This is a genomic window from Pandoraea sp. E26, assembly GCF_000681415.1.
GTDB classification, from domain to species: domain Bacteria; phylum Pseudomonadota; class Gammaproteobacteria; order Burkholderiales; family Burkholderiaceae; genus Pandoraea; species Pandoraea pnomenusa.
In genome coordinates this window covers 1-55,862 of sequence record NZ_AYXJ01000037.1, presented here as the reverse complement: position 1 = coordinate 55,862, position 55,862 = coordinate 1, and the positions used below count along the sequence as shown (strand labels likewise).

General features: G+C 66.0%; 51 protein-coding genes, 1 pseudogene and 1 riboswitch (1 of these 53 running past the window's edge). Of the genes and pseudogenes, 29 read left to right on the top strand and 23 right to left on the bottom strand.

What is annotated here, in order from left to right:
• The 6 genes from W930_RS0122815 to W930_RS28565 all read right to left on the bottom strand — a co-directional run.
• Positions 1-746: the 5' portion of a phosphodiesterase gene (locus W930_RS0122815; RefSeq protein ID WP_023595083.1), read on the bottom strand. 82 nt of this gene lie to the left of the window's left edge; 746 of the gene's 828 nt are visible here — the first part of the coding sequence; it begins with the start codon at positions 744-746; its stop codon lies off the left edge, out of view.
• A 7-nt stretch (positions 747-753) separates the two neighbouring features.
• A complete protein-coding gene (locus tag W930_RS0122810; RefSeq protein ID WP_023871854.1) occupies positions 754-1,797 on the bottom strand; it encodes an ABC transporter ATP-binding protein in 1,044 nt (347 codons plus the stop codon).
• Between the two features lie 22 nt (positions 1,798-1,819).
• Positions 1,820-2,635: an ABC transporter permease gene (locus W930_RS0122805; protein WP_023871855.1), complete on the bottom strand. Its 816-nt coding sequence runs from the start codon at positions 2,633-2,635 to the stop codon at positions 1,820-1,822.
• Positions 2,636-2,639: 4 nt separating this feature from the next.
• Complete coding sequence (locus W930_RS0122800) at positions 2,640-3,464, bottom strand: ABC transporter permease (protein WP_023595080.1); 825 nt, start codon at positions 3,462-3,464, stop codon at positions 2,640-2,642.
• 40 nt (positions 3,465-3,504) lie between these two features.
• A complete protein-coding gene (locus W930_RS0122795; protein ID WP_023595079.1) occupies positions 3,505-4,518 on the bottom strand; it encodes an extracellular solute-binding protein in 1,014 nt (337 codons plus the stop codon).
• A 189-nt stretch (positions 4,519-4,707) separates the two neighbouring features.
• A complete protein-coding gene (locus W930_RS28565) occupies positions 4,708-5,781 on the bottom strand; it encodes a LacI family DNA-binding transcriptional regulator (protein WP_051399209.1) in 1,074 nt (357 codons plus the stop codon).
• Positions 5,782-6,041: 260 nt separating this feature from the next.
• Between W930_RS28565 and W930_RS0122785 the strand changes: the two genes are divergently transcribed.
• From W930_RS0122785 to W930_RS30615, 12 genes are all read left to right on the top strand, one after another.
• Positions 6,042-6,608 carry an SRPBCC family protein gene (locus W930_RS0122785; protein ID WP_023595077.1) on the top strand — a complete coding sequence of 189 codons (567 nt, stop codon included), beginning with the start codon at positions 6,042-6,044 and terminating at the stop codon, positions 6,606-6,608.
• 178 nt (positions 6,609-6,786) lie between these two features.
• Positions 6,787-8,259, top strand: a complete 1,473-nt coding sequence (locus W930_RS0122780; protein WP_023595076.1) for a 2-hydroxymuconic semialdehyde dehydrogenase — start codon at positions 6,787-6,789, stop codon at positions 8,257-8,259.
• A gap of 84 nt (positions 8,260-8,343) precedes the next feature.
• Positions 8,344-8,778, top strand: a complete 435-nt coding sequence (locus tag W930_RS0122775) for a RidA family protein (RefSeq protein ID WP_023595075.1) — start codon at positions 8,344-8,346, stop codon at positions 8,776-8,778.
• Positions 8,779-8,832: 54 nt separating this feature from the next.
• On the top strand, positions 8,833-9,384 hold the full coding sequence (locus W930_RS0122770) for a 3-hydroxyanthranilate 3,4-dioxygenase (protein WP_023595074.1): 552 nt from the start codon (positions 8,833-8,835) through the stop codon (positions 9,382-9,384).
• A gap of 37 nt (positions 9,385-9,421) precedes the next feature.
• The gene (locus W930_RS0122765) at positions 9,422-10,417 is read left to right on the top strand and encodes an amidohydrolase family protein (RefSeq protein ID WP_023871858.1); all 996 of its coding nucleotides are present in this window, start codon (positions 9,422-9,424) and stop codon (positions 10,415-10,417) included.
• 220 nt (positions 10,418-10,637) lie between these two features.
• Entirely contained in the window at positions 10,638-11,831 is a 1,194-nt protein-coding gene (locus W930_RS0122760; protein WP_023595072.1) for an ABC transporter substrate-binding protein, read from the top strand.
• Between the two features lie 199 nt (positions 11,832-12,030).
• Complete coding sequence (locus W930_RS0122755; protein WP_023595071.1) at positions 12,031-12,903, top strand: alpha/beta hydrolase; 873 nt, start codon at positions 12,031-12,033, stop codon at positions 12,901-12,903.
• A complete protein-coding gene (locus W930_RS0122750; protein WP_023871860.1) occupies positions 12,900-13,820 on the top strand; it encodes a branched-chain amino acid ABC transporter permease in 921 nt (306 codons plus the stop codon). The genes W930_RS0122755 and W930_RS0122750 overlap by 4 nt, the downstream gene beginning before the upstream one ends.
• A gap of 17 nt (positions 13,821-13,837) precedes the next feature.
• Entirely contained in the window at positions 13,838-14,812 is a 975-nt protein-coding gene (locus W930_RS0122745; protein WP_024788711.1) for a branched-chain amino acid ABC transporter permease, read from the top strand.
• Positions 14,809-15,579, top strand: coding sequence for an ABC transporter ATP-binding protein (locus tag W930_RS0122740; RefSeq protein ID WP_023595068.1), 771 nt, complete (start codon positions 14,809-14,811; stop codon positions 15,577-15,579). The genes W930_RS0122745 and W930_RS0122740 overlap by 4 nt, the downstream gene beginning before the upstream one ends.
• A complete protein-coding gene (locus W930_RS0122735; RefSeq protein ID WP_023595067.1) occupies positions 15,576-16,286 on the top strand; it encodes an ABC transporter ATP-binding protein in 711 nt (236 codons plus the stop codon). The genes W930_RS0122740 and W930_RS0122735 overlap by 4 nt, the downstream gene beginning before the upstream one ends.
• 247 nt (positions 16,287-16,533) lie before the next feature.
• A complete protein-coding gene (locus W930_RS30615; RefSeq protein ID WP_023595066.1) occupies positions 16,534-16,893 on the top strand; it encodes a DNA-binding transcriptional regulator in 360 nt (119 codons plus the stop codon).
• A gap of 167 nt (positions 16,894-17,060) precedes the next feature.
• On the opposite strand, the gene W930_RS0122725 is transcribed toward W930_RS30615, so the two are convergent.
• Positions 17,061-18,017: a LysR substrate-binding domain-containing protein gene (locus tag W930_RS0122725; RefSeq protein ID WP_023871861.1), complete on the bottom strand. Its 957-nt coding sequence runs from the start codon at positions 18,015-18,017 to the stop codon at positions 17,061-17,063.
• 10 nt (positions 18,018-18,027) lie between these two features.
• Entirely contained in the window at positions 18,028-18,669 is a 642-nt protein-coding gene (locus tag W930_RS29350) for a TetR/AcrR family transcriptional regulator (protein ID WP_023595064.1), read from the bottom strand.
• Between the two features lie 785 nt (positions 18,670-19,454).
• Between W930_RS29350 and W930_RS30275 the strand changes: the two genes are divergently transcribed.
• From W930_RS30275 to W930_RS29345, 3 genes are all read left to right on the top strand, one after another.
• A complete protein-coding gene (locus W930_RS30275; RefSeq protein ID WP_145929469.1) occupies positions 19,455-19,868 on the top strand; it encodes a hypothetical protein in 414 nt (137 codons plus the stop codon).
• A gap of 145 nt (positions 19,869-20,013) precedes the next feature.
• Positions 20,014-20,280, top strand: a complete 267-nt coding sequence (locus tag W930_RS0122705; protein WP_025250512.1) for a glycine zipper 2TM domain-containing protein — start codon at positions 20,014-20,016, stop codon at positions 20,278-20,280.
• Positions 20,281-20,369: 89 nt separating this feature from the next.
• A complete protein-coding gene (locus W930_RS29345) occupies positions 20,370-20,957 on the top strand; it encodes an EF-hand domain-containing protein (protein WP_051610670.1) in 588 nt (195 codons plus the stop codon).
• Between the two features lie 175 nt (positions 20,958-21,132).
• Here W930_RS29345 and W930_RS0122695 read toward each other — a convergent pair whose 3' ends face one another.
• From W930_RS0122695 to W930_RS0122680, 4 genes and pseudogenes are all read right to left on the bottom strand, one after another.
• Entirely contained in the window at positions 21,133-22,500 is a 1,368-nt protein-coding gene (locus W930_RS0122695; protein WP_023595059.1) for a DUF3100 domain-containing protein, read from the bottom strand.
• Positions 22,501-22,923: 423 nt separating this feature from the next.
• Positions 22,924-24,438: an aldehyde dehydrogenase family protein gene (locus tag W930_RS0122690; protein WP_023595058.1), complete on the bottom strand. Its 1,515-nt coding sequence runs from the start codon at positions 24,436-24,438 to the stop codon at positions 22,924-22,926.
• 123 nt (positions 24,439-24,561) lie between these two features.
• A pseudogene (locus W930_RS0122685) lies at positions 24,562-25,482 on the bottom strand (NAD(P)-dependent oxidoreductase); the annotation flags it as partial.
• Positions 25,483-25,550: 68 nt separating this feature from the next.
• Entirely contained in the window at positions 25,551-26,456 is a 906-nt protein-coding gene (locus W930_RS0122680; RefSeq protein ID WP_023871867.1) for a VOC family protein, read from the bottom strand.
• A 215-nt stretch (positions 26,457-26,671) separates the two neighbouring features.
• On the opposite strand from W930_RS0122680, the gene W930_RS0122675 reads away from it, so the two are divergent.
• Positions 26,672-27,601, top strand: coding sequence for a LysR family transcriptional regulator (locus W930_RS0122675; protein WP_023595055.1), 930 nt, complete (start codon positions 26,672-26,674; stop codon positions 27,599-27,601).
• A 574-nt stretch (positions 27,602-28,175) separates the two neighbouring features.
• Positions 28,176-29,240, top strand: a complete 1,065-nt coding sequence (locus W930_RS0122665) for a porin (protein WP_023871869.1) — start codon at positions 28,176-28,178, stop codon at positions 29,238-29,240.
• Positions 29,241-29,403: 163 nt separating this feature from the next.
• On the opposite strand, the gene nrdR is transcribed toward W930_RS0122665, so the two are convergent.
• From nrdR to W930_RS0122645, 3 genes are all read right to left on the bottom strand, one after another.
• A complete protein-coding gene (gene nrdR / locus W930_RS0122660) occupies positions 29,404-29,886 on the bottom strand; it encodes a transcriptional regulator NrdR (RefSeq protein ID WP_023595053.1) in 483 nt (160 codons plus the stop codon).
• An 18-nt stretch (positions 29,887-29,904) separates the two neighbouring features.
• Positions 29,905-31,152: a serine hydroxymethyltransferase gene (glyA, locus tag W930_RS0122655; protein WP_023595052.1), complete on the bottom strand. Its 1,248-nt coding sequence runs from the start codon at positions 31,150-31,152 to the stop codon at positions 29,905-29,907.
• A 98-nt stretch (positions 31,153-31,250) separates the two neighbouring features.
• Positions 31,251-31,358, bottom strand: a riboswitch (ZMP/ZTP riboswitch).
• A 256-nt stretch (positions 31,359-31,614) separates the two neighbouring features.
• Entirely contained in the window at positions 31,615-32,919 is a 1,305-nt protein-coding gene (locus W930_RS0122645) for a hypothetical protein (RefSeq protein WP_023871870.1), read from the bottom strand.
• Between the two features lie 156 nt (positions 32,920-33,075).
• Here W930_RS0122645 and W930_RS0122640 point away from each other — a divergent pair, with 156 nt between their 5' ends.
• Entirely contained in the window at positions 33,076-33,594 is a 519-nt protein-coding gene (locus tag W930_RS0122640) for a DUF523 domain-containing protein (RefSeq protein ID WP_024788712.1), read from the top strand.
• Positions 33,595-33,660: 66 nt separating this feature from the next.
• Here the strand turns inward: W930_RS0122640 and W930_RS0122635 are convergent, their stop codons facing one another.
• The 5 genes from W930_RS0122635 to W930_RS0122610 form a co-directional block, all read right to left on the bottom strand.
• Entirely contained in the window at positions 33,661-34,242 is a 582-nt protein-coding gene (locus W930_RS0122635) for a DJ-1/PfpI family protein (protein ID WP_023595048.1), read from the bottom strand.
• Between the two features lie 328 nt (positions 34,243-34,570).
• Entirely contained in the window at positions 34,571-35,827 is a 1,257-nt protein-coding gene (boxA, locus tag W930_RS0122625) for a benzoyl-CoA 2,3-epoxidase subunit BoxA (RefSeq protein ID WP_023871872.1), read from the bottom strand.
• A 55-nt stretch (positions 35,828-35,882) separates the two neighbouring features.
• Positions 35,883-37,310: a benzoyl-CoA 2,3-epoxidase subunit BoxB gene (gene boxB, locus W930_RS0122620; protein WP_023595046.1), complete on the bottom strand. Its 1,428-nt coding sequence runs from the start codon at positions 37,308-37,310 to the stop codon at positions 35,883-35,885.
• A 106-nt stretch (positions 37,311-37,416) separates the two neighbouring features.
• Positions 37,417-39,072, bottom strand: a complete 1,656-nt coding sequence (gene boxC / locus W930_RS0122615; protein ID WP_023595045.1) for a 2,3-epoxybenzoyl-CoA dihydrolase — start codon at positions 39,070-39,072, stop codon at positions 37,417-37,419.
• A gap of 111 nt (positions 39,073-39,183) precedes the next feature.
• Entirely contained in the window at positions 39,184-40,098 is a 915-nt protein-coding gene (locus tag W930_RS0122610; protein ID WP_023595044.1) for a helix-turn-helix transcriptional regulator, read from the bottom strand.
• A gap of 270 nt (positions 40,099-40,368) precedes the next feature.
• Between W930_RS0122610 and W930_RS0122605 the strand changes: the two genes are divergently transcribed.
• From W930_RS0122605 to W930_RS0122590, 4 genes are all read left to right on the top strand, one after another.
• Positions 40,369-40,839: a DUF4863 family protein gene (locus W930_RS0122605; RefSeq protein WP_023871873.1), complete on the top strand. Its 471-nt coding sequence runs from the start codon at positions 40,369-40,371 to the stop codon at positions 40,837-40,839.
• 50 nt (positions 40,840-40,889) lie between these two features.
• Positions 40,890-42,476, top strand: coding sequence for a 3,4-dehydroadipyl-CoA semialdehyde dehydrogenase (locus W930_RS0122600; protein WP_024788713.1), 1,587 nt, complete (start codon positions 40,890-40,892; stop codon positions 42,474-42,476).
• A gap of 165 nt (positions 42,477-42,641) precedes the next feature.
• Positions 42,642-44,213, top strand: a complete 1,572-nt coding sequence (locus W930_RS0122595) for a benzoate-CoA ligase family protein (RefSeq protein WP_023595043.1) — start codon at positions 42,642-42,644, stop codon at positions 44,211-44,213.
• 14 nt (positions 44,214-44,227) lie between these two features.
• On the top strand, positions 44,228-45,049 hold the full coding sequence (locus W930_RS0122590; RefSeq protein ID WP_023595042.1) for an alpha/beta fold hydrolase: 822 nt from the start codon (positions 44,228-44,230) through the stop codon (positions 45,047-45,049).
• A gap of 50 nt (positions 45,050-45,099) precedes the next feature.
• Here the strand turns inward: W930_RS0122590 and selD are convergent, their stop codons facing one another.
• Positions 45,100-46,179, bottom strand: a complete 1,080-nt coding sequence (gene selD, locus W930_RS0122585) for a selenide, water dikinase SelD (protein ID WP_023595041.1) — start codon at positions 46,177-46,179, stop codon at positions 45,100-45,102.
• A 106-nt stretch (positions 46,180-46,285) separates the two neighbouring features.
• Between selD and W930_RS0122580 the strand changes: the two genes are divergently transcribed.
• Positions 46,286-47,437, top strand: coding sequence for a transglutaminase-like domain-containing protein (locus W930_RS0122580; RefSeq protein ID WP_023871875.1), 1,152 nt, complete (start codon positions 46,286-46,288; stop codon positions 47,435-47,437).
• 117 nt (positions 47,438-47,554) lie between these two features.
• Positions 47,555-48,163 (top strand): TlpA disulfide reductase family protein, encoded by a 609-nt coding sequence (locus tag W930_RS28545; RefSeq protein ID WP_023871876.1) that lies wholly within the window; start codon positions 47,555-47,557, stop codon positions 48,161-48,163.
• 37 nt (positions 48,164-48,200) lie between these two features.
• Here W930_RS28545 and W930_RS0122570 read toward each other — a convergent pair whose 3' ends face one another.
• A complete protein-coding gene (locus tag W930_RS0122570) occupies positions 48,201-49,124 on the bottom strand; it encodes a LysR family transcriptional regulator (protein WP_023871877.1) in 924 nt (307 codons plus the stop codon).
• A gap of 241 nt (positions 49,125-49,365) precedes the next feature.
• Between W930_RS0122570 and W930_RS0122565 the strand changes: the two genes are divergently transcribed.
• Both W930_RS0122565 and W930_RS0122560 read left to right on the top strand, forming a co-directional pair.
• Positions 49,366-49,938, top strand: a complete 573-nt coding sequence (locus tag W930_RS0122565; protein ID WP_023871878.1) for a chromate transporter — start codon at positions 49,366-49,368, stop codon at positions 49,936-49,938.
• The gene (locus W930_RS0122560) at positions 49,920-50,465 is read left to right on the top strand and encodes a chromate transporter (protein ID WP_029754800.1); all 546 of its coding nucleotides are present in this window, start codon (positions 49,920-49,922) and stop codon (positions 50,463-50,465) included. Before W930_RS0122565 ends, W930_RS0122560 begins: the two co-directional genes overlap by 19 nt.
• A 27-nt stretch (positions 50,466-50,492) precedes the next feature.
• Here the strand turns inward: W930_RS0122560 and W930_RS0122555 are convergent, their stop codons facing one another.
• Positions 50,493-51,863: a hypothetical protein gene (locus W930_RS0122555; protein ID WP_145929470.1), complete on the bottom strand. Its 1,371-nt coding sequence runs from the start codon at positions 51,861-51,863 to the stop codon at positions 50,493-50,495.
• A 152-nt stretch (positions 51,864-52,015) separates the two neighbouring features.
• Here W930_RS0122555 and W930_RS0122550 point away from each other — a divergent pair, with 152 nt between their 5' ends.
• From W930_RS0122550 to W930_RS0122540, 3 genes are all read left to right on the top strand, one after another.
• Positions 52,016-52,642 (top strand): LysE family translocator, encoded by a 627-nt coding sequence (locus W930_RS0122550; RefSeq protein WP_023871881.1) that lies wholly within the window; start codon positions 52,016-52,018, stop codon positions 52,640-52,642.
• 116 nt (positions 52,643-52,758) lie between these two features.
• Positions 52,759-53,568, top strand: a complete 810-nt coding sequence (locus W930_RS0122545; protein WP_051399210.1) for a DUF3047 domain-containing protein — start codon at positions 52,759-52,761, stop codon at positions 53,566-53,568.
• Positions 53,569-53,844: 276 nt separating this feature from the next.
• On the top strand, positions 53,845-55,629 hold the full coding sequence (locus tag W930_RS0122540) for a penicillin-binding protein 2 (RefSeq protein ID WP_023595032.1): 1,785 nt from the start codon (positions 53,845-53,847) through the stop codon (positions 55,627-55,629).
• The last annotated feature ends 233 nt before the right edge of the window (positions 55,630-55,862 follow it).

Genomic DNA, 55,862 nt, shown 5'->3' with positions numbered 1-55,862 from the left:
CCCGTCGACGGCGTGAAACGATGCAGTTGGAACGCCGGGGGATCGAGCACCCAGGCGGACGGTCCGCCGTCGCGCAGATCGAGCGCGACCTGGTGCGCCGGCGAAGGGCACACGCTGGCAATGGTGCCCGCGAAACGCGTGTGAATGGGCCGGTGCACGTGCCCGCAGATCACGCGCTCGACATTGTCGAACCGGCGCACGACGGCGGCGAGCTTCGCGGCGTCGGCCGCGTCGAGCGACTGCACATCCATGTGCTCGATGCCGCACACGAACGGCGGGTGGTGCATCGCGATGACCGTCGGCGTTCCCGTATCGGCGGCGAGCGTCGCCTCCAGCCATTGCAGTCGCGCATCGCACAGCCTGCCGCCGCCGTTGGGCGGGTCCTGCGTATCGAGCGCCACGAGCCGCATCGGGCCGAACGTCGCAGCGTATTGCACGAACTCCCCGGGATTGCCCAGATAGGTGTGTTCCGGAAACACTTCCCGCAGTGCATCGCGTCCATCGTGATTGCCGATGACGAGGTAGTACGGAATTTCCAGCGGCGCGAGCAGGCTGCGCAGGTGGTCATACTCCTCTCGCGCGCCGAAATCGACGAGATCGCCGGTGAGTACCACGAAGTCCGGGCGCGGCGCGAGCGTATTGAGCCGTGCCACGCAACGCGTCAGATAGGCGGCGGTATCGACACGCCGATAGGCGAGCTTGCCGGGACGTTTGATGTGAAGGTCGCTGATTTGCGCGAACAGCATGAGCGGTTTATCCGTGAAGCGAGAAGACATGGGCAGCGGGCAGCGACAGGCCCACCCGGTCGCCGACGCGGCATTCGCGACGGCTCGAGACTTCGACCAGCACCGCCCCGGCCGACGACACGCCGCTGAGCGTGAGGCGCGTGCGGTCGCCGAGGAACTGCACTTCGTCGATGCAGCCGACGAGCGAGGCCTCGCCCGCGGGCACGACGATGGCATCCTCCGGACGGAAGTAAAGCTCTTGTACGTCGGCTCGTACGTCCGGACAGGCCAGACGGCCGCCCTCGAGATGGAAATGCCCGTCGCGCCACACGCCGGCCAGACGATTGAGCGTGCCGACGAAGTTCGCCACATGCCGCGACGACGGTTGATAGTAGATGTCGCGCGGCGCACCGATCTGCTCGATGCGCCCGGCACTCATCACCACGATGCGATCGCCCAGCGCCATCGCCTCGTCCTGATCGTGCGTCACGTACACCGTCGTGACCCCCAACCCGCGCAACAGACGATCCATGTCGGCACGCACGGTCTCGCGCAGCTTGGCGTCGAGCGCCGTGAGCGGCTCGTCGAGCAACAGCACGCGCGGCTCCGGTGCGAGCGCGCGCGCGAGGGCCACACGCTGCTTCTGGCCGCCCGAGAGCTGCGCGATGGCGCGCTCGGCGAACGGCGTGAGATGCACGAGTTCGAGCAATTCGTTCACGCGCTTGTCGATCTGCGCCGACGGCAGGCCGCGCAGCTTGAGCCCGTACGCCACGTTGCCGCGCACGCTGAAGTTCGGAAACAGCGCATAGTTCTGGAACACCATGCCCACACGGCGCTTCTCGATCGGCAGGCGTGTAACGTCCTCGTCGCCGAAAAGCACGCGGCCTCCCGCGTCGGGACGCTCGAGCCCGGCGATCATGCGCAATGTCGTGGTCTTGCCGCAGCCGGACGGCCCGAGCAGAACCAGCGTCTCGCCCGCGCCGATCGTCAGGTCCAGCGGCTGGAGCACGGTGTTGCCGTTGAACGTCTTGGCACAACGTTCCAGATGAATGGGGATGGAAGTCAGTTTCATCGTCATGTCCTTGGCGTTCGGTTCAGGTGCGACCGCGCGCCGAATTTTTCCCGTTGGTGGCCTTCGCGCGCTGCGCCGTCATCTGCATCACGATGAGCAGGGGCACGATCAGCACGAAGAACACCGCCGTATACGCGCTGCCGATCTCCAGTCGCAGCGACGCGTAGGCATCCGCAAGGCCGACCGGCAATGTCTTGGTGTCCGGGGTGTGCAGCATCCAGGTGAGGTTGAATTCGCCCAGCGAGAGCGTGATCACGATGAGCGCCGCGGCCACGATCTCGCTGCGGATGTTGGGCAGGACCACGGTGGTGAAGCGTCGCAGGAAACTCGCCCCGAGACTGGCCGCGCCCTCCTCCATCAGCTTGATGCGCGAGTCGGCGCACGCCGCGGCCACGGCACGCACCATGAACGGCAACGTGAAGATCACGTGGCCCACCACGATGAACGCCAGGCTCTCGCGAAAACCGCGCATCCCACCATACACGCTGATCAACGCCAGCGCGCTCGCCAGTCCGGGCAGCGCAATGGGCAGCGTGAGCAATTCCTCGATCCATCGCGCCATGCGGCTCTTCCAGCGCGCGAGCACATAGCCGGCGGGCACGCCGAGCAGCGTCACGAGCACCAGCGTGCTCAGCCCGACGTACAGGGAATTCAGAATGGCGTCGTGATAATCCTGCCAGACCTGGATCACCCATCGGAACGTGAGCCCGGCCGACGGCCCGCGGAAGTAGTTCACCGACAACCCCGCGAGAATCGACATGCCCACGGGAATCAGCAGGAACGCGCACATCAGCAGCGTGAGCGTGAGCTGGAGTGCGAAGAGAATTTTCTTGAGCATCGGATCAACCTCCGGCGGCCACGGCCTGACCCGTGAAATTGCGGGCCAGCATGAGGACGGCCCAGGTCACGATGCCGAGGATGACCGAGAGCGCCGCCGCCGTCGCCACGTTGGCGTTGAGCGTGAATTCGGTGTAGATGGTCATGGGCAGCACGTCGATATCCGTCGCGAGCGTGAAGGCCGTGCCGAATGCGCCAACCGAGGTCGCGAAACACATCGCACCCGAGGCGATCAGCGCCGGCGCCAGCGCGGGGAGTGTCACGTCGCGCGCAATGGCGAACGGCCCCGCGCCCAGCGACGCCGCCGCTTCCGTGAGCGAATGATCGAGCGATTCCGCCGCCGCCATCACGGCGAGAATCACACGCGGAATCGAGAAGTACAGGTATCCGAGAAACAGGCCCGCGAGCGAGTAGGCAAACACGAGCTTGTGGCCGACGAGCTTGAGCGTGAGATCGCCGATGAGGCCCTGACGCCCCGCGAGCATGATGACCATGAAGCCGACCACCACGCCGGGGAACGCCAAGGGCAGGGTCAGCATCGACACGAGTGCCGATTTGCCCCGAAAGTCATGACGGGTGAGGAAGAGGCCCGCCACAAGCGACAACGCCAGTGTGGCCAGCGTGACCAGTGCCGAGAGCACCACGGTCTGCCATAGGCTGTCGAGATAGCGCGCATTGGTGAGAATCGCGCGATAGGTCTCGAACGCATGACCGTCGCCGCTCACCTGCACGAGGGCGGCCATCGGCAACAGCCAGAACGCCAGAAAGACCGCCAGCGCCGGTAGCAGAAGTGCCACGCGCCAGCCGCGCGGCAGAGTCAGGTCACGCATCGCTTGCTTTGCTCCTCTTCCTCGTTGGGCTTTGCCGTGCTCAGCGCACGTTCTTCAGATACTGCTGACCGAACGCATCCTGCTGCGCGGCCAGCTTCTGCAGATCGACCGGCTTCACACGGGCATAGTCGGTGGCCGGCAGGAACTTGGCGGCCACGTCCGCCGGCATCGTGTTGGCACGCACCGGACGCAGGAACGCATGCGCCCAATGCGCCTGGCCCTTGTCCGAGAGCGTGTAGTCGATCACCTTCTTGCCGTTGTCGGCATGCGGCGCGCCCTTGACCAGTGCGATGACGTACGGCAGCGACACGGTGCCTTCCATCGGAATCACGAACTGCACGTTGGCGCGGTCCTTGTAGATCGCACGGTACGCGTTGAAGTCGAAGTCGATCAGGATAGGAATCTCACCCGAGAGCACGCGAGCGTAGGCCGTCTGCTTCGGCACGATCGGCGCGTTGGCCTTGAGCTTCTGAAAATAGCCGATGGCCGGACCGAAGTTGTCCATCGAGCCGCCGAGCGCCTGGTTGGCGGCGATCGCCGCGGCATAGCCCGCGAACGCGCTGCTCGGGTCCAGATAACCCACCATGCCGCGATACTCCGGCTTGAGCAGGTCGGCCCACGAACGCGGCACCGGCTTGCCCTCGAGCGCGTCGCGGTTCACGAAGAAACCCACCGTGCCCGAGTGGATCGTGGTCCACATGCCGTTCGGGTCCTTCAGATTGGCCGGCACCTGATCCCAGTTGGCGGGCTTGTACGGCGCGAGCAGACCCTTCTTGGCCGCTTCGATCGCGGACGTGATCCCCAGGTACACGATGTCGGCCACCGGCGCCTTCTGCTCGGCGATGAGCTGCGCGACCGCCTGACCGGAGTTCTTGTTGTCGAGCGGCACGCGAATGCCGGTGTCCTGTGCAATCGCCTTGACCTGACCAGCCCAGTCCGCCCACTCCGGCGGGCAGTTGTAACAGATGGCGGTCTGCTGGGCCTGCGCGGCGCCAGCGCCGAGCAAGGTGCAAAGCGCCAGCGTGCGTGCGGCGCGGGTAATCCAAAGCTTCATTTCCGGGCTCCTGAATGTCTGAGCGTTGGCGGCACTCTCATGCCGCCGCAAGTTGCGGTCTGGTGCTAGTCCAATGCCTGATTGCCTCGGCGAACGCTGTGCTCTCTTGGCGGAGCCAGTCGTGCGCCCATTTCCTTGCTTACTGCTGCCCTGCAAAACCTTCAAAACCTTCAAAACCTTCGCCAGCCCCTATTCATCACTGCCTGGGCCTTGCTGGCCGATGCCGTGCGGCGGCGCCGCCACCGTCCCGCCACGCCGAATCTCGTGCGGCAGGATCAGCGCGTGGCTCAGCGACGCCTCGTGCCCGGGCGACGCACCGGCGCGCGCGTCGATTTGCGCGAGCAGGCGTTGCGCCGCGTGGCGGCCGATCTCCACGCTCGGCTGCACGACGGTGGCGAGCGTGGGCGAGAGCAGCTCGCCCACGGCCAGGCCGTCGAAACCGAGCACGGACATGTCGTCGGGCACGCGCAGTCCCGCCTCGCGCAGCGCGCGCATCACGCCGAGGGCAAGCAAATCGTTGGAGCAGAAGATGGCGGTGGGGCGAGCGCCGTCGCGCTCGCGCTGCGCCAGCCACTCGCGCACGCGTTCGCCGCGTGCACCACTGTTGAAATCGATTTCGACGGCGGGCAGCGGCGTGAGGCCGGCGGCCCGCATGGCGTCCCCATAGCCGAGATAACGCCGCTTGGCACGGTCGGAGGCGTGCAGCGCCCCGGTCACCATGACGATGTCGCGATGTCCCGCTTCGATCAGCATTGCCACGCCCTGCGCGGCGGCCGCCCGGTTGTCGACCGACACGCACGGCCGCGCCGGCGCGTCGTTGTAGAGCATCTGGCAGGGCACGCCTTCGGCGGCGAGATCGTCGATCAGCGCACTGTGCTCGGCATCGGCCAGCGTGAGCAGCAGGCCGTCGACGCGCTGTTGCAACAACGTTTCGATGGCGTTGCGCTCGCGCTCGGGGTCGTACTGCGTGGTCACGAGCAGCAGCCGGCGGCCGGTGCCGTCGATGGCCGCCTCGATCCCTTCGAGACAGTCGGCGAACACGGGGTTGCCCAGCGTGGGCAGCATCACGCCGATCAGGCCGGTGCGCTCGCCACGCAACTGCCGGCCGAGCGCATTCGGGCGGAACTTGAGTTCCGCCGCGGCGGCCTGCACCCGTGCCAGCGTCTCAGGGCGCACCAGTTGCGGCGAATTGAGGGCGCGCGACACCGTCGCAATCGAACATCCCGCGCGCTGCGCCACGTCCCGGATATCTGCCACGCCCATGCTCCTCTCGTTAGTGTCGTCAAACGACGCCGATATCGACGTTGACGGATTTTGCGTAAATGTAAACGTTTACGAAAACGTTTTCACTACGGGATTGTATGGATGGAATGTGATGAATTGATGACAGGCCCGGGGGGCGGTGGCCGGTGCCGGCAAAGCGCGCCAGCCCGCCTATACTGAAAGTCCGGTGCGGTTCCCCTCGGGCGCATTTGCCGCACCGGGCATGACGACGCCCCCTCCAACCACGAACGGGATCGGCCATGAACGAGTATCACTTTCTGACCCTTTGGCGGCTCACCGCGCCGCTCAACGAAGTCTGGGACACGATCCGCGACGTGGACCATTGGGCACGGTGGTGGTCATGCGTGCGCGAAGTGCGCACGCTGGATCCGGGCGATGCCGACGGTGTGGGCGCCGTGCGCGAACTCACATGGCATGGCGCCTTGCCCTACTCGCTGACGGTGGAGACCCGCGTCACCCACGTCGAGCCCATGCGCGAAGTGCGCAGCGTGGCCAGCGGCGAGGCGCAAGGCACCGGTGTGTGGCGTTTCGATACCGAAGGCGCGATCACGGTCGTGCGCTATGCCTGGGACGTGCACACCACGCGGCCATGGATGAACAAGCTCGCCCCCCTTGCCCAGCCGTTGTTCCGCTGGAACCACAATTACGTGATGCGCCGCGGCGGCGAAGGACTTGCCGCCCTGCTCAACGCCCACCTGGTCGAATATCTGGACTCCGACCTGCCTCCCGCGGCCATCGGCGAGGAACGTGACCCGCGCGACCTTCGTGAAGCCCGCGCCCGGGTGAACCACCCATCCCACCGCTGAACGGCGCTGCTACTCCCGCGGTTATTCCCGCTGCTATTCCATTAAGGAATAGACGATCCGCGACATTTCATTATTTTTTATAGACCCGGATGCCTAGACTTGAGGGCATCCGGTGGAGGACCCATGGCGTCGAGCGCCGCGCCGCCACCCCGCAAAACACTCAGCTCCAGGAGACCTCGTGAGCCTTGCGACTGCGCCGCTGCTGCGGCATTACGTGGACGGTGCGTTCGTCGCCACCGATCGTCAGTTCGATAACCTCAGCCCGGTCGACGGGCATTGCGTCGCGAAGGTTTGCGAAGCGGACGCCACCACGGTCGATCGCGCCGTGCGCGCCGCGCGCCGCGCCCTGCACGAAGGCCCATGGGGCAAGACCACGCCGGCCGAGCGCGCGGACGTGCTGCATCGCATCGCCGACGGCATCCAGGCGCGCTTCGACGAATTCGTGGCCGCCGAAGTGGCCGACACGGGACGCCCGCAGGAACAGGCACGCACCCTCGACATCGCGCGCGGCATCGCCAACTTCCGAATGTTTGCGGACCTCATCAAGACCGCCGGCAGCGAGGTCTTCGAGATGCGCGCGGCCGACGGCGGCGACGTGATGAACTACGTCACACGCAAGCCGCTCGGCGTGATCGGCATCATCTCGCCGTGGAACCTGCCGCTGCTGCTCTTCACGTGGAAGGTTGCCCCCGCCCTGGCGATGGGCAACTGCGTGGTGGCCAAGCCCTCGGAAGAAACGCCCTCGTCCGCCACGCTGCTCGCCGAGGTGATGCACGACGCCGGCGTGCCGCCGGGCGTGTTCAACCTCGTGCACGGATTCGGGCCGAACTCGGCGGGCGAATTCCTCACCCGGCACCCGGACGTCGCCGCGATCACGTTCACCGGCGAATCGCGCACCGGCAGCGCCATCATGAAGGCCGTGGCCGACGGCGTGAAAGAAATCTCATTCGAACTCGGCGGCAAGAACGCCGCCGTGGTGTTCGCCGACGCCGACTTCGAGAAGGCTGTCGACGGCGTGGTGCGCTCCTCGTTCACCAATGCCGGCCAGGTCTGCCTGTGCTCCGAGCGTGTCTATGTCGAGCGCCCGATCTTCGACAAATTCGTGGCCGCGCTCGGCGAACGGGCCGCCGCGCTGCGCATCGACGCGCCCGATGCGCCGGGGGTGCAGATGGGGCCGCTCGTTTCCCGAAAGCATCGCGAGAAGGTGCTCTCGTACTACCGGCTCGCGGTGGAGGAAGGTGCCACGGTCGTCACCGGCGGCGGCGTGCCGACGTTCGGCGACGACCGCGACGAAGGCGCATTCGTGCAGCCCACCGTCTGGACCGGCCTGCCGGACTCGGCGCGCTGCGTGCGCGAAGAGATCTTCGGACCGGTGTGTCACGTGGCGCCGTTCGACACCGAAGAGGAAGTGATTCGTCGCGTGAACGACAGCGACTACGGTCTGGCCGGATGCGTGTGGACGACGAATCTTTCGCGCGCGCACCGGGTGGCCCGGCAGTTCCAGACCGGACTCGTGTGGGTCAACACATGGTTCCTGCGCGATCTGCGCACGCCGTTCGGCGGCGTGAAGCTCTCGGGACTGGGCCGCGAGGGCGGCCGCCACTCGCTCGATTTCTATTCCGAAATCACCAACATCTGCATCAAACTGTGAGGCGACGGTGCGGCGCAATCGATGGGGGTCGAGCGCGCCGCACCCGTGCGCCAATGCTACCCAAGCCAATCGGAGACTGAATCCATGAGCGCATCGCAAGACACGCAGGCCCGCGTGGTCGAAGGCAAGGCCAGACCGCGCGGCAAATTCCCGCACATCAAGCGCGCCGGAGACTTCCTGTTCGTCTCGGGCACCAGCTCGCGCCGTCCGGACAATACCTACGCCGGCGCCCAGGTCGATGCCCTGGGCGTGACCCAACTGGACATTCGCGAGCAGACCCGCGCGGTCATCGAGAACATTCGCGACATTCTCGCCAGCGAAGGCGCTTCGCTCGCCGACGTGGTCGAAGTCGGCGCGTTTCTCGTCAACATGAACGACTTCGGCGGCTACAACGAAGTGTACGGCGAGTATTTCGACGAGAGCGGCCCCACGCGCACCACCGTGGCGGTGCACCAGTTGCCGCATCCGCTGCTGCTCGTCGAGATCAAGTGCGTGGCGTACTCGCCGCGCGCACGCTGACGAGACAGCGGCCAACCGATACCCCACCTGACGCGGCATGACCCGGGAGACAGCATGTTGACGTATGGCAAGCCTTTCAATTTCCAGCGCTGGATCGACGACCACGCACATTTGCTCAAACCGCCCGTGGGCAACCAGCAAGTCTGGCAGGACAGCGATTTCATCGTGACGGTCGTGGGCGGCCCGAACCATCGCACCGATTATCACGACGATCCGCTCGAGGAATTCTTTTACCAGTTCAAGGGCAATGCCTGGGTGAACCTGTGGATCGACGGCCGCGCCGAGCGCATCGATCTCAAGGAAGGCGACATCTTCCTGTTGCCGCCGCATGTGCGCCACTCGCCGCAGCGTCCCGAAGCCGGCAGCCTGTGCCTCGTGATCGAGCGCCAGCGCCCCGCCGGACTGCTGGACGGCTTCGAGTGGTACTGCCTGAATTGCGGCACCCGCGTGCACCGCGTGGAAGTCCAGCTCAAGAGCATCGTGACCGACCTGCCCCCGCTTTTCGAGGCGTTCTACGGCAACGAAGCGTTGCGCCGCTGCCCGGGCTGCGGAGAGATCCACCCGGGGCGCGCCGCGCAACCGAAGACCACCGCGGCATCCGCCTGAGCCACAGCGCCGCCCTCTGAACCCAATACGTCACGTCATGAAGAAAATCGACATGCACGCCCACTTCTTCCCGCGCATCGCGCGGGAGGAAGCGGCCCGCCTCGACCCCGCCGCCGCGCCCTGGCTTCGTATCGACGACGGTGGCGAGACCGGCAACATCATGCTCGACGACCGCGCCTTCCGGCCGGTCTACCGCGCGTTGTGGGATCCCGCGCTGCGTATCGAAGAACTCGACCGTCACGGTATCGACCTGCAGGTCGTGTGTGCCACGCCGATCATGTTCGGCTACCGCTACGAGGGCCGCAAGGTGATCGACTGGGTGCGGCGCATGAACGATCTCGCGCTCGAACATTGCGCCTACGCCCCCACTCGCCTGAAGGCCATGGCGCAGGTGCCGCTGCAGGATCTCGACCTGGCTTGCGCGGAAGCCTCGCGTGCCAAGGCCACCGGCCACGTGGGCGTGCAGATCGGCAACCACCTGGGGCCGAAAGATCTGGACGACGAACAACTCGTGGCGTTTTTGCGGCACTGCGGCAACGAGCAGATTCCCGTGCTGGTACATCCGTGGGACATGATGACCGACGGGCGCATGAAGAAGTGGATGATGCCGTGGCTCGTGGCCATGCCCGCCGAGACGCAGCTCTCGATCCTCTCGCTGATCCTCTCCGGCGCGTTCGAGCGCCTGCCGCGCTCGCTCAAGCTGTGCTTCGCCCATGGCGGCGGCGCGTTCCCGTATCTGCTCGGCCGCGCCGAGAACGCGTGGCACTGCCGCGACATCGTGCGCGCCGACAGCCCTCATCCGCCGTCGCACTATCTCGAACGCTTTTACGTGGACAGCGCGGTGTTCGACCCGCGCGCCCTGCGCCTGCTGGTCGACACCATGGGCGTGGAGCGCATCATGCTCGGCTCGGACCACCCCTTCCCGCTCGGCGAACAGGACATCGGCCGGCTCGTGGCCGAGCAACCGGGCCTGGACGAGAGCGCCCGGGCACGCATTCTGGCCGGCAACGCCCGGGAGTTCTTCAACCTCTGACTGGTGCTTTCCCGAGGTGTTTTTGAAATTGCTTGCCTACGCAAAAGGCGTCGTTTAGGCTGGGCACTGAAATATTTGACGCTTAAACAATATAGGACGATTTGTATCAGTCTGACGCGCCTGGCCTGCCATGACCGACGTGAAGAAGCGGTCAAGTATCCCGGCGCAAGTCCTCTGCTGACAGTGATTGCCAGTTTCGGCACTTAGTTTGGAGACCATGATGACGGGAACGAAGACCACGCAACGCAAAGCCATCGCCGTACTGGGCGCCGTCGCCGCAGCCGCCGCGATGTTCGCATCGACCGGGGCGCACGCCCAGGTGAAGATCGGTTTCATCGGTACGCTCTCCGGCCCCGGCGGCGCGCTCGGGCAGGACCAGTACGACGCCTTCATGCTCGCCGTCGAGCAAAAGGGCGGCAAGCTCGGCGGCGTGCCGGTGCAGGTCATCAAGGAAGACGACCAGCTCAAGCCCGACGTGGGCGTGCAGGCCGCGCAGAAGCTCGTGGAGCGCGACAAGGTGTCGATCATCACCGGCGTGACGTTCTCGAACGTGATGATGGCCATCCACAAGAACGTGACGAACGCGGGCGTGGTCATGGTCGGCTCGAACGCCGGCCCGACGCCGATCGCCGGCGCGCAGTGCTCACCGAACTTCTTCTCGACCTCGTGGGACAACGACGAGCTGCACGAGGCGGGCGGTCAGCTCTCGACCGATCTCGGCTACAAGAAGATGTACGTGATGGCGCCGAACTATCAAGCCGGACGCGACGCCGTGAACGGCTTCAAGCGCGACTACAAGGGGCAGATCGTCGACGAGGTGTACACCCAGGTCAATCAGCCGGACTACTCGGCCGAAATTGCCCAGTTGCAGGCCGCCAAGCCCGACGCCGTCTATGTGTTCTATCCGGGCGGCATGGGCGTGAACTTCGTCAAGCAGTACCGCCAGGCCGGCTTGCTCGGCAAGATCCCGCTGATCTCGGTGTCGACCATCGACGGCTCCACCCTGCCCGCGCTCAAGGAACTGGCCGTGGGGGCGATCACCAGCGCGCCGTACTCGCCGGATCTCGACAACGCGCAGAACAAGCAGTTCGTCGCGGCCTTCCAGAAAAAGTACAACCGCGTGCCCTCGATGTACGCCGCGCAGTCGTATGACGCGGCCAACCTGATCGACTCCGCGCTTGCCAAGACCAAGGGCAGCGTGGCGGACCGCGAAGCGCTGCGCACCGCGCTCAAGGCGGCCGACTTCGCGTCGGTGCGCGGACCGTTCAAGTTCGCCAGCAACCAGTTCCCCGTCGCGCAGTTCTATCGCGTGGACGTGGTGAAGGACGCCTCGGGCGCCGCCTTCGCCACCAAGGGGCAAATCCACATCAAGACGCGCGCCGATCTGGCCGCACAGTGCAAGATCAAATCGTAAGCTGCTGCGCATTGCATGGTGGGGCCGTCGTGGCTCACGATGTCCCGCCATGCGTGATGTGAACTGCTGGACCGGCACACGGCGAGCGCGCCCCGCGCGCGGGATCGCCGCGGGCCGCTGCTGAAGTGTCCGTGGCCCCCACCGCCACCGTCACCGCCGTTGCACGACCCGGGCCATACCGGAGCACCATCGAGGGTTTATGAAGCGCTACCGCAATTTCGACGACGCCGAGCTGGACGTTCAATACAACGCTCGCGCCACCACGCCGAACATTCTCGACATCCTGGAACAGTACGCCGCCGACAGCGCGCATGCCCGCGCGACCACGCCGTGCGTCCTGGATGTCGCCTACGGGGAGCATCCCGACGAAACGCTGGACATCTTTCCCGCGCCCGCGCCCGGCGCCCCCGTGTTCTTCTTCGTGCACGGCGGCTACTGGCGCGCGCTCAACAAGAGCGATTCGAGCAACATGGCGCCCGCCTTCACACGCGCCGGCGCCACGGTGGTCGCCGTCAACTACTCGCTCGCGCCGGGTGCCTCGCTCGACACCATCGTCGACCAGACCCGACGGGCGCTCGCGTGGGTGCATCGCCACATCGGCGAGCACCACGGCGACGCGCGCCGCATCCATGTCTGCGGCAGCTCGGCCGGCGGCCACCTGGTGGGCATGCTGCTTGCCCACGGCTGGCACGCGGCATACGGCGTCCCCGAGAACGTGATCGCCGGCGCGGCGCCGCTCTCCGGCCTGTTCGACCTCACGCCCATTCCGTTCACGCACATCAATGAATGGATGAAGCTCTCCGAGGAAGACGCCCGCCGCAACAGCCCGTATTTCCAGTTGCCCTCGCACGGCTGCCCGCTGGTGGTGTCGTACGGCGAGACCGAGACAGCCGAGTTCAAGCGCCAGACCGACGACTACCTCGCGGCGTGGCGCGCCAGAGGCTTCGAGGGGACGTACGTGCCGATGCCCGGCACCAACCACTTCGATATCGTACTCACGCTCAACGACGCCGCGAGCCCGCTCACGCAGGCCATCTTCCGCCAGATGGGGCTTCCCCGGGAGGCGACATGAGTCTCACGCTTTTCGTCATGCAGTGCCTGAACGGCCTGCAACTGGGCATTCTGCTGTTCCTGATGGCCGCCGGCCTCACGCTGGTTTTCGGCATCATGAATTTCGTGAACCTCGCGCACGGCTCGCTGTACATGATGGGCGCCTTCATCGCCGCCACCGTGTACAACCACACGGGATCGTTCGCGCTTGCCGCCGTGGCGATCGTGCCGGCCATGCTCGTCATCGGCCTGATCGTCGAGTTTGTCGCGCTCAAGACCCTTTACGACCGCGATCACCTCGACCAGGTACTGGCCACCTTCGGCCTGATCCTGTTCTTCAATGAACTGGCCCGGATGATCTGGGGGCCGTCGCCGTACTACATGGAAGTGCCCGAATGGCTCGCCGGCACGGTGAATCTGTTCGGCCTGGCGTACCCGGCATACCGCTTCCTCATCATCGTGGTGGGTCTTGCGGTGGCGCTCGGCTGCTATGTGCTCATCCACCGCACGCGCATCGGCATGCTGATCCGCGCCGGCTCCACGCACCGCCAGATGGTCGGCGCGCTGGGGGTGAACATTGTGCTGCTCAATTCGCTGCTGTTCGGCCTGGGCGCGATTCTCGCCGGGATTGCCGGCCTGATGGCGGGCCCGATCCTGTCGGTTCAGCCGGGCATGGGCGAGCCGATCCTGATTCTCACGATGGTCGTGATCGTGATCGGCGGCATCGGCTCGGTGCGCGGCGCGTTTCTCGCGGCGTTGATCGTCGGCGTGGTCGATACGGTCGGCCGAACGGCATTGTCCGCACTGCTGCGCAGCCTCATGGAGCGCAGCACCGCGGACACCGCCGGCCCCGCGCTGGCGTCGATGCTCATCTACCTTGTGATGGCCGCCGTGCTCGCCGTGCGCCCGCAAGGTCTCTTCCCGGTCAAACACGGCTGACGATGGAAACGATGGAAATGAAACTCAATCTTCGCACTGCCGTGCCCCTGTTGCTGCTGGCCGCGCTGGCGTTGGTGCCGCTTTACGCGACATACGCCCAGCAACCGTTCTATCTCACCCTGTTCGGGCGCATCGTCGTGTTCGCCATCGCGGCGGTCTCGCTCGACCTGATCCTCGGCTACGGCGGCATGGTGAGCTTCGGCCATGCGTTGTATCTGGGCCTCGGCGCCTATGTGGTGGGGATCCTCAGCTATCACGGCGTGGACAACGGCTTCGTGCATCTCGGCCTCACGCTGCTGCTGTGCGCGATCGTGGGTGCCGTGACCGGCCTGCTGTCGCTGCGCACCACCGGCATCGCATTCATCATGATCACGCTGGCGTTTGCCCAGATGTTCTACTTCCTTGCCGTGAGCCTGAAGCAGTATGGCGGCGACGACGGCCTGCCCGTCTCCGCCGGCAGCCGCTTCGGCAGCGTGACGCTCGACGATCCGGCCGTGCTGTATTACGTCGCGTTCGCCGTGCTGTGCCTGTGCGTGTGGGCCGGTCGCCGCCTCGTCGAGGCCCGCTTCGGCATGGTCATTCGCGGCGCTCGCCAGAACGACCGTCGCATGCGTGCGCTCGGCTATCCGACGCTGCGCTACAAACTCGTGGCTTACATCCTGAGCGCCATGGCCTGCGGCGTGGCCGGCATGCTCTACGCCAATCTCACGCATTTCGTCTCGCCCGCGTACATGGCGTGGACCGCCTCCGGCGAGTTGATCGTGATGGTCGTGCTCGGCGGCCTCGGATCGTTCTTCGGTCCGGTGCTCGGCAGCGCGGCCATGCTGCTCATCGAGGAGTGGCTCAAGGGCATGACCGAACACTGGATGATCATCTTCGGGCCGCTGATCGTGGTGGCCGTGCTCGTCTCGCGACGCGGCCTGTACGGCCTGCTCGGCGACCTTCAGGTGCGACTCTCGCGCCGCACCGGCACCGTGGAGGGCAAAGCATGAGCCTGCTTCGCGTGGACCAACTGGTCAAACGATATGGCGGACTGACCGCGACCGATCACTTCTGCCTCGACGTCGCGCCGGGCGAGCTGCACGCCATCATCGGCCCGAACGGCGCCGGCAAGAGCACGCTCATCGGCCAGCTGGCGGGCGAGCTGCGCTCCGACGAGGGCAGCATTCATTTCGACGGGCGCGACATCACCGCCATGCCCATCGAGCAGCGCGCCCACGCCGGGCTCGCGCGGTCGTACCAGATCACATCGGTGTTCCGGGAATTCACCGCGCTGGAGAATGTGATGGTCGCCGTGCAGGCCATGCAGGGGCATAGCTTCGGCTTCTGGCGTCCGGCCATCGGCGAAGCGTCGCTCGTCGAGCCCGCACGCGAGATCCTGGCGCGCGCCGGGCTCGCGACGCGCATGCACGTGCCGGCCAGCGCCCTGGCCCACGGCGAGCATCGTCAACTGGAACTGGCCATGGCCCTCGCCAGCCACCCGAAGCTGCTGCTGCTCGACGAGCCGATGGCCGGGATGTCGCAAGCCGAATCGGAACAGATGACGCATCTGCTCGCCGAACTCAAGGGCGATTACGCGATCGTGCTCGTGGAGCACGACATGGACGCCGTATTCGCGCTCGCCGACCGCATCACCGTGCTCGTCTACGGACGCGCCATCGCCTGCGGGACCGCTGACGCCATTCGCAACGACGCCGGCGTGCGCGAGGCCTATCTCGGGGATGACACCCGCAACGAAATGCTGGGAGCGACCGCATGAGCACATTGTTGTCTTTGTCCGGCGTCGAGTCGTATTACGGTGCGAGCCAGGCGCTGTTCGGCATGCATCTGGAGATCGAGCGCGGAACGTTCGTCACGCTGCTCGGCCGCAATGGCATGGGCAAGTCCACCACCGTCAAATCGATGACGGGACTTATGCGCCCGGCGCGCGGCGAGATCGTGTTCGACGGCCAGCCCGTGCATGCGAGCCCGTCGCATCGCATTGCACGGGCCGGGATGGGGCTGGTCCCCGAAGGCCGCCAGATATTCCCCACGCTCACCGTTCGCGAGAACCTCGTCGCGACCGCAGGCAATCGCCACGGCGCCAGCTCGCCCTGGACGCTGGAGCGCATCTACGGCCTCTTCCCGCGGCTTCGCGAACGCGAGAAGAACCTGGGCAGCAATCTGTCCGGCGGCGAGCAGCAAATGCTCGCGATCGGCCGCGCATTGATGACGAATCCGAAATTGCTCATTCTCGACGAAGCCACGGAAGGCCTCGCGCCGCTCATTCGGGGTGAAATCTGGCAATGCCTCAAGCAACTCAAAGGCAGCGGACTGTCGATCCTGTGTATCGACAAGAACCTCGCGCCGATGCTTGAGCTCGGCGACCGGCACTACATCGTCGACAAGGGCCGTGTGGCCTGGCAGGGCGACTCGGCGAGCCTGCGTCAGGCGCTGCCCGAGCTGCAGACCTACCTCGGCGTGTGAATGCGTGTGAATGCGTGTGGATGCGTGACAGTGCGCGTGAGCGCGCGCCACCGTGCGCGCCTCACTTTTTTGCGTACACTCCGCGGCACCCCGCCTGTACGAAGTGCGTAGTATTCGATAGGTGTCAGACGCGAAAATCGGGAGTGTTTTGTGAAAGCACCCAGCAGCACTGTGTGGTGCAATCGGCTCCGCTTGATTGCCTTAGCAAGCGTTCCGATTTCCAACATTCAGACTCCCGGGCAGGACTATGGCTTACTCAAATACGCCTTCGAATCCCTTCCGCTGGCTGCTCACGCAAGACACCGGTGCGCCACCGCCCACTGAGCCGGCACACGTCAAGAACGGCCTTCCAGCGGATCTTCCGCTCAACATCAAGGAGCTGCCTCGCACGCCGCTACCGAAACTGGAAGTATTCCCCGACGAACTCCTCGCGCTACGCAAGCATCTGGGCATGTCGCGCAACGTGTTCGCGCACTACCTGCGCACGAATCCGCGTACGCTGGAGAACTGGGAGCAGGGTCGCGCACGCCCCAACGCCCAGGCGGCGTGCCTGATTCGACTCGTGCAACAGAATCCGGGCCTGGTTTCGTCCCTCGCGCGACTCTGACGCGCATCTGATGCGGCGTTGTCACGCCGCGAGCGCCTTCGCCCCTCACCCCACGCGCAGTGCCTCCAGGGCGGTATGCCATCGACGACGTCAAGACATCGCGACGTGACGGCATACCGCCCTGTGGCGTTCGGACGATCGACACACGTTCACGGGCACGCGCGGTATTACGGAGTCAGGCCGCACACCTCACGAAGGCAGGCGACGAAGCGCTCGCAAGCGGGGCTTGGCGGCCTGTCGGTGCGCAGCGAATATCCCACGTCGCCGAAGCTGCCCGGCACGGTATCGGCCAACACCCGCAGCAGCCCCGATTCGACGAACGGCTTGGCGGCCGCGCGCGGCATGAGCACGACACGCGGGCTCTCCAGCATCAGGCCGATGTTGGTAAGCATCGAGAGGGATTCAACGACGTCCTCGGGCAACGCCAGTCCGGCGTCATGGAAGAGGCGCTCGGCGGCCAGCCGCGACGGCGACTCGGGCACCGGCAGGACCCACGCGCCTTCGCGCAACTGCGCGAGCGGCACTCGCTCGGGCGCATGGGCCCAATGGCGCTTGCCACCGACCACACAGAGCGATTCATTGAAGAGCACTTCGTGCGTGAGCGCGAACGCGTTGGCCACCGGTAGCGCACGCTCGGGCAAGCGGCCCACGACGATATCGAGGTCGCCGCTCGCGAGTGCCGGGAACAGTTGCGCGGTGGTGGCCTCGCGAACCGTGACCAGCACGCCCGGCGCGCGTCCCTTGAGCATGGCAATGGTGCGAGGCAGCAAATCGGCCGACGCGGAGATCAGCGTGCCCACGATCACGTGACCGCTGGTGCCGGCGCTGAACGCATTGACCTCGTCGGTCAGGTAACGCAGTTCGGCCATCAGCGATTTCACGCGATGGCCGAGCAACTCACCCAGTTCGGTGGGCTGCATGCCGCGATTGCTGCGCACGAACAACGGGCCCTCGAAGCAGGCCTCGAGTTCGTGCACGATCTTGCTCACGGCCGGCTGCGTGAGTCCCGTTTCATTGGCCGCGCGCACGAGCGAGCCCGTCTCGAGCACGCGGTCGAAGACCTGGAGTTGATGGAACTTGAGCTTGCGTCCGAGGTTGAGGGCGGTCCAGGGAAGTGATCGCATTGGCGTCCTGTCAGGCCGCCGCCGCGGAGCCTGTCGGCGTGAGCGGCGAGTGCGGCGCGGGAGCGGGCTCGACCGGCTCCGACGACAGGAACGCCGTCACGAACTCCTCGAGCATGGCGATGTCGGGCAGCGAAGCCGGGTTGACATGATGATTGACGAGGCACCCGTCGAACGTCAGCACCAGGATGTCGACCAGACGCGCGCGTCGCACACTGTCACGAGCCAGGCTCGGGGCGCACGCGGCCAACATGCCCGACAGGCGTTCGCGAAACCACTGCAACAACGCCGGATCGTACGGGTCGCCGGGGCTGACGGTGGCCAACGCCTGGACCAGATTGTGCGAGAAGCCGTTATCGAGCCGCGGCAATTGCACCAGCGTGCCGGCCAGCAGCGTGCGCATGCGGGCATGGGCCCCGTGTGCGGCCAGAACGTCCGCCTCTATCGCGGTGACGCGCGCCTTGAACCATTTTTCGTAAACACAGAAGAAGACTTGCAGCTTCGCCGTGAAGTAGCTGTAGATGTTCGCGTGCGAAATACCTGCGCGCTTGGCAATCTGCACCATCGTGGTGTCGACATACCCTTTTTCCAGAAATAGGGCCTGCGACGCCTCCAGGATGGCCTGACGAATGTCTTCTTTCTTGACTTGTGGCATGTGTGAGCCTGCACGGATAGGCCGGGCACCTTGATCGAAATTTCTCAACGTCCACTGAAGCGCATACCGAACGTCAGCGCGCACAGTATGCCAGCGCAAAAGCCCCTTGCGGCGAAAACTAAGCGCAAACACTCCCCCGGACTTTCCCGGTGTTTAAACGCATTCGACGTGAATTGCGATGACAGACATCGCGTATTACGCCGTCTTGCCGCGCAATGTGCGCATGAGCGCCGGACGACCGACGAGGCGTCCGGACCGTGAAACGGCCGCCCCGAGATACTTCAAAATTGAACTGTTTCGATGTCATGTTTCTCGCCGCGGACATGAGCGCGCTGCGGGCCGGCTTCGCACATGCGTTCGTATATTTCAACGAATACGGAATTGACGATTCCCCTCGCATCGAATGTCGCGCTGTCGCGCGTCGCTACCTACATCACACCTCCGCCGTTTGCCGACAGCGCGATGTCGGAGCATTCCTACATTAATTCGGACTACATCGCATACCTTGCATGTGAGCGTTCGGCGTTGCGTCTGCCCTATCGAGCGCACCGGCCGGAAACGCCCGCCCTGCGGCGCGTCCCAGGGCGATTACAAACGCTTACAAGATCCGGCGATCCAAATTTCGCAACTTGCGTCCAACATGGGTCGGCAAGCGATGCTGGTCGGATGACGTTGGCGGCGCGGTGCTCGATGGCTGCGTCGACGGCCCAGCCGAATCGCCCTTGCTTTTTCGAATCCATGATGACGACGAGTGGGACGAACACCGCTCTCGCAAGGAGGTCATGATGCGAACGAATGCTGAGAACCGCGCCCCATTCACCGCCAGGACGGTGGCGGCCATAGGACTGGCGGCCCTGATGCTGGCGACGGCGGGCTGCGCATACCAGGCGCCGCCCCAGCCACGCCTGCCCTATCGAGGTAACGAACCGACGAATCCGGCGTACCAGCCCAATTGCGGACCGCCGCCGTATGCGCCGGGCTCGGCGTGCAGCCCGTATGCCGCACCGCCTCCGCCGGTTGCCCCGGGCACCGACGCCTACGGGCGCCCCTACCCGCCGACGGATGCTTCGGGCAGGCCGTACGCGTCCGATGCCCAGGGCCGTCCGTATCCGCCACCGCCCCCGCCTCCGGCCTACCAGGAATCGAATCCGGCAGGCGGCGCGGGCGCACCGGAGCCGGGGTCGGCCACCGCGCACTGACGGGTCCGTCGATGTGCGTCGAACGACATCGATGCGCCGTCCCCGGCGGGATCGTCGAGCACCGCTTTCATCAAACGGCAGGCCGCCCGGACACGACGACCTGCGAATACCCGGGGGCCTCGCCCCTTTGAAGGAGCCATGCGTCATGAAAACCACACAACGATGGATCTCGCACCTCTCGCATTTTTCCCGTAAGGCGGCCCCGGTGCTCGTAGGCGCCGCGCTCGTCGGCACGCTGGCCGGCTGCGGCGGCATGACGCCGCGCGAGTCGCGTAACACCGCGGTCGGCGCCGGCGTCGGCGCGCTGGGTGGTGCGCTTATCTCCGGCGGCGACCTTGGCACCACCGTGGGCGGCGCCGTCGTGGGCGGTGTGATCGGTAACGTCATCACGAACGATCGTCGCCGCTACTGACGGCTGACGGGCCGTTCCCGGGCGGCAGCGTGCTCGCCGGGCGAGCCACGCGCCGCCGTCATTGCTCAAGCCATAAGGAGAAGTGCGACATGACATCCCAAGTGACACTCCGCCAACGATCGCTTCGAACGCTGTCCGCGCGTCGGCTCGGTCGCCGCACGCTCGCGGCAGCCGCCCTGTGTGTCGGCGCGGCGGCACTCACGCTCGCCGCCGTGCCGGGCTATGCACAGCAGGCGCGCGCCCCGATCAACGGCGTGGTACCGACCACCCCGGTGCCACCGCCCCCGCCGGCTGCGGCACCAGGGGCACAAGGCCCTGACTATGGCGACGCGGCCGATCAGAACGCCGCATTGGGGCTCTATTTGCAGCGCTCGTTCGACGTGATCGACGCGAACCACGACGGCAAGATCGATCGCAATGAATGGGCCGCCTACCAGCGCAATCAGTTGCAGGCACGCCGCGCAACCTTCGAGCGCTACTTCAGGGCGGCCGACAAGGACGGCGACGGCTATCTGAGCCGCGACGAAACGGCGGCCGCCGAGCCCTTCCTCTACCAGCATTTCGACCAGATCGACGTGAATCACGACGGCAAACTCTCCCCGGCGGAGATTCGTGCGTTCTTCCGCCGTTACTACCACGAACGGGAGCAGGCCGACGCAGCGACGACCAAACCCTGAGCGCGCGCCCGGGCTCGCAAGCCCCTGCAAGCGAAAGGGAGCGAAGGGGTTGGCGAAAAGCAAAACGCCACGGCAAGCCGTGGCGTTTTGTACTTGCAGCCCCGGGGCCGCGACAACGAGTCACTGCCCCTCGATGGCGGCGCGGCCTGTTGCTGCCGCGTACCGCCCCCACCCATTACACGTGGAAGAACTCAGCGATGATCGCCGCGCCGAGGAACGTCCCGGCGTTGGCCAGGAACGACACGACCACGATACGCCAGCCGAGGCGACGGAACGCGGGAACGTCCTTGGCAACCGACAGACCGGCGTAGGTCAGCATCGGCGTGACGAGGGCCAGGAAGTTGATCTTGCCCGTGAACTGTTCGACCACTGGCGCGAAGGGGAACGCGGGCGAGGTCAGGAACATCGCGATCAGCGACACCCAGCATACGGCCGGCACCTTGCGGCGCGTGACGAAATACAACGCTTCGCCGACGATCACGGCGCAGATGATGATCAACATGCCCGGAACGCCGTCGAGGAACGGCGTCTTGAAGGCCATGCTGTTGCCCACGAGCGCCAGTGCGCCCGAGAACACCCACGCGAACAGACGCGCACCGAAATTCATTTCGACGGTGTGCGCAGTGCTGGCCTGCTTGAGTTCCTTGGCGGCTTCGGCGTCGGCCACGGCAGCGGCTTCCGCGTTGGCGCGACCGCGCTTGCTGATACGGCCGAGCACCGGCTCCATCACGCGGTAGCCCCACACGGCGAGCGGCAGCGAGATGAACAACGTGAAGTACGTGCCAATGGTCGTCGTGATCAGGTTCGACGCCGCCGCGAACGTGGCGACTTCCTTCGCGACTTCCGGCGTTTGTTGCGCGGCGATGGCGCCGGCTGCGGCCGCCATCATCGAGCCCGAGCCCACGCCGGCGCCCATGGCAAGCGAGTGCGGATGGAACAGGTTCAGACTGGCGACGAAGCCGGCGAACAGCGAAATGAACACGGCGCCGAAAACCGTGCCGGTCAGGTACTCGGCCAGGACGCCGCGGCCTTCGGGCGAATCGAAGCCGTACTTTTCACCGATGATGGCCAGGCTCGGCTCGCGGCCGACCGAGAAGGTCGCACCGATCGCTTCGCGCTTGATACCGAGCATGAGCGCGACCGGCAGGCCCAGAATGATCGTGCCCACGAAGTGGCCGAACTCCTGGAACACCAGCGCCCAGCCGGCAGCCACGAGCTTGGGCAGCGAACCGCCCACGAGCAGGCCGAGCTTCGCCACGAACAGCAGCAGTGCCGGTTGCAAAATGGCGGCCGCCTTGTGCTGCAACGGCAGGTCGATCTGCGCGAAGCGCGGCAACCGCGCCTGTGCCAGACCCAGCGCCGCGCCGAGCAACAACGCCCAGACCATCGGCAACAACACGATCTTGCCGTGACCGGCGCTGATGCTGATCGCCCCGATCAGCTCCGCGATCACGAGGATCACGATAGCCCATACGTACAGGCGCACGCCATCGCTGAAGGCGCCCCCTTGCGGCTTTGCCGCGTTTTGTTCCATGACTGCCATCTGGGTCTCCACTGCACTTGCTATTGAACCGGTCCGGTGCCGTCCGGTTGCCCGGAAGATGCGCGAACATTTCGGTGGTTAAGGAAATTCGGCGCGCCGCTCACCGGGTTGCGAAACCCGGCGAACGCACCCCACGGCGCCATTCGGCACTGCGGCACTGCGCATCAACAACCACGCCTTACCCAATGCGCTCGCCATATTGGCGCGCCTCGGTGACAGCAACAGCGTTCCGCGCCGAACCACCCGAGGGCGGCATTATACGCGGTCAAAATCACCGTTCCGGCCGCTTGTCCCGCGGGCTGAAACGGCCGCATGCCGGACGGGGCCTCACGACCGATGTCCGGCACACTTCCAACATTTCTCACACCTTTACGATGCATCCGCGAACGCGGAACGCACGATGACAGCCCATTTGCGTGGGAATCAGACGTAACCGAACGGCGTGGCCGGATTCGCGGCCGTCTCGACCCACACGCTCTTCGTCTGCGTGTACTCATACAACGCTTCCACACCGCTCGAGCGGCCATAGCCGCTGTGGAGGTATCCGCCGAACGGCGAGGCGACGTTGATCGTCTTGTAGCCATTGATCCAGAACGTACCGGCGTTGACCTGCGACGCGACACGGTGCGCACGGGCCACGTCCTGCGTCCAGACGGCGCCGGCCAGGCCGAATTCGCTGTCGTTGGCGATCGCGAGCGCTTCCTCTTCGGTGTCGAACGGAATGGCCACCACCACCGGGCCGAAGATTTCGGTGCGCGCCACGCCCATCGCGTTGTTCGCATCGGCCAGCACGGTCGGGCGCACGAAGAAGCCGCCGTCGCCGCGCTGCTGCGACCCGGCCGCCAGACGCGCTCCGCCCGCGACGCCCGCGTCGATCATGTTCATCACGTGCTGATACTGCGTTCGGTTGCAGATCGGGCCGACTTCGGTGGCATCGTCGAGCGGCTCGCCCACGCGGATCTGCTCCGCGCCGCGCGCCAGCATCTCGATCATGCGGTCGTACACGCCGCGCTGCACCAGCAAACGCGAACCGGCCACGCAGCTCTGCCCCGCACTGGAGAAGATGGCGGCCTGCGCGCCCAGGCAGGCGCGCTTCAGATCGGCGTCGTCGAAAACGATGTTCGCCGACTTGCCGCCCAACTCGAGCACGCTAGGCAACAGGCGTTGCGCGGCGGCCGCGGCAATCTTGCTGCCGGTCGCGGGCGAACCGACGAACACGACCTTCTTGACCACCGGATGCGAAATGGCGGCCTGCCCCGTGGTGTGACCGAAGCCTGCCAGCACGTTGATGAGCCCGCGCGGCACGCCGGCTTGCTCGGCCAGCGCCGCCACGACGAGCGAGCTCGCCGGGGTGAGTTCCGACGGCTTGAGCAGCACGCCGTTGCCCATGGCGATGGCGGGCGCGAGCTGCCAGCCGCAAGTAAACACGGGCGCGTTCCAGGGGGTGATCTGCAGCACCACGCCCATGGCTTCACGGCGCGTGTAGTTCAGGTGCGTGCTCGGCACCGGGATCACGTCGCCGAAGAATTTGTCGGTCCAGCCGGCGTAGTACTCGAACATCTCGGCTACCTTGCCGACCTCGCCGCGGCAATCGCGGATCGGCTTGCCCGCGCCGATCGATTCGAGCTGGGCGAGCGCCTCCGCGTTCTCGCGAATCTTTGCACCGACGGCCTGCATCACGCGACCGCGCGCGGCATGCGTGAGCGCCCACCAGGTCTTTTGCGCGGCCTGCGCGGCATCGGCCGCCTGCGCAACGACCGCGGCGCCGGCGTCGCGATAGGCCAGCACTTTCTGCCCGCTGGCCGGGTTCACGATATCGATGTCGGCGTCGCCCGCGCCTTCGACGAGTTCACCGTTGACGTACGAGCCGATGGTGGTGGCGTTGGGAAAGAATTTGTGGAATGCGCCGAGCAACGCGGCGGCTTGTTGGTCTGCCATGAGAAAACTCCGTGCGATGCACCTCGCGGCGCATCGTCCTATGCAAAACTGAAGAGATCGAAAATCGGCCGTGACGATTCACGTCACCGCGCCCGCTTCAAAACAGCCGGCCCCGGCCGACGCTCACGCCCGTCCCGGCTCGATGAACTGCACGATACGGTTGAAGTCCTCGTCGTCGCCCACCGTCGCGGCACTCGCCGCCCAGAGGCGGCCGACCTCGGCCGACAACGGCCCGGTCGCGAGCGTCCCCGCCTGCTCCGCGAGGGCCATCGCCAGACGCACGTCCTTGCGCATGAGCTTCATCGTGAAGCCCGAGTCGAAGGCGTCGTTGAGGATCCACGTCGGATAGTTGGTTTGCGTCACACCGCTGCGGCCCGAGCCAGCGTTCAGCCCCTCGAGCACTTGTTCGGGCGCGACGCCGGCAGCGGTTGCCAGGCGCATGGCTTCACCGGCCACGATCAGATGCGCCGCGCACATCAGGTTGTTGATGAGCTTGGTCACGTGGCCCGCGCCCACATCGCCGATGTGCACACGCTTGGCCGACATCGCCGCGAGCACCGGCTCGATACGTGCGACGTCCTCGGCCGCGCCGCCCAGCACCATCGTGAGCGCGCCGTTGAGCGCCCCCTTCGGTCCGCCCGACACCGGTGCGTCGACCAGCGCGATGCCCTTCTCGCGCAGCGTGACGGCCAGCGCCCGGGTGCTCTGCGGATCGGCGGTCGAGGTGTCGATCACCACCAGCCCTTCGCGGCCGTTCGCGGCGATGCCGTCGGCGCCGTTGACCACGGCCTCGACCACTTGCGAGGTCGGCAGCGACAGCACGAGCGCGTCGGCTTCGCGTGCGAGTTCGGCCACCGACCCGCGCAGGCCGATGCCGGCGTCGGCCAATGCCGCGCCCGCGGCCGGCGACGGGTCGAAGCCGAGCACCGTGAAACCGCCGCGCTGCAACGACAGCGCCATGCCGCGTCCCATGTTGCCCAGTCCGACCACTCCGATGATTTTCATGTTGACTCCAAATTGACTGCGAGGATAACGCCACCCCCACGGGCGACGTCGCTTGCTTCGCGCGCCGCCCCGGGACGGCCCACGTCAGGACATGTCCTGGGAATACTTCAATGCGGGTGGTTCACGAACTCCAGCACGACGTTGCCCGCGAATTCGGGCTCCACGACCAGACCGTGCTCGTTGTAGCCGTATGGCACGCCGTGCTCGCGCCACATCGCCTCGATGCGCGCCAGATCGGGGGCAAGCAACGTGATCGCCACCGCATGCGTGCGTGTGCCCTGTGCCATCGGCAGGCCCACCGCGGCATAGCGCGCCTCGGCGCGTTGCGGCGACATCGCGAGCAGTTGGCCGCAGCCGGTGTCGGCCACCGCGCCCCCGTCGTACAGATCCACATGACGCGCGCCGTAGAGGCGCTGCCAGCGCGTGGCGAGCTGACGCAGCGCCGTCGCGTCCGGCGTCACGTACGTGATGCCGACAATGGCGCTCACGCCGTTCGGGTGGCGCTGCCACTCGGGCACCCAGATCAGTTCGGGGCGATGCTGGTGGCAAATGAAATTGGAGGCGTCGCCGAGCGTGTCGTCGAGGAACAAGCCCAGCGAGACGACCGCTTCGTCGGGCGTGCCGTCCGGCTTGCGCATGGCACGGCGGAAGTCGATGATGCCCTGCGTCTCGAGCCCGGCCTGGGCGAGACGCGACTGATCCGCCCGGGCGTCCTTGCTGTGCAGTGCCACGAGCGAGACGCCCTCCTCCCGGGCGAGAAAGCTTCCGAGATAGCGTCCGAAACAGAAGTCGCCCACCGCGTTCGTGCCGAACTTCGCGGGATCGTCCACGCCGATCAGTTCGATGAAGTTGTCCGCGAACATCATGAGCGAGGTGACCGTGCCCCACGGGTGATACGACACCGGCGACGGCGAGAAACCAAGTCGCGCGTAGTGCGCGAGGCGTCTCGGGTGGTCGTGAACGGTGACCAGCGGATGATCGATGCCGAATCGCGTGTTTCGCGGAGGAATCATCGGGGTCTCCTGTGGAATCGTTCGTGGGTCCCGCGCCGCTCATGCATCGCGGCGCATGCCATCTGGCGCGGAATCGGGCCGCCGTCGCCCGGCCTCGCCTGGGTTCGGGGCCGGGCGATGGGGCCGATCCGCATGTTTTGCAGTGTGGATTGAAAAAAAACGACGCTCAATGACAACGCTTGAAGATTTTTGTTCTAAAAATTAGTCTTTAGGCTATGACACCCGCCATCAACGAGAGCCGTCTGGCCTATTTGTACGAAGCCGTCCAGTGCGGCACGGTACGTGCCGCCGCCGACCGGCTCGACATCGCCCCGTCCGCCGTGAGTCGCCAGATCGCCCTGCTCGAGGCCGAACTGTCGCTACCGCTCATCGAACGCCACAAGCGCGGCGTGCATCTCACGCAGGCGGGCCGCCTGCTCATGGAGTACTACCGGGAGCAACGCGCCCACCAGGAGGACTTGCTTGCCAAGCTGCAGGAAGTGCGCGGACTTCGGCGCGGGCATATTCGACTGGCCGTTGGCGAGGGGTTTGTCAGCGATCTGATGGGCCCGCCGCTGCAGTATTTCTGCAGGCGCTACCCGGACATCACGCTCACCCTCGATCTGGCCGGCACCAACGAAGTGATGCGCCTGGTTGCCGAGGACGACGCGGATATCGGGCTCGTCTACAACCCGCCGGCGGAGCCCAAGATCGTTTCCCGGGCGCAGTTGCGCCAACCCGTGCACGCCATCGTCGCGCCCGATTCGCCGCTCGTCGCACGCGCGGCCCAGGCGGGCGCCTTGCGTCTGGACGAGCTCTACGACGTGCCGCTCGCACTCATGCACGGGGCCTACGGCACCCGCCAGATGATGGAAATGGCCGAGCAGTCCGAAAAGCGCCGGCTCTCGCCCGCGGTCACCACCAACTCGATTTCCGTGCTCAAGCACTTCGTTCGCGCCGGATTGGGCGCGACGTTCCTGCCCGCGTTCGCGGTGTCGCAGGAGATCGAAGCCGGCATTCTGAGTGCGCTGCCGATCGATCACCCGATCCTCAATCGCGCCGAGGCGCATCTCGTCACCCGCGCGGGCCGCCGGCTTTCCGGGGCGGCCAATCGGCTGCTCACGCATCTGGCAAGCAAGATGGAAGCCTTCGGCGCGCCGGATTGAGGCGCCTGCGGGCCACGCGGGCGACCGCCCGGCAAGCCGGTGCGGCGCCGCGCCGATGCCGACGGCCTTGTCGGCCGTTGCACTGACGGCGGTTTCGGTTGCTGGCACGCAACAATCCGGCGACTAAGCCTTTACCCGATGTTGCAGGCGTGAGAATTCAGCTATAAAGAAGCCATCCGGGCGTCGCGCGCAAAGTTATCTCGCAGTACAAGACATCGATCATCTTGGCGCGCCTCGCCAGCCGATTCCGGTCGCCGGACGGCCCCTGCGTGTCACGTGAGCGTCATTCCGACGGCGCGTGGCAGCACGCCGAAGACGGCCTCACGCCAGTGGACTGCCATGAAAACGATCTCTGACGACCAGAGCGTGCCGGCATCACTCGCAACCGCCCGCACGCTCCCGTGCGGCGCCCGTTGCCCAGGCGTTTCCGCTTGCCGATTTCTCGTCACTCGTAACGAAAATTCAGGCTTTCCCGAGCGTCTCCTGCCTCGCCCCGAAACGGGCGATGGCCGACGACGACGGGCATAACCACGCGAGAAAGGTGCGGGGCAAAACGCAACCTGGGGAACAGACCATGAAAAAGAAGCTCATCGCAGCCAGCCTGCTGTGCGGCATCGGCTCGTTCGCGCACGCACAGTCGAGCGTGCAACTTTATGGCCGTGTCGATGGCGGCTTCCAGTTCATGAACAACCTGCAGGACGGCAACGGCGGCACGACGTCGCGCTGGAGCGCTCAGGGCGGCGACTTCGGCACCAGCCTGTTCGGCCTGCGCGGATATGAAGATCTCGGGCAGGGATTGCATGCGGTATTCAATCTGGAAGGCGGCTTCCAGTTGATGAACGGCTACAACAACAACGGTTCCGGCTCGATCTTCGATCGGCGTGCCCTGGTCGGCTTCAATTCCCGCTCGTGGGGTCAGCTCACGCTCGGCCGCAACCTGTTCATCAGCAATGGCGTCTGGGATTTCGATCCCTTCCAGCAGCAGGCCTTCTCGTCGGCATCGCTCGTGCGCGGACGCAACTGGCCGCAAGCGAGCAATACCGTCAATTACCAGAGTCCGAACTGGTACGGATTCGATATCGCCGGCCAATACGCATTCTCGAATATCGCCGGACAGTTCAACAACGGGCGTGGCATGGGCGCCCAGTTGACCTACACGCACGATCGTTTCCAGTTGCGCGCGTTGTATGACGAAATTCGCGACACCAACGGGCGATTCACGGACGTGTTCGCCACCTCGCGCGAGTATTTCGCGGGAGCGAATGTCTTCCTGAATCGCTTCACGATCTCGCTGGGCTACACACACATGTCGGCGCCTGACGCCCCCGCCCCCGATTTCGCCACGCGCGCCGATCACTACTGGGCCGGGGTGAAATGGCAGGCGACGGCCGTGTGGGCGGCCAACGCGGCGGTCTACCACGTGAACGTGCCGGGCGGTTTCGGACACGCGACAATGTTCGAGCTCGGCACCACGTACAACCTGTCCAAACGCACGTTCCTGTATGGCACCGTCGCCTACGTGAAGAACAGCGCCAACCAAAGCTTCTCAGTCGCCGCCATTCCGAGCGACTCGCTTGACAACCCGCCGCCAGGCAAGAGCCAGACCGGCGCCTACATCGGGGTGTCGCACTCGTTCTGAGCGCATGCGGCGCTGTTGACTTGCGCGTCGCCGGGCAACGGGTGCCAGCGCCCGTCGTCCGCGCCCACGGTGCCGTCCACCATGAAAAAACCCGCCGCGCCCTTTCAGGCGCGACGGGTTTTTCGTCGCTCGTTCAGACCGCATCGCGGCCTCTCGCGCTGTCCTACGCCACCGGCTTGCGCTTGGGCTTGAGGTCGGTGCTGTCGATTTCCTCGAGGACATCGCGGAACTCCGCAATGTCTTCGAAGCTGCGATACACGGAGGCAAAGCGGATATAGGCGATCTTGTCGAGGCGCTTGAGTTCGCGCATGACCAGTTCGCCGATACGCTGGCTCATCACTTCGCGCTCCGCGCCGGCCAGCAGCTTGTATTCGATGCGCGCAATCGCGGCATCCATCGCTTCGGCACTCACGGGGCGTTTGCGAATCGCCAGTTGCATACTCGCACGCACCTTCGCGCGATCGTACTCGGCCCGGCTGCCGTCTTTCTTGACGACCGCGGGCATGGCAAGTTCGACACGCTCGTACGTGGTGAATCGCTTGTCGCACGACGGGCATTTCCGGCGTCGCCGAATGGCGGCGCCGTCTTCCGCTTCACGCGAGTCGATGACCTGCGTGTCGTCGTGCCGGCAGAACGGGCAGCGCATGCGTGCGACGCCGTCGGCTTAGCCGTAGACCGGGAAGCGCTTGGTCAACTCGGCGACCTTGGCGCGGACCGTGGCCAGCGTTTCGGCGTTTTCCGGGTTGTCCAGCACGTCGGCGATCAGGTTGCCGACCAGCTCGGCTTCAGCTTCCTTGAAGCCACGCGTGGTCATGGCCGGCGAGCCCAGACGCACGCCGCTCGTCACGAACGGCTTTTCCGGATCGTTCGGAATGGCGTTCTTGTTGACGGTGATGTGCGCTTCACCCAGCGCGGCTTCGGCAGCCTTGCCGGTGATGTTCTTGGCGCGCAGGTCGACCAGCATCACGTGCGATTCGGTCTTGCCCGACACGATGCGCAGGCCACGCTTGACCAGCGTCTCGGCCAGCACGCGTGCGTTCTTCACGACTTGTTCCTGATACGCCTTGAATTCCGGCGTGGCGGCTTCCTTGAACGCGACGGCCTTGCCGGCGATCACGTGCATGAGCGGGCCACCCTGGATTCCCGGGAAGATCGCCGAATTGATGGCCTTCTCGAACTCGGCCTTCATCAGGATCACACCGCCGCGTGGGCCGCGCAGGCTCTTGTGCGTGGTGGTCGTCACGAAATCGGCGTGCGGCACGGGGTTCGGGTACACGCCCGCGGCGATCAGGCCGGCATAGTGCGCCATGTCGACCATGAAATAGGCGCCGACCGACTTGGCGATGCGCGCCATGCGCTCGAAGTCGATCTTCAGGGCGAAGGCCGATGCGCCCGCCACGATCATCTTCGGCTTGTGTTGCTGCGCGAGTTTCTCGGCAGCGTCGTAATCGATGTCTTCGTTCTCGTTCAGGCCGTAGCTCACCACGTTGAACCACTTGCCCGACATGTTGACCGGCGAGCCGTGCGTGAGGTGACCGCCGTGGGCGAGGCTCATGCCCATGATCGTGTCGCCCGGCTTGAGCATGGCGAAGTACACGCCCTGGTTGGCCTGCGAGCCGGAGTTCGGCTGCACGTTCGCGGCCTCGGCACCGAACAGCGCCTTCACCCGATCGATCGCCAGTTGTTCGACCACGTCGACATACTCGCAACCACCGTAATAGCGCTTGCCCGGATAACCTTCCGCATACTTGTTGGTCAGTTGCGAGCCCTGCGCTTCCATCACGGCCGGGCTGGTGTAGTTTTCCGACGCGATCAGCTCGATGTGGTCTTCCTGACGCTGGTTTTCCTTCTGAATCGCGGCCCACACGTCGGGATCGACGGCGGCAACGGTGGATTTCGATTTGTCGAACATGGCGGTTCCGTTGAATTGAACAGGTTTTCCGGGAGGGGATGGTGCAGCGCGCCTTCCTTTGTGCTTCGGAAGACGATAGACAGGGCAGCACCAACCATCACGGCTGCCCAGGCGAACGGCAAATAAGACCCCGGCGCTTCCCGGTGGGTTGATCCACCTCGGGCGCACAAGGCTGTGCACCCTAATCGCCAGTCACGCGGGGTTTGTGGCGTCAATAGTTTATGCGAGCTTGCGGCGTTAGGCAACCGGCTCGGAAACCCGCACCGCCACCCTGCAGAACGCCCCGTGACGCAACTGCGACAGCGCCGGCGCGGTGCCGCACAGACAGGCGATTTCAATGCTTCCGCCGCCGGACATGCCAATGATGGAAACCTTACGGCCCGGCGCCGACATGGTGCCGCGAAGGCCGCCCGGCATTCGACAGGCGTACCAACGAGGGGGAACCGGTCGCCGAGCCCGCCGTCATGCAAGGCCGGTCGTGCGCGCCGCGGGGGCCAGCGCGAGGAACAGCGCCTGCTGCGCGCTGATGGCGGCCGCCCGCGTCGGGTACAGACGCGCCCAGGCACGGGCCGTCAGCTCTCCACCCAGGTGCCTCAGCACCTCGCCGCGTCTGGCCATCACATGGTCGACCAACGCGTCGGCATCGCGCGTATCGTCCCCGTGCCCGGCCAGCGCCTGCGCCTCGCGGGCAAGCTGACAGGCATCGGCCGCCCACGGTCGTATCGTCGCCGCATCGATGCGGCCAAGACGAAACGCCATTTCCGCCGCCACCGCTCGCACACCGTCCGGCTGTCTCAATTCGTCGCGAATCGTCTTCTCGTGAGCGTGCGGCACGAACCCCGCCAACCGACGCACAAACGGGGTGCCGACAGCGTTGCATGACACGCGCGTCCGATCGACCCATGGTGGCGCGGCACCGTCCATGCGCTGCGGTGGGGCATCGATATCGTTCAAGGCGTCCGCGCACAGGCAAGCCCCGAATTCCACCGTCATCACGTGCGGCAGATCGTTCTGATCCCGCCAGATCCCCACGTTCTCCATGGCCGCATCGCACAGCGTCCGGTTGTCCAGCCAAAGGGCGGCGAGGTACTGGCGCTCGAGTTCACATTGATAGATGTCGGGCAGCATGGCGCAGCGTTGCGTGCGCCACCGGTTGGCGTCGTCACCGGGCTGGCCTTCCCCAAGGCGATCGAATGCCCTCGCCGCACCCTGAGCGCGAGGCGCAGCGCCATCGACGACGCGGCTCGCGGCATCGCTCTCGAGCCAACGGCCAAGGCTCGAGTAACCGGGCAGATACGGCGTTGCCAGAAAGACACGCGTCGCATCAAGCGTGCCGTCGTATGCCGCTGCACAGCCCCGAACCAGGATCGCTGTCGGCGTCACCAGCCCCAACGCACCGAAGAGCCTGGACGCGAACCAGGCCAGCGACGCCTGCCGGGCATCCGGATACGCCCTGACGACGAACCGGGACGCGTCCGCGTGCGGGCCGAGCCGCATCTGCACCGCAGCCGGTTCCGGTGCCGCCTCGTGAACACGCTGCGCCGCGCCGAAATCATGGGGTCCGATGCCCGGCAGCGGCACATCGCAGCCGTCGCATCCCGCAACGGCCCCAAGACGGCCGAAAGTCGTCATCGTGGCCGGCAGCGCCAGCGCCGCCGCGATGCCGCCGGGCGCGCCCGGACCGGATGCCGGGGATGCCTGGGGTGTCGTCGGCGCCGGTTTGGCCGCTGCCGCTTGCGCGCCTGACAAATAGCCGTGGATATCCATGACGACCCTCCTTCGTCGTATGGCGAGGCCCCGGCACGCAGTGCGCGGGCCGGCCGACCCGTTCGAGATCGGCCGATGTTGCTGCGGCAGTGCGCGGCCAGCTTTCGAAAATGAGGCAACATCGGACAATTCCGCCGCACGTGATAGGCTCGTCCCATGTCTACGCTTGCCCGCATTCTTGTCAGCAGCTGCCTGCTCGGCCATCCGGTTCGCTATCACGGACGCAGCGCGTCTTGCGAATCCGAAGCCGCCGCCTTTCTCGAGCGCTGGCATGCCGAAGGTCGCATCGTCCCGGTCTGTCCGGAAGTCGCGGGCGGCCTGCCCACGCCGCGGCCGCCCGCCGAAATCGAAGGCGCCGCCGGTGGCGACGCCGTCTGGCTCCAGCGCGCACGCGTGATCGACGATACCGGCGCCGACGTGAGCGCTGCCTTTCTCGACGGCGCACGGCAGGCACTCGCGTTGGCGCTGCGTCATGGCGTACGCATTGCCGTCCTCAAGGAGGACAGCCCGTCGTGCGGCAGCACGTCGATCTACGACGGCAGCTTCACGGGCGGGAAGGTGCGGGAAGCGGGCGTGACGGCGGCCTGGTTGCGACGCCACGGTATCGAGGTGTTCAGCGAACACACGCTCGCCGAGGCGGATGCGAGACTGCGCGCCATCGACGAGCGCCGATAGCAGGCCGATAGCGCGCAGACAGCGCGGCGATATGGCGACGCCCCAAGCGCCGCCTGGCGTGCGTCGTTACAACTCGATCTTCGTGCCGAGCACCGCAAGGAACTGGGCGATCCAGGCCGGATGAGCCGGCCAGGCCGGCGCAGTCACAAGTTTGCCGTCGGTGTGCGCTTCATCAATGCCGATCTCCATGTACTTCCCGCCGGCCAGGCGCACTTCCGGCGCACACGCGGGGTAGGCCGAACACTCCCGTCCTTCGATCACGCCGGCCGCCGCCAGGAGTTGCGCGCCGTGGCAGATCGCGGCAATGGGCTTGTCGTTCTGCGCAAAATGCTTCACCGCCTCGAGCACCGCATCGTTCAGGCGCAGGTATTCGGGGGCGCGTCCGCCGGGAATGACCAGCGCGTCGAAGTCGGCTGGCGACAGGCCGTCGAACGTGGCGTTGAGGGTGAAGTCGTGGCCGCGCTTCTCGCTGTAGGTCTGATCGCCCTCGAAATCGTGAATCGCAGTGCGCACCTTGTCGCCCGCCTTCTTGCCGGGGCAGACCACCTCCACCCGATGGCCCACGGCCATCAGCGCCTGCACCGGCACCATCAGTTCGTAGTCTTCGACGTAGTCGCCCGCGAGTACCAAAATCCGCTTCTTGCCCATGTGACGCTCCATTCAGAGAAAAGAGGGAGGGGAGAACCGCCCTTCCATGTTACTCAATTCCGGTGACGTCACCGGGACGGCCGCGAACCCGGGCCACCGTCGCGCCGATCGCATTCGGCCGCGCCGCGGCCATCGCGGCCCCATGGTGGTCCCATCATGGCCCCATTTCGGCCCCGTCGCGCCCCATCCCTGGCGTATTACGAATACCCTTCGGACGAAAAAAAACCGCGTGCCGGGGCACGCGGTATCAAGTCGGCGCAAAACGCCGTCGGTCAAGCGGTTGCCCGGCGGTGCCTCGCTCGAGGAGACGCCGCGCGAGCCGGACTCGTCAATAGGTTTCGAGATGCAGACGCCCTTCCGTCTTCATCCGCTGCCACAGCGCCTGCCAGTCGAGACCGGCCTCGCCCGCGATGGTCTGCAGCACTTGCAGCACGCCATCCTCCATGCCCTTCAGGCCGCACACGTAGATATAAGTGTGGTCGTGCCGGAGCAACGCTGCCACGTCGGTCGCGCGCTCGCGCATGGCGTCCTGCACGTAGCGCTTGGGCTGCCCCGGCGTGCGCGAGAACGCGAGGTTCGTGTCGATGAAATCCTTCGGCAGATTGAGCAGCGGACCGAAGTACGGGAGCTCGCCCTGCGTGCGCGCGCCGAAGAACAGCATCAGCTTGCCCGTCGCGCCTTTCAGGCGCCGACGGCGACGATACTCGGTCATGGCGCGCATGGGCGCCGCCCCCGTGCCGGTGCAGATCATCAACAGATGCGAATCGGCGTGATTCGGCATGAGGAACGTGCTGCCGAACGGGCCCATCACGTTCACCACGTCGCCCTTCTTCAGATCGCACAGATAGTTCGAGCACACCCCGCCGACCGCCTGATCGTGATGGTCCTTCGTGACGCGTTTGACCGTCAGCGCCAGGTTGTTGTAACCGGGTCGCTCGCCGTCGCGCGGCGACGCGATCGAGTACTGCCGTGCGTGATGCGCGCGCCCGTCGGCGGTAGTGCCCGGCGGGATGATGCCGATCGACTGTCCCTCGAGCACCGGGAACGGTTGCTTGCCGAAGTCCAGCACGATGTGATGAATGTCGCTCTCGGCGCTCGTGTCGGTCAGACGGTAGTTGCCGACCACGGTGGCCTGCACCGGCGCCTTGTGGTTGTAGAGGTTGACGTTCGGCTTTGCCGCCGACCACGGCGGCACGACCGAACCGCGTACGAGATCCGAGCCACCGATGACCGGTTCCGGCGCGTCCGACGGATTGACGCCCGCCGGGGCGGATGCGGCCTCGCCGATCGATCCCTGGCCGGCAATGGCGTCGTCCTGCACCGGAAGTTCGTCCCAGGTGAGCTGATCGTCGATGGAATAGGCTTCGGCCCTGAGCACGTCGCGCCAGTTGTCGATCGCCCCCGTCGGGCACGGCGAGATACACGCCATGCATCCATTGCACGTGTCCGCGCGCACGACATAGTTGTTGTCGTCGTGCGTGATCGCGTCGATCGGACACGTCTCCTCGCAGGTGTTGCAGCGAATGCAGATCTCCGGATCGATCAGATGCTGCTTAAGAACTTCGACCGGAACGGGGCCGTTCATGATGCTGTCTCCTTGTGGGGAATGCGCCTGGGGGGCTGCATGGCCCCCCGCGTCATCAGTTGAAGCGCACGTACTCGAAGTCGATCGGCTGGCGGTTGATGCCGATCGGGGGCGGCGCGATCCAGTTCGCGAACTTGCCCGGCTCGGTCACGCGGCCCATGAGCGACGCGACGTAGGCACGGTCTTCCGACGACGGCAGCCACTCGCGCTCGTGCGCGGCCCATTCGGTCTCGCTCACCACACGACCGTCCGGCGACACGCGCACCCCCGCGAACGTGCCGATCTGGCGGTTGAACGCCTTGTGGGGCACGGTCAGGCGAAAATCGATGCCGGCCTTCTCCAGCACCTTGTTCCAGCGGTTCACGCCCGCGACCGAGTCCTTGATGTAGTCATCGCGCAGCACTTCGTTCATCGCGTTGAGCATCGGCACTTCGCGCTCCACGAGCCGGCCGTTGTCCACGTCCAGCAGGCGATACATCTGGCCATTGAGCTGGTGGTCGTCGTCGCGCTTGCTTTCCTCGTAACGCCCCTTGAGACCCGAGCTGTAGAAGATGGCGGCGTTCGACGACTGGTCCGCGCCGAACAGGTCGATCGTCACGGAATAGTGGAAGTTGATGTAGCGCTGAATGGTCGGCAGATCGATCACGCCTGCCGCGCGCAGCTTCGCCACATCGTCGGTCTTCAGTTCGTTCATCACCTGCGCGGTACGGGCGATGACGCGCGACACGCCCGACTCGCCCACGAACATATGGTGCGCTTCTTCGGTGAGCATGAACTTCGTGGTGCGCGCGAGCGGGTCGAAACCCGACTCGGCCAGCGCCGAGAGCTGGAACTTGCCGTCGCGATCCGTGAAGTACGTGAACATGTAGAACGACAGCCAGTCCGGCGTTTTCTCGTTGAACGCGCCCAGAATACGCGGATTGTCCTCGTCGCCCGAACGTCGGCCGAGCAGCGCTTCGGCTTCCTCGCGGCCGTCGCGGCCGAAGTAGCGATGCAGCAGATAGACCATCGCCCACAGGTGGCGGCCCTCTTCCACGTTCACCTGGAACAGGTTGCGCAGGTCGTACATCGAGGGCGCCGTGAGTCCGAGGTGACGCTGTTGCTCGACCGACGCCGGCTCCGTATCGCCCTGCGTCACGATGATGCGGCGCAGGTTCGCGCGATGCTCGCCCGGCACCTCCTGCCACGCGGCCTCGCCCTTGTGCTCGCCGAAATGGATCTTGCGATCGGCCTCGCCCGGCGTGAGGAAGATACCCCAGCGATAGTCCGGCATCTTCACATGATCGAAGTGCGCCCAGCCGCCCGGATCGACGCTCACCGCCGTGCGCAGATAGACGTCAAATCCATGCGAGCCTTCCGGGCCCATGTCGCCCCACCAGGACAAAAAATTCGGTTGCCACTGTTCGAGCGCGCGCTGGAGCGTGCGGTCATCCGACAGGTTGACGTTGTTGGGGATCTTCTCGCTGTAGTTGATCGAAGCCATCGTGGGAATCCTCGTGTCTCGTGCGTATTCTGTGGAAAACGTCTCGTTGGATGTCGTCGCGCGTCGCCTTGCGTCGCGCGACGACCGGTCCTTGCGTGCGTCCCGGTCAGACGCGATTCAGATCGAACTGCGCCTTGTTGCCCTTGCCGTAGACCTTCAGCGCCCCCTTCTCGCCCACGGCGTTCGGACGAATGAAAATCCAGTTCTGCCAGGCGGACAGGCGGCCGAAGATGCGCGTATTCATCGTCTCGCGGCCGTTGAAGCGCAGGTTTGCCTCCATGCCGGTGAGCGCGTCGGGCGACATGGCCGCACGCTCCTCGATGGCGATGCGGATTTCGTCGGGCCAGTCGAGATCGTCCACGGCGGCCGTCACCAGACCGAGTCGCTCGGCTTCGTCCGGACGCACCTGGCGGCCGATCGTGGCGCGCACCGCGTCGAGTTCCTCGGCGTTCTCGTAGAACCGGCGCGCCAGGCGCGACTGGTCCGTCACCATCGGCAGCAGGCCGAAATTGACCTCGGTGAGCGTGATGGCCGGCTCGTCTTCCTCGCTTGCCGGCAGCGACGCCATGTAGGTGCGATCGGCGGCAAAGGCGAACTCGGCGAGCGTGCCGGTGAAGCACGAGTCGGGTTCGATCAGGGCGAAAAGCGAGCGCGACGACACATCGATGCGCGCGAACGTGCGGCGCAGCATGCCGATCGTCTCGCGCACGAACCAGTGGTCCTGATGCGCGAGCAACGAGGCATCGGCGGCAAGTACGTGCTTCGCGTCGCCTTCGGTGCGCAGCAGCCACGTGCCGATGTCGAGCTCGTTGGTGCGCAGGTTGAGAATGGCGTCGTCGAGTTCGCGTGCCATCTTCAGCGGCCACCAGTTGATGCCGGCCGCCTCGATGCCCGCGATGTCGGCGGGCGGGGCCGACTTCGGCGCCTTGACGGTGAGGCTCGCCGTGCGATTGGCGCGGTCGATTTCCACTTCGACGAATTCGTAGCGGATCGCGTCCGGCTCGTCGGTGCGCTCGATGCGCGTGAGCGTCACGCCCTTGCCGCCCGGACGATCGCTGCCTTGCGCGAGCTCCAGCGCACGTGCCGCGATCGTCTGCGCGAACTGCGCGGGCTTCACGACTTCGTCGACCAGACGCCACTGCTTGGCTCGCTCGCCGCGAATGCCTTCCACAATGGTGCAGAAAATGTCGGCCCGGTCGTTACGCACATGGCGCTTGTCCGTCAGGCGCGTGAGGCCGCCGGTGCCCGGCAGTACGCCGAGCAGCGGCACTTCCGGCAGCGCAACCGACGACGAGCGGTCGTCGACCAGATAGATCTCGTCACAGGCCAGCGCCAGCTCGTAGCCGCCGCCCGCGCATGCACCGTTCACGGCGGCGAGGAACTTCAGGCCGGAGTGGCGGCTGGAATCCTCGAGACCGTTACGCGTTTCGTTGGTGAACTTGCAGAAATTGACTTTCCAGGCGTGCGACGACAGGCCCAGCATGAAGATGTTCGCGCCAGAGCAGAACACGCGGTCCTTGGCGCTGGTGACCACCACGGTCTTGACTTCCGGATGTTCGAAGCGGATGCGCTGAATGGCATCGTGCAGTTCGATGTCCACGCCCAGGTCGTACGAATTGAGCTTGAGCTTGTAGCCTTCGCGAATGCCGCCGTCTTCCGCAATGTCGATGGCGAGCGTGGCGACGGGGCCGTCGAAGCTCAGCTTCCAGTGCTTGTACTGCGAGGGGTCCGTACGATAGTCGACGTGGGGTTTGCCGAACATGATTGCCTCCAACACGAATAATGATCTTGTTGGATTGCAATATAGTGCAGCACAAACCCACCGTCAACCGTTTAGTTAAATAAAAATGAATTATTTTGCAGTTGCACCTCGTCAGTCGGACGATAACTGCACGGCGAGGCGGCCGCGCAACTGCAAATAGGCGTCTGCCAGAGCGCGCCCGCCGGTGTCGAAGCTCATGTCGGCCTTGGCATAGAAGTCCTGTCGGCCGGCCAGAATGCGCTTGAGATCGTCCATGGCTTCGGCATTGCCCGACATCGGTCGCAGGTCACCCTGCGCCACCACCCGCTTCATATGCTCTTCGGGCGAGGCCTGCAACCATACCGTATAGCAATGGGTGAGCAGGAAATTGAACGTCGCGGCATCGCTCACGATGCCGCCCGGCGAGGCGATCACCGCGCGCGGGTGCTCGGCGACGACCGCCTCGAGCGCGCGCAACTCGTATCGACGGTAGGCCGAGGCGCCATACAGCGAGTAAATCTCCGAGGGCGGGCAACCGGCCAGTTGCTCGATCACGCGGTTGAGTTCGACGAACGGCACGTGCATGTCGTCGGCGAGCATGCGACCGAGCGTGGACTTGCCCGCGCCACGCAGCCCGATGAGCGCGATGCGCCCGCGCCGGTCCGGGTCGCGCTCGCTGCCCGCGAACAGTTCGGTGAGTGCCTGGCGCGCGCGCGTGAGCGCCTCGCCGTCGCGTCCATGGAGGATTTCGCGAATGAGCAGCCACTCGGCCGACGACGTCGTTTCGTCGCCCACGATTTCCGCCAATGTGCAATTTAGTGCCTGTGCCAACTGACGCAGGAACAGCACCGACGCATTGCCGACCCCCGACTCCAGATTGGCCACATGGCGCTCGGAGACGCCGGCGTCGAGCGCCAGCGCCTTGCGTGTGAGGCCACGGCGGGCACGCAGCGTGCGTACCCGCTCGCCCAGCGCGACCAGGAACGGGTCCTTCTCACCGGCGCCACGTGCCGTCGGCACCCCATCGGCTTGCGCACTCTTATTCATCGGGGGAGATCCTCGAAGCAGATAACATGTAATATATTGCTTGACAGCGAAATTTGCATGCTCTAATTTTCACCATGCGTCGGTAAAAAAGCAAACACGGGCCAGACATCTGCGCACCGCCATTGATCGACGTCATACCAACAGACAGTGCGCGGACCGCCATGCGCGCGAACGACAGGGCATTGTCGAGACGATGCCGGCCGGCCTTTGCCGGGCCTCTGCTGCCGCCGCGACCGGTGTAGCGCCTGCGAACGTCCCCAGGAGACATGGATGGATGTGCCTCAATTTCAGGCGCTGATTGCCGCGCTCACCCGGCAAATCGACCAACGCCCGCTCGACGCCGGCCTCGCCGACTGGCTCAACACGCACTACGGTGCAGGCTCCCCCGGGTATGAAGCGCTCGCCGACGCCTGCCGCACCGGTGTCGCCGAAGGCTGGCTGTGCAACCGCGAAGGCGGCGGCATTCGCTACGGACGCGTCATCAAACCTTCGCCCGACACGCACGGCTTTTCCGTCGACGTTGTCGACATGGCGGATCTGGCCGGTCCGCATCACGTGCACCCGAATGGCGAAATCGATCTGATCATGCCGCTCACGGCGGGCGCGACCTTCGACGGTCATCCCGCAGGCTGGTGCGTGTACGGCCCCGGCACGGCGCACCGTCCGACGGTCGCCCACGGTCGGGCGCTCGTGCTCTATCTGCTGCCCGAGGGCGCCATCGAATTCACGCGCGGCGCCTGAGCGTCGCGCGCAGGCGCCTGCCGCCTGCTTCCCTGTTTGCTTATCGGTTCATGGACATGCGTACCCCTGCCTTGTTGGAAAACTACGTTGCCGGTCAATGGGTGGCCGGCAGCGGCGAACGCACCGCGCTCACCGACCCCGTGACCGGCGACACGCTCGCCTTCGTCTCGAGCGCCGGGCTCGATCTCGACGCCGCCTTCTCGTATGCGCGCGATACCGCCGGCCCGGCCCTGCGCGCGCTGTCGTATGGCGAGCGCGCCGCGCGTCTGTCACAGATCGTCGCCACGCTGCAGGCGAATCGCGACGACTACTACGCCATTGCCACCGCCAATGCCGGCACGGTCGCCACCGATTCCGCCGTGGACATCGACGGCGCCATCTACACGCTGTCGACGTTTGCGAAGCTCGGCGCGACGCTCGGCGACGCACACACGCTGCTCGACGGTGCCGCCGTGCCGCTCGCGAAAGACGCGTCGTTCGCGGTGCGTCACGTGTTTCGTCCGACGCCGGGCGTCGCGCTCTTCATCAACGCCTTCAACTTCCCGGCCTGGGGGTTGTGGGAGAAGGCCGCCGCCGCCTTGCTCTCGGGCGTGCCGGTGATCGTCAAACCGGCGACATCGACCGCCTGGCTCACGCAGCGCATGGTGGCCGATGTCGTTGCGGCGGGCATCCTGCCGCCGGGCAGCCTGTCGGTGATTTGCGGCAGCGCCGCCGGCCTGCTCGACCGGATCGGCCCGTTCGACATCGTCTCGTTTACCGGCTCGGCCGACACCGCCGCCACGCTGCGTGCCCACCCGGCGTTCACGCAACGCTCCGCGCGCATCAACGTGGAAGCCGACAGCCTGAACAGCGCGATCCTGCTGCCCGACGCCTTGCCCGGCACGCCCGCATTCGACCAGTTCGTGCGTGAAGTGGCGCGCGAGATGACCGTCAAGTCGGGACAGAAGTGCACGGCCATTCGCCGTGCGCTGGTCCCTGCCGAACATTTCGACGCCGCCGCGGCGGCGATCACCGAGCGTCTGGCGAGGACCGTCGTTGGCAACCCGCGCAACGAGACGGTGAAGATGGGCGCGCTCGTGAGCCTCGCGCAAAAGCGCGCCGTGCTCGAGGGCATCGCCCACCTGCAAGCGGAAGCCGAGACGCTGTACGACGGTAATCGTGATGCCGCCTTCGTCGATGCCGGCCCGCAAAGCGCTTGCGTCGCGCCGGTGCTGCTTGGGCTGCGCGACGGCACGAGCGGCGTGCGCATCCACGACACGGAAGTGTTCGGGCCGGTCGCCACACTCGTCGGTTACCGCGACCTCGACGACGCCATCGCGCTCGCCCGTCGTGCGCGGGGCTCGCTGGTCGTCTCGCTGTACAGCAACGATGCGGTCGCGATGCACGCACCGGCGCTCGCGCTGGCCGACGCGCACGGGCGCGTGCACGCCGTCGATCCGTCCGTCGCGAAATCGCAGACCGGCCACGGCAATGTCATGCCGCAGTCGCTGCATGGCGGTCCGGGTCGCGCCGGCGGTGGCGAGGAGTTGGGCGGATTGCGTGCTCTGCGTTTCTATCATGTGCGCTCGGCCGTTCAGGGCCCCGCCGCGCTGATCGAAGCGCTGACGCAGGATGCCGTGGAATTTCCGAACGGCTGACCCTGCCCCGCCATTCGCGCACTACAGTCAAGTTATCCGCAGCAAGCCGCAAGCCGTCGCAGTCAAGGTGATTCACACAGGCGCCGACAGAGCGCCAAAAGAACTCACGCCGCGTGGGCGCCCCGCATTTGGAGCGACCTCTCGCGGTGATCCACCGGAGGCAACATGGAAGCCGTACTCACCCCACCGCCGGCGAACTTCAACTTCGCCGCGCATCTGGAGGCGCTCAATCGCGAGCGCGCCGCCAAGACTGCATATCTCGACGACACACGCGCCCTCACCTACGGCGAACTGGCCGAGCAAAGCCGGCGCTTCGCCACCGGCCTGGCGCGCGCGGGCGTGCATCGTGAGCAGCGCATTCTGCTCATCATGCTCGACACCGTCGATCTGCCGGTCGCGTTTCTCGGCGCGTTGTATGCGGGCGTGGTGCCCGTGGTCGTCAATACGCTGCTCACCGCCGACGACTATGCGTACATGATCTCGCACAGCAAGGCGCAACTCGTGATCGCGTCCGGCGTGCTCATGCCCACGGTGCAGGCCGCCCTCGACAAAGTGGCGCAGACGGGCCCTGTGCCGCCGTGCATCGTCTCCCAGCCGGTCGCCGCCGAAGCCGGTGCCGCCCCCGCGCTCCCGACCTTCGACGCCCTGGTCGACGGCCCGCCGAGCGCCGTACCGGCGGATACCGCGGGCGACGACATCGCCTTCTGGCTGTATTCGTCCGGCTCGACCGGCAAGCCCAAGGGCACCGTGCATACGCACGCCAACCTTTACTGGACCGCCGAGACCTATGGTCGAAACGTGCTGGGCATTCGAGAAGACGACGTTGCCTTCTCGGCGGCCAAGCTCTTCTTCGCCTACGGTCTGGGCAACGGACTGACGTTCCCGCTGTCGGTCGGGGCGACCGTGATCCTGATGGCTGAGCGTCCGACGGCTGAAGCCGTGGCCCTGCGGCTTCGCCGCCATCGACCGACGATCTTCTACGGTGTGCCCACGCTCTACGCCAACCTGCTCGCCTCGCCGCACCTGCCTGCGCGCGCCGACGTGGCGTTGCGCCTGTGCACGTCGGCCGGCGAAGCGCTGCCGCGCGAGATCGGCGAGCGGTTCACAGCGCACTTCGGCGCCGAAATCCTCGACGGCATCGGCTCGACCGAGATGCTCCACATCTTCCTGTCGAATCGTGCGGGCCAGGTCGCCTACGGCACCACCGGCGAGCCGGTGCCGGGCTATGAAGTGCAATTGCGGGACGAACAGGGTCACCCGGTACCGGACGGCGAGATCGGCGACCTCTACATTCGCGGGCCGAGCGCGGCGCTGATGTATTGGTGCAATCGAGAGAAATCGCGCGCCACGTTCCTCGGCGACTGGCTCAAGAGCGGCGACAAGTATCAACGTCTACCCAATGGGTATTACGTCTATGCCGGGCGCAGTGACGATATGCTCAAGGTCAGCGGCCAATACGTGTCGCCCATCGAAGTGGAAATGGTGCTCATGCAGCACGACGCGGTGCTCGAGGCGGGGGTCGTCGGCCGCGACGATAACGGCCTGACCAAGACGCAGGCGTTTGTCGTGCTCAAGCCGGGCATGGCGCCGACCGAGGCGATGGCCAGCGAGCTCAAGGCCTTCGTCAAGTCGCGTCTGGCACCGCACAAGTATCCGCGCGAGCTGGTGTTTGTCGACGACCTGCCGAAAACGGCTACCGGCAAGGTGCAGCGCTTCAAGCTGCGCGAGTTGTTATAGGAGAAAAGAGAACGATGTCGGACGTACAGTTCGCGCAGATCGAGACGGCCTCGCACGGCCCGCTCTCGCTGGAGTACCGCTGGATTCACCCCGAGCGCAGCCAGGCCCCCCTGCTCGTGTTCCTGCACGAAGGGCTCGGTTCCGTGGCCATGTGGAAGGACTGGCCACAGCAACTCTGCGAGGCCGGGGGATTTCGCGGCCTCGTGTATTCGCGCAACGGTTACGGTCGCTCAACACCGCGCCCGCATGACGAGAAATGGCCGGTGGACTTCATGCACCGGCAGGCACGCGAAGTCCTGCCCGCGTTTCTCGACGCCGTCGGTGTGGGTGCGGCTCAGGCCGAGCGCGTTTGGCTTGTCGGTCACAGCGACGGCGGTTCGATCTCGCTGTTGTTCTCGGCGGCCTTCCCTGACCGGCTCGCCGGTGCCGTGGTCATCGCGCCGCATCTGTTTGTCGAGGACCTCTCGGTGGACAGCATCGCCAGGACGAAGACCGTGTACGAGACGAGCGATCTGCGGGCAAAGCTCGCGCGCTATCACGACGACGTCGATTCCGCGTTCTGGGGATGGAACGACATCTGGCTGAACCCGGCGTTTCGCGACTGGAACCTGGTCGGAGCGGTGGCGAGCATCACGAAGCCGCTGCTGGCGATTCAGGGTGAAGATGACGAGTACGGCACGATGGCGCAAATGGACAGCATTGCGGCCAACGTGCCGCACGCCAGGGTGGTGAAGCTGCCCGCCTGCGGACACTCGCCGCATCGCGACGCGCCACAGGCGCTGGGCGAGGTGATCGTGGCGTTCATCGGCGCGCACGCCGAGCGGCAGGCCGCATGACATCGCGGGCGTCTCCCGTTTCGGGGGAACGCCCACGGTCCCGTGACGGATCAGATCACGCGTACGCCCGGCTTGCCGGGGCGCATTGCCCCAACGATGCCCGCCTCGGCAAAGCCATCGGCACGGAAGACGGCCAGCACGTCGTCGACAGCCCCGGGCGCGCACGACACCAGCAGGCCGCCGGCCGTTTGCGGATCGCACAGCAGATCGCGATCGCGCGTGGTCAACCGATCTCCCAGTTCCACCGATGCGCCGTAAGACGCCCAGTTGCGCCCGGAAGCCCCGGTAATGCATCCCTTGTCCGCGAGTTCGCGCACACCGTCGAACAGCGGCACGTCGGCCATGCGCAAATACGCGGCCAGATTCGCGCCGCGGCACATCTCGAGCGTGTGCCCGAGCAGGCCGAAGCCGGTCACGTCGGTGAGCGCATGCACGCCCGGCAGCGCGGCGAGGGCCGGTCCGACGCGGTTCAGGCGCGTGGTCGCATCGATCATGAGGCGATAGCCCGCGTCGTCGAGCTGGTTCTTCTTCAGGGCGGCGGACATGACGCCGACGCCCAACGGCTTGCCGAGCACCAGCACGTCGCCGGCCTGAGCGTCGGCGTTGCGCTTCAGGCGCTTCGGATGCACCACGCCGAGTGCCGCCAGGCCGTAGATCGGCTCCACCGAGTCGATGCTGTGTCCGCCGGCAATCGGAATGCCCGCTTCGGCGCAAATCGATTCGCCGCCGCGCAGAATGTCGCGAATCGTCTCGCGCGGCAGCACGTTGATCGGCATGCCGACGATGGCCAGCGCAAAGATCGGCTTGCCGCCCATGGCGTAGATGTCGGACAGCGCGTTGGTCGCGGCAATGCGGCCGAAGTCGTACGGATCGTCGACGATCGGCATGAAAAAGTCGGTCGTGGCGATGATGGCCTGCTCGTCGTTGAGCTGATAGACCGCGGCATCGTCCGACGTTTCCGTGCCGACGAGCAGCGCGGCAGGCGCGGGCAGCGGCGTATCGTTGCGGGCCAGGAGTTCGGACAGCACGCCCGGCGCGATCTTGCAGCCGCAGCCGCCGCCGTGCGAAAGCGAAGTCAGGCGCGGAGCGGCCGGCGTGGCGCCCGCTTGGGTTGCATCGATTGCGGTCATGGTGGTTGGTGTTCGTTTATCGAATCTCGACGTATTATGGAGCAGCTTTGCCCTTGTAGCACCCTCTCACATGCGCCGTGAGCGCTGAACCTCAGGGGACCTCTCCATGCAACGTCGCCGCTTTCTCTCTCTGGGCGCCTGCGCCCTGCCCGCCTCCCTTCTCACCAGCTCGCTGCTGCCCGTCCAGGCACACGCGTCGCCGCGCGCCGCCTCGACACACGACGCCGCCGACGGCTGGCGCACATTCGAGCTGACGACGCAGGTCGATCTGCCCGCCGCCGCCGCGGGCGGCGGCCCCGCGCGAGTCTGGCTGCCCGTGGCGACTTCGCCCGGCGGCGGCTACCAGCAGGCACTCGGCACCCGCTGGGAGGCGCCCGGCGCGAAGGCGGAACTTCGCATGGTGCGCGGCGCGGCGGGCGTGGGGGTACCGATGCTCGCGGTCGCCTGGCCGGATGCGACGCAGGCCCGTACCGTCACGCTGGTCAACACCTTCGCCACACGCGACAGGCGCGTCGATTTGTCGCAGCCGCCGTCGGCCGATGCCCCGAAGGAAGCGCCGGCCGTGCTGCGCCAGTATCTGCAGCCCACGACGCTCCAGCCGACGGATGGGCTCGTGCGCGAGACCGCCGAGAGAATCACGCGCGGCCAACAGGGCGACGTGGAGAAAGCGCGCGCCATCTACGAGTGGATCGTGGACAACTGTCGGCGTGAAGGATCGGTGCGCGGCTGCGGCACGGGCGACGTGCGCTACATGCTTACCACCGGCAATCTCGCGGGCAAATGCGCCGACATCAACGCGTTGTTCACCGCGCTGGCGCGCTCGGTGGGCATTCCGGCGCGCGACGCCTACGGCGTGCGGGTCGCCACCTCGCAGCATGGTTTCAACAGCCTGGGCAAGGCCGGCGACGTGACGCGGGCCCAGCATTGCCGCGCCGAATTCCATGCCGCCGGCTATGGCTGGGTGCCAGTGGACCCGGCGGACGTGCGCAAGGTCGTGCTCGAGGAAGTGCCCGGCGGCCTGCCGCTCGACGACCTGCGCGTACGCGCTGCCCGCGCCATGCTCTTTGGTCAGTGGGAAATGAACTGGGTCGCATTCAATCACGGCGCGGACATCGCGCTGCCGGGCGCCACGCGAGCGAACCGCGAGCCCGTGCCGTTCCTCATGTATCCGAACGGCGAAGTGGCGAATGCCCGGCTCGACAGTCTTGACCCGGACACGTTCCGCTATCGCATGAGCGCGCGCGAGCTGACCGCCTGACCCGCGGCGTTTGCCTTTCGTTCACGCCGAACGGTCGATCTGCCGACCGACCGGCCACCAGAATGATCGCGCCGCGCAACGTGCGGCGCGACATCACGTCCCAAGGAGCGCCTTGCCATGCAGCGCCGACATTTCCTTCACACGATGGGCGCCATTGGCGCCGCCGGAGCCGTCGGCGCGATCGGCGGCATGAGCGCGCCGACCATGGCGGCAGGACCGTCCAAGGGCGCGGCGCAAGTCGACGACAGCGTGCTGGCCGGCACCTCCGGCGGCACGCTCTCGGCATGGCGCGGCGCCACACCGGCGTTTTCGCTGCCGGCCCTCGACGGCACCACGCATGCCTCGTCGGCATGGCGCGGGCGAGTGGTCATCCTCAACTTCTGGGCGACGTGGTGTGCGCCGTGTCGCGAGGAAATCCCGGCCATGGGAGCGGTGGCGCGGCAGTATCGCGAGCGCGGACTGATGCTCGTCGCCGTCAACTACAAGGAACCGCCGGCCACCGTGAAGCCGTTCGTCGACAAAGTCCCCATCGACGGCACCGTGCTGCTCGACATCGACGGCGCCGTCTACAAGCGCTTCGGTCCGATCGGACTGCCGGCGACGTATCTCATCGACCGCGCCGGCAATGCGCGCTTCTGGCGCATGGGCGAACTCGAGTGGAGCGACGTCGGTCTGCACGGCCACATCGAAACGCTGCTCGCGCAAAAGGGCGGCACGTCCGCCTGACGGGCCGCCGCTCCCGGTCGACCCGCACACGCCTGCCCTATTCCGGCGCGACCGAGCGCGCCGCGACGTGGACATGATCGAGCAGCCGCGCCGTGGGGCCGGCCAGCACGCCCTCGCGATAGGCGCAGTACAGGGGCGCGCGCGGCGGCGGCGCGAGCGGACGGTACACGATGCCCTCCACCTGCATGCGCATGAGCGATGCGGGCACCACCGACACACCGAGCCCTGCCGCCACGAGTGAGAGCGTGGTGAGCAAACGCGGCGCCTCCTGTTCGATGTTCGGGCTGAAGCCCGCGCCGTGGCATGCGGCGATGATCGCGTCGTACAATCCCTGCCCCGTGCGTCGCCGGTAAAGAATCAGCTTCTCGGCAGCGATGGCGGTCATCGGGACCACCGCCTTGCCCGCGCGCCCCGTGAGGGCCAACGGATGCGCCGACGGTGCGGCGAGCACCATCGGCTCTTCGAGTACCGGCACAAACGTGATCTGCCCCGTATCGCCCTGCGGCTGACGAATGAAGGCCACGTCGAGCTGGCCGTCGCGCAGGCTGTCGAGCAGCTCGCTCGTGCTCGCTTCGTCGAGCATCAGGGAAACGGACGGCGCGTCGGCGCGGAACGCCCGGATCACCGTCGGCACGAACGGATGCAACGCCGCCGAACTCGTGAAGCCCACCGAGAGCCGCCCCTTCACCCCCGCCGCCACGCGACGTACGTCGTCGACCGCCTGGTCGAGTTTGCGCACGACTTCGTACGCGTCGGCAAGAAAGGCCTGTCCGGCGTCGGTCAGCGCCATCCCGCGCGGCAGCCGCTCGAACAGCGTGACGCCCAATTGCGTCTCGAGCACCCGGATCTGCTGCGAAAGCGGCGGCTGGCCGATGCCCAGCCGCTCGGCCGCCCGCGTCATGTGCCCGGTTTCGGCTACCGCAATGAAGTAGCGCAACAGACGTACGTCGATGTTTGCCATATTGATTCGATATAATTCAAGTCACTTCCATATATTGGACAATATAGCGGAATCCGCCTACGCTCAAGGGGTCCCGCGCGGCCCATGCATCGCTGTCTCGATGGCGCCCAGGGCCGGGCGGCCCCCAAAGCAGTCACGTTTTCAGAATGAACCCGCCATGTGTATTCCGGCCCCTCCTCCCTCCGCTGCCGACGTCGGTTCCACGACGCGTGTCCCGGCGGCCTCTTGCCCCCCCGCTTCCATGCCGTCGACAACGTCCGTCGCGATGCCGGGCGACACCCGCCCCGCGCCGAGCGTCCGCGCGCTGTTCCTCGGCTTTCTCGGCCTTGGCATGACCGCATTCGGCGGTGCGTTGCCGCTCGCGCGGCGCATGGTCGTCGAGAAGCACCGATGGCTCACGCCTGCCGAGTTCACCGATCTGCTCGGGCTCTGCCAGTTTCTGCCCGGCGGCAACATCATCAACCTGTCCGTCGCGCTGGGCATGCGCTTTCACGGCTGGCGCGGCGCGCTCGCGTCGATCCTGGGGCTCATCGCGGCACCGTCGGCCGTGGTGATCCTGCTCGGCATGATCTACCAGCACTTTCAGAACGATCCGCACGTCAAGCATCTGTTTGCCGGGCTCGCGGCGGCGGCGGCCGGCCTGTTGATTCAGATGGCCTGGAAGGTGTCGTGGCCGCTGCGCAAATCGATGGTGCTCGGCGCAGTGGCGCTCGCGTGCTTCATCGCCATTGCCGTGCTGCGTGTGCCGTTGGTGCTGACCATGGCCGTGATGACGCCGATTTCGATCTATGCCACATGGCGGGTGTCGCAGTGACCGGCACCCTCATTTCGCTGGCCGTCATCTTCACCCAGCTGTCGGTACTGGCCTTCGGCGGCGGCAACACCATCCTGCCGGAGATGGAGCGGCAAGTCGTCGACGTGCATCACTGGATGACCTCGGAAGCGTTCAGCGCGCTATTCGCCCTGGGACAGGCCGCGCCGGGCCCGAACCTCATGATCGTGACGCTGGTTGGCTGGCACGTGGCCGGCTGGCAAGGCATGCTGGTCACCTCCATTGCAAAATTCGGCCCCTCGTCGCTCATCACCGTCGGTGTCCTGCATTTGTGGGAGCGGTTCAAGGACCGGCCGTGGCGACGCATCGTTCAGGCCGGTCTGGTGCCCATGACCGCCGGGCTCGTGGCCGCGAGCGCCGCCTTGATCGCACAGGCATCGGCCACCTCATGGCTGCTCGCCGGCATCACGGCAAGCGTGGCGGTGCTGGCGATTCGTACGCGTGTGCACCCGCTTTGGTGGCTCGCGGCAGGCAGCGTCGCAGGGTTGTTGGGCGGCGCCTACCTGTAGACGCGCCAGACGCGCGACCGGGCGGGTTCAGGCCCGGCCGACCCCACACACCTGCGCGTACGCCACGCGCCAGTGCTCGCGTCCCAGCACCGCGATGCCATCGACCAGATCGGTCCATGCGGCCGAGCCGATCACCAGCGACGCCGGCGTATCGCCGCGTGCCAGCGCCGCGAGGCGTGGCGGGCATGCGGTCTTGCCCGCGAGCAGCATGGTGCGGGCGACCCACTGCGCAACGTCCGCCTCGATGGCTGGCGCGGGGTGCCTGCCTGGCGCCATCGGGACCTCGTCGCTCCACCGCCATGCGGCGCGAGCGCTCACGCCAGAGCGCGTGGCAATGCCCAGCGCGCCGAGCACCCGCCCGCACGTCATGCCCAATTGCGCGGCGGTGCGTAATGCGCGCTCGGCGAGCGCCCGCCAGTCTCCTGTCCCCCCGCAGTCTTCACGTACGCTCGCGGCGATCAGCGCGACAACGCGCGAGCGCACGCGGCGCAGCGCTTCCGGGTGCGTGAGAAGCCGACGCGCGTCGCGAACGTCCGCGCACAGATCGTCGGTCGTCTCCGCGGGATCGAAGAGCTGGACATCGATCGGGTGCACACAAAACGTCGGCGCGCCCGGGGTGTCGCGTCGCCAATCCGGCTCGAGACGTTCGCGCAACAGGGCGAAAGCCTCGTCGAAGCGAATCAGGGAAGGGCGCGCGTCGCTCACGTGCAGCGTCCGCAGCCGCGCCGCGGGCAGTCGAAAGCCGAGCCCGTGTGCCAGCAACTGGCAGAGGCCCGCGACGCGGTCGCTTTGCGCCAGGCTGGATTGCGGCGCGTCTGCGACATGCAGCACCAGAGCTTCCGAAATGCGCATCTCGGCCAGCCTACGGCGCGACGTCGGCGACATGCGATCGTGATCGCGCGCGGAAACGCCCGCATTGGTGGCAGTGGTGGTATTGGCAGCATTAGCATCGGCTTCGGTCGCTTCGAACGCTGCCATGCACTGGCGCATGGCAGTGACGTCGGCCAGCGTCCGGCGGCGCAATTGCGCGTCAGTTTGCAACGCCCATTCGCGCCGCGCGCCGTCCCCCTCGGCGATCGCCCGCTCCAGTGCCCGGAGTTCAGGCCACAGATACCGGCAGGTCGCGCCGATCGCCAGTATGCTGGCGGCGCAGGCGAAGGTGACGTCCGCTGCCTCGGGCAGCGTCACACCGCGAACCCGAAAGCGTTCGCTCGCGTTGTGCCACGCCTCGTCGAGCAAACACCGCCATCCGCTCTCGCGAAGGCAGGCGGTCATGCCTGCGAAATCATCGCGAAACCCGTCCCGAACGCACGTCACCACGCGCATGCCAAGCTGAAGGAACGTGTTCGCGGGGGGAACGGTGGGGTTGATGGCGGGGCCGGCGCAAGTCATTGGCATATCGCATGTCTCCGTTCGATGAATGAGGCGAGCATCGTCGGCGCAGTGCCTGCGGCGTGCTTCCGGATTCGCCCGTATCGCTTTCGGGCGAATCCACGCGGAATCTGGGATGATGTCGTCATTGCATCGCCATCGATCTCACCGGAGGCCCCATGCCGACCCTAGCCACGCTTGCCACGTTCGTCGTTGTCGTTCTCGGGCTGTTTCTGATTCCCGGACCGGCCGTACTGCTGACCATCACGCGCACCGTGCAGGGTGGGCGACGGGCGGGGGTCATGACCGGTGTGGGAATCGCGTTGGGCGATCTCGTGCACACCTTGTGCGCGGCTGTCGGATTGTCGGCCGTGCTGATGACCTCCGCGTTGGCATTCGATGTCGTCAAATACGTGGGGGCGGCGTACCTGATCTATCTGGGCATCAAGGCGTTGCGCGAGCCTCTGAGCGACCCGCAATTGCCGACGGCCCCTCGCGTATCGCCGGGACGCGCCTTCGTGCAGGCCGTGGCGACCGAAGTGCTCAATCCCAAGACGGCGCTCTTCTTTCTCGCGTTCATGCCGCAGTTCGTGCATGCGCACGAGGGCAACGTCTTCCTGCAATTCCTTGTGCTCGGCATGGTATTCGTCGCCATGAGCGCGCTGTATACCGCCGCGATCGCCTTGTCGGTGCGTCCACTGGGCAGATTCGTGAAGCGCTTCACGTGGCTGCTGCGCTGGCAGGGCAAGATCATCGGCAGCCTCTTCATCGGCCTCGGTCTGCGTGTGGCCATGCAGCAGCGCTGAGCCCGCGCGGTCGGGCGCCGCGTTCCGAGGGTAAAACGTCAAAAACGTCGAGAGCGTCACAAACGTCACAAACGTCACAAACGTCACAAACGTCACAAACGCCGGAGTCGCTCACCATGCCTCGCATCGTTTCGCCGCTTCGCTCAGTGCGTTCCCCGAATGTTCCACCGCTACGCGTGCTTGGCGCGGCGGCCTGCCTGATCGCCGGACTCGGGCCCGTTGACCCGGTGTTCGCGGCCGACGCCGCCGCGCCGCCGCCCCCGGCCGTCGCCGCCGTCGCGTTTTCGCGGGCGGCGCCCGGCAGCACCTCGCTCGCCGGCTGGCAGAACCTGCCGGTCGTGAGCGGCAAGAAGCTGACGACGTACACCGTCGTCGCCGATGGTCGGAGCAACGTCGTCGAAGCGAACGCCGCCGATTCCGCCTCGGCGCTCATGGCCAAGGGCGACCGGATCGACCTGGGCGCGACGCCTGTCGTGACGTGGCGCTGGAAAGTCGACAACGCCATCCCGGGCGCGGACAACCGTGTGGCCGACAAGGAAGATTCACCGGCGCGGCTCGTGTTCTTCTTCGATGGCGACAAGTCGAAGCTGCCGTTCGGCGATCGCGCGACGATGACATTGGCCAAGGCGGGCGGCGAAGACCTGCCATACGCCACGCTCATGTACATCTGGTCCAACGACGCCGTGCCGGGCGGCGTCATCCAGAACCCGCACACCGACCGGGTGCAGATGCTCGTGGTGGCGGGAGGCGATGCGTCGCTCGGCAAGTGGCAGACGTTCAGCCGAAACCTCGCGGCCGATTACGAGCGGGTGTTCAGGGAGAAGCCGGGCAGGCTGCTGGGTTACGGCGTTTTCACCGACAGCGACAACACCCACGCGAGTGCACATGCCTGGTATGGCGACGTGCGGTTCGGGGCGGAAAAATAGGCGGCAGCAGCCGATGGCAAACCAGAAGCGGGGTGCGCGACGACGTATCGCTCCGGGCAAAAATCCATCGCGAAAAAGCATGCTCGGTTTCACCTGTCGAGACCCTGATGGAAATGCCGCGCATCCGCATCGAAATATACCCTGAAAGCCCCGTCCGACGGGGCTTTTGCGCTATTGCAACAGTCACTTGCGTGCTACGCTATCTCGCCTAGAATTCGAGCCAGGGTTTGCCACCGGCTCAGTGCTGTTCACGCCTCTCAACGCCCCGCGAGCGCCATGCAAAAGAATCGCCAGCCCAAGGACGTCACGTTCGCCTCCAGTCCGGTATTGCAATCGCGCACATCGCTGTGGCGCTCCAAACTCGTCGTCATCGGCATCACCCTGGCGTTCATTGGTTTGGTCGTGCGGGCGTTCTGGATTGCCGGCCCGGGCAACGGGTTCTACATCGCGCAGGGCGAAAAGCGCTACGAGCACACCATCGTGATGCCCGCCGTGCGCGGCAAGATCGAAGATCGCGACGGACGCGTGCTGGCAACCAGCCTGCCGATGCGCACTGTCTGGGCGGTGCCCGCCGAAGTGCCGGACGACCTGTCCGACAGCGACATCCGCAAGGCAAGCAAGTTGCTCGACATTCCGCCCAAGGAGTTGCGCACCAAACTCATCGGCGAGAAGAAGTTCGTCTACGTGAAGCGTCAGGTCTCGCCCGAGATCGGCAAGCAGGTCGAAGCGCTGGGCATCCCGGGCGTCTACGAAAGCAGCGAATACAAGCGCTTCTATCCCGAAGGCGAAGTGGCGGCGCACGTCGTGGGCTTCACCAACGTCGAGGACAAGGGCCAGGAAGGCATGGAGCTGGGCGAAGAGTCGTTGCTCGAAGGCACTGCCGGGGTTCGGCGCGTCATCAAAGACCGTATCGGCCGAACCATCCAGGATCTCGACGACTCCAGCCCGCCGCGCGATGGCAAGGACATCCGCCTGACGCTCGACACCCGGGTGCAGTACATCGCGTACGAGGCACTCAAGAATGCGCTGGACCGCACCGGCGCGAAGGCCGCGATGGCGGTGGTGATCGATGCCAAGTCGGGGCAGGTGCTGGCGCTGGCCAACTTGCCGACCTACAACCCCAACGACCGCGAGCATCTCACCGGCGAGCAGTTGCGCAACCGCGTGTTCACCGACGTCTTCGAGCCCGGCTCCATTCTCAAGCCCTTCACCATGGCGCTGGCGCTCGATCTGCATCGCCTCACGCCGTCGACCCTGATCGACACGGGGCCGGGGCGTTACGTCTTCGAGGGGGCGACCATCAGCGACGACAGTGCGAACGGTGTGCTGACGGCCGCGGGCGTGATCCAGAAGTCCAGCAACATCGGCATGACCAAAGTGTCGACCATGCTGCGGGCCGAGGAGATGTGGGACATGTTCACCGAAATCGGCCTGGGTCAGCAGCCGAAGCTGGGGTTTCCGGGGGCCGTGTCGGGCCGGTTGCGTCCGTACAAATCATGGCGTCGGATCGAACAGGCCACGATGGCGTACGGCTATGGCATTTCCGCGTCTCTCTTCCAATTGGCGCGCGCGTACACCATCTTCGCCAACGACGGCGTGCTCGTTCCCATCTCGATCATCAAGCCCGATACACCGGTGCAGCCCGAGGGCGTGCGCGTGATCGACGCCCGCACGGCCGCCGAGATGCGCAAGATGCTGGCGGGCGTGGTCGACACCGGCGGCACCGCCACCACGGCGCAGGTGGCGGGGTACAGCATTGGCGGCAAGACCGGGACGGCCTACAAGGCCGGCGCCCATGGTTACGACCATTCGAAATACCGCGCATCGTTCGTCGGGATTGCGCCCTTGTCGGCGCCGCGCCTGGTGATTGCGGTGTCGGTCGACGAACCAAAGGCATCGCAACACTTTGGCGGACAGGCAGCCGGGCCGGCGTTTGCGGAGATTGCGTCGCAGGCGTTGCCACTACTGGGGATTCGGCCGGACCTTCCGGTGCGACCCGGCGTGATCCTGGCGGCGCCGACATCCGACTCGCCGCCGGACGACAAAGGCGCGCACGGTTGAGTGACCGTCCGGGAGGCGCACTGCGTGCCTTCCGGCGCCGATCCCGGTGGTCGATGGGGATCGAGTCGTGATGGCCCCGCCCTCCCCGGTTCGCACCTCAGTGGTAAATCAAGTCAAGTCGTTCAATTTCCGCCCTCCCCGGTTCTCACCTCAGCGGTAAATCAAGTCGAGTTGTTCAATTTCCGCCGTCCCCGGTTCTCACCTCAGCGGTGGATCGGATCGGGGGCCGCCCG

What these genes read in the sequence shown, in the direction of transcription:
- glyA (WP_023595052.1), bottom strand. Translation starts at nt 31,152, where the DNA reads ATGTTCGACAAATCGAAATCCACCGTTGCCGCCGTCGATCCCGACGTG.
- W930_RS0122635 (WP_023595048.1), bottom strand. Translation starts at nt 34,242, where the DNA reads ATGGGCAAGAAGCGGATTTTGGTACTCGCGGGCGACTACGTCGAAGAC.
- W930_RS0122665 (WP_023871869.1), top strand. Translation starts at nt 28,176, where the DNA reads ATGAAAAAGAAGCTCATCGCAGCCAGCCTGCTGTGCGGCATCGGCTCG.
- selD (WP_023595041.1), bottom strand. Translation starts at nt 46,179, where the DNA reads ATGACCGCAATCGATGCAACCCAAGCGGGCGCCACGCCGGCCGCTCCG.
- W930_RS0122580 (WP_023871875.1), top strand. Translation starts at nt 46,286, where the DNA reads ATGCAACGTCGCCGCTTTCTCTCTCTGGGCGCCTGCGCCCTGCCCGCC.
- W930_RS0122810 (WP_023871854.1), bottom strand. Translation starts at nt 1,797, where the DNA reads ATGAAACTGACTTCCATCCCCATTCATCTGGAACGTTGTGCCAAGACG.
- W930_RS0122640 (WP_024788712.1), top strand. Translation starts at nt 33,076, where the DNA reads ATGTCTACGCTTGCCCGCATTCTTGTCAGCAGCTGCCTGCTCGGCCAT.
- W930_RS0122740 (WP_023595068.1), top strand. Translation starts at nt 14,809, where the DNA reads ATGAGCCTGCTTCGCGTGGACCAACTGGTCAAACGATATGGCGGACTG.
- W930_RS0122775 (WP_023595075.1), top strand. Translation starts at nt 8,344, where the DNA reads ATGAGCGCATCGCAAGACACGCAGGCCCGCGTGGTCGAAGGCAAGGCC.
- W930_RS0122795 (WP_023595079.1), bottom strand. Translation starts at nt 4,518, where the DNA reads ATGAAGCTTTGGATTACCCGCGCCGCACGCACGCTGGCGCTTTGCACC.
- W930_RS0122595 (WP_023595043.1), top strand. Translation starts at nt 42,642, where the DNA reads ATGGAAGCCGTACTCACCCCACCGCCGGCGAACTTCAACTTCGCCGCG.
- W930_RS28545 (WP_023871876.1), top strand. Translation starts at nt 47,555, where the DNA reads ATGCAGCGCCGACATTTCCTTCACACGATGGGCGCCATTGGCGCCGCC.
- W930_RS0122550 (WP_023871881.1), top strand. Translation starts at nt 52,016, where the DNA reads ATGCCGACCCTAGCCACGCTTGCCACGTTCGTCGTTGTCGTTCTCGGG.
- W930_RS0122745 (WP_024788711.1), top strand. Translation starts at nt 13,838, where the DNA reads ATGAAACTCAATCTTCGCACTGCCGTGCCCCTGTTGCTGCTGGCCGCG.
- nrdR (WP_023595053.1), bottom strand. Translation starts at nt 29,886, where the DNA reads ATGCGCTGCCCGTTCTGCCGGCACGACGACACGCAGGTCATCGACTCG.
- W930_RS0122735 (WP_023595067.1), top strand. Translation starts at nt 15,576, where the DNA reads ATGAGCACATTGTTGTCTTTGTCCGGCGTCGAGTCGTATTACGGTGCG.
- W930_RS0122675 (WP_023595055.1), top strand. Translation starts at nt 26,672, where the DNA reads ATGACACCCGCCATCAACGAGAGCCGTCTGGCCTATTTGTACGAAGCC.
- W930_RS0122770 (WP_023595074.1), top strand. Translation starts at nt 8,833, where the DNA reads ATGTTGACGTATGGCAAGCCTTTCAATTTCCAGCGCTGGATCGACGAC.
- W930_RS0122800 (WP_023595080.1), bottom strand. Translation starts at nt 3,464, where the DNA reads ATGCGTGACCTGACTCTGCCGCGCGGCTGGCGCGTGGCACTTCTGCTA.
- W930_RS0122680 (WP_023871867.1), bottom strand. Translation starts at nt 26,456, where the DNA reads ATGATTCCTCCGCGAAACACGCGATTCGGCATCGATCATCCGCTGGTC.
- boxB (WP_023595046.1), bottom strand. Translation starts at nt 37,310, where the DNA reads ATGGCTTCGATCAACTACAGCGAGAAGATCCCCAACAACGTCAACCTG.
- W930_RS0122555 (WP_145929470.1), bottom strand. Translation starts at nt 51,863, where the DNA reads ATGCCAATGACTTGCGCCGGCCCCGCCATCAACCCCACCGTTCCCCCC.
- W930_RS0122690 (WP_023595058.1), bottom strand. Translation starts at nt 24,438, where the DNA reads ATGGCAGACCAACAAGCCGCCGCGTTGCTCGGCGCATTCCACAAATTC.
- W930_RS0122755 (WP_023595071.1), top strand. Translation starts at nt 12,031, where the DNA reads ATGAAGCGCTACCGCAATTTCGACGACGCCGAGCTGGACGTTCAATAC.
- boxA (WP_023871872.1), bottom strand. Translation starts at nt 35,827, where the DNA reads ATGAACGGCCCCGTTCCGGTCGAAGTTCTTAAGCAGCATCTGATCGAT.
- W930_RS0122725 (WP_023871861.1), bottom strand. Translation starts at nt 18,017, where the DNA reads ATGCGATCACTTCCCTGGACCGCCCTCAACCTCGGACGCAAGCTCAAG.
- W930_RS0122705 (WP_025250512.1), top strand. Translation starts at nt 20,014, where the DNA reads ATGAAAACCACACAACGATGGATCTCGCACCTCTCGCATTTTTCCCGT.
- W930_RS0122805 (WP_023871855.1), bottom strand. Translation starts at nt 2,635, where the DNA reads ATGCTCAAGAAAATTCTCTTCGCACTCCAGCTCACGCTCACGCTGCTG.
- W930_RS29345 (WP_051610670.1), top strand. Translation starts at nt 20,370, where the DNA reads ATGACATCCCAAGTGACACTCCGCCAACGATCGCTTCGAACGCTGTCC.
- W930_RS0122695 (WP_023595059.1), bottom strand. Translation starts at nt 22,500, where the DNA reads ATGGCAGTCATGGAACAAAACGCGGCAAAGCCGCAAGGGGGCGCCTTC.
- W930_RS0122560 (WP_029754800.1), top strand. Translation starts at nt 49,920, where the DNA reads ATGGCGGGTGTCGCAGTGACCGGCACCCTCATTTCGCTGGCCGTCATC.
- W930_RS30275 (WP_145929469.1), top strand. Translation starts at nt 19,455, where the DNA reads ATGCGAACGAATGCTGAGAACCGCGCCCCATTCACCGCCAGGACGGTG.
- W930_RS29350 (WP_023595064.1), bottom strand. Translation starts at nt 18,669, where the DNA reads ATGCCACAAGTCAAGAAAGAAGACATTCGTCAGGCCATCCTGGAGGCG.
- W930_RS0122610 (WP_023595044.1), bottom strand. Translation starts at nt 40,098, where the DNA reads ATGAATAAGAGTGCGCAAGCCGATGGGGTGCCGACGGCACGTGGCGCC.
- W930_RS0122765 (WP_023871858.1), top strand. Translation starts at nt 9,422, where the DNA reads ATGAAGAAAATCGACATGCACGCCCACTTCTTCCCGCGCATCGCGCGG.
- W930_RS28565 (WP_051399209.1), bottom strand. Translation starts at nt 5,781, where the DNA reads ATGGGCGTGGCAGATATCCGGGACGTGGCGCAGCGCGCGGGATGTTCG.
- W930_RS0122645 (WP_023871870.1), bottom strand. Translation starts at nt 32,919, where the DNA reads ATGGATATCCACGGCTATTTGTCAGGCGCGCAAGCGGCAGCGGCCAAA.
- W930_RS0122570 (WP_023871877.1), bottom strand. Translation starts at nt 49,124, where the DNA reads ATGGCAAACATCGACGTACGTCTGTTGCGCTACTTCATTGCGGTAGCC.
- W930_RS30615 (WP_023595066.1), top strand. Translation starts at nt 16,534, where the DNA reads ATGGCTTACTCAAATACGCCTTCGAATCCCTTCCGCTGGCTGCTCACG.
- W930_RS0122590 (WP_023595042.1), top strand. Translation starts at nt 44,228, where the DNA reads ATGTCGGACGTACAGTTCGCGCAGATCGAGACGGCCTCGCACGGCCCG.
- W930_RS0122760 (WP_023595072.1), top strand. Translation starts at nt 10,638, where the DNA reads ATGACGGGAACGAAGACCACGCAACGCAAAGCCATCGCCGTACTGGGC.
- W930_RS0122565 (WP_023871878.1), top strand. Translation starts at nt 49,366, where the DNA reads ATGCCGTCGACAACGTCCGTCGCGATGCCGGGCGACACCCGCCCCGCG.
- W930_RS0122600 (WP_024788713.1), top strand. Translation starts at nt 40,890, where the DNA reads ATGGACATGCGTACCCCTGCCTTGTTGGAAAACTACGTTGCCGGTCAA.
- W930_RS0122540 (WP_023595032.1), top strand. Translation starts at nt 53,845, where the DNA reads ATGCAAAAGAATCGCCAGCCCAAGGACGTCACGTTCGCCTCCAGTCCG.
- W930_RS0122545 (WP_051399210.1), top strand. Translation starts at nt 52,759, where the DNA reads ATGCCTCGCATCGTTTCGCCGCTTCGCTCAGTGCGTTCCCCGAATGTT.
- boxC (WP_023595045.1), bottom strand. Translation starts at nt 39,072, where the DNA reads ATGTTCGGCAAACCCCACGTCGACTATCGTACGGACCCCTCGCAGTAC.
- W930_RS0122750 (WP_023871860.1), top strand. Translation starts at nt 12,900, where the DNA reads ATGAGTCTCACGCTTTTCGTCATGCAGTGCCTGAACGGCCTGCAACTG.
- W930_RS0122785 (WP_023595077.1), top strand. Translation starts at nt 6,042, where the DNA reads ATGAACGAGTATCACTTTCTGACCCTTTGGCGGCTCACCGCGCCGCTC.
- W930_RS0122605 (WP_023871873.1), top strand. Translation starts at nt 40,369, where the DNA reads ATGGATGTGCCTCAATTTCAGGCGCTGATTGCCGCGCTCACCCGGCAA.